The organism is Psychrobacillus lasiicapitis, from assembly GCF_006861795.1.
GTDB lineage: Bacteria > Bacillota > Bacilli > Bacillales_A > Planococcaceae > Psychrobacillus > Psychrobacillus lasiicapitis.
This window is the reverse complement of record NZ_VDGH01000002.1, coordinates 173,014-230,684: the sequence shown is the minus strand read 5'-3', so window position 1 is coordinate 230,684 and position 57,671 is coordinate 173,014. Positions and strand designations below refer to the sequence as shown.

Below are 57,671 nucleotides of genomic sequence, written 5' to 3'. Positions count from 1 at the left end.
CGGACAGCAGCAGGATTAATTTTTCTTTGGATACTAATCGCTGCCATCCATGTTATTAAAAATTACAAATCCCAACGTGCAATCTACTGGAGTTGGATTATTGCACTTGTCTTAGTAACATCTCAATTACTATCCGGAATGTTCGTTATTCTAACTAAGTTAAACTTGTATGTTGCACTATTACATTCATTGTTTATATCCTTACTTTTCGGTTTACTATGTTATATGATTCTATTGTTATCTAGAAGTAGAGGAGAAAATTAAGCACATCATTGTTTTTAATTCCCTAATACCAAAAGAATAAACAATTATTGGACACATCTTGTTTTAGATCTAACGAGATGTGTCTTTTTTATTTTGCTTGTGAGGCTAAAGTTGATTGCTAGCCTTCGCGCTTCTCGCAGTAACTAGCCAATTTGAGTTTGTTACAAGTGTGTCTCAGAGGGAACGGCGTGCTATGGCAAATATATCTGTTCTTATTATCCACAATAGATTGGTACAACATTATAGTCGGTACGCGCAACATTAAGTTAGATTGCAAAATGTTTATAAATAATTCACTATAATGGTCTTTGTCGTCTCATTCCAAGAAGACTTGTTCTTAGCAAAATGGGTTGCTTTCCATGACCGATGAGTTGCTCTAATTTATTTACTGGATGTACATCATAGGATGATGCTCTTGGCCTTTGTTCTTTTAATACATCTCCACGACATGTAAGAGAAGTGAAGGCTCATCGCTCCCCTATCAGAATAGAAAATGCCGTTTGACAAGTATTTGTCAAACGGCATTTTTGTTATTCTTTATCCATTACGATTAATAGATCACCAGTTGATATTGCTTCTCCTGCCACAACGTGAATTTCTTTAATGACACCATTATATGGTGCCTGTACTGTCGTTTCCATTTTCATCGCTTCCGTAATTAGCAAATGCTGACCACGTTTAACTTTGCTACCAATATCTATAGCAACTTTTAATACCGTACCAGGCATAGTTGCACCAATATGATTCTCGTTGGTTACATCCGCTTTTTGTTTTGCCAAATGACTAACTTCAATATTCATATCTTGAATAATTATTTCACGTGGCTGTCCGTTCAACTCGAAATAGATGACGCGATTACCATCTTGCGTTGGTTCACCGATAGAAACCAATTTTATGATTAACGTTTTCCCAACTTCTATTTCCACTTCAATCTCTTCACCAAGTCGTAAACCATATAAGAATGCAGGCGTATCTAAGACAGACACATCACCAAAATTCTTTTCTGTTGCACTATATTCTTCAAATACTTTTGGATATAATGTATATGCCAAAATCTCTTGGCTTGTTACTGGACGCCCCAGTTGATTAAATAAAAACTCTCGTACTGCTTCAAAATCAACAGGTTCTAGTAATTCTCCTGGACGAACATTGATTGCTTGTCGATCTTTTAATATTACTTTTTGAAGCTCTTCTGGGAACCCACCATATGGCTGTCCAATATAACCTTCGAAAAACTCGATTACGGAATCTGGGAAATCTATTGTTTTGCCTCTTGTGATAACGGATACTTCATCCAAATTATTTTGAACCATGAACAAAGCCATATCCCCTACTACTTTAGATGATGGTGTAACTTTTACAACATCACCGAATAATAAGTTCACACGAGAATACATCTCTTTTACTTCTTCCCATCTTTCCCCGAGACCTACCCCTTTTGCTTGTTGTTGCAAATTGCTGTACTGCCCACCAGGCATTTCGTGTACATAGATTTCTGTATGCGGACTCATCATACCACTTTCAAAATCCTGGTAATATTTGCGTACATCCTCCCAGTAGTAAGATAGCTTTTCAAAAGCATCAATATCCCCGATGACTTCTCTATTAGATCCTTTCATCGCATAACTTAAACTACTTGCACTTGGTTGTGAAGTAAGACCTGCCATAGAACCTAATGCTGTATCGACTATGTCTACTCCAGCATCTACTGCTCTTGCATACATATAAATACCGTTTCCACTTGTATCATGGGAGTGTAAATGAATTGGCAAGTCAACTGTGCTCTTTAGCTCACTGATCAAGCGATAAGCAGCCTCTGGTTTAAGTAAGCCTGCCATATCCTTAATCGCTAAAATATGAGCCCCTGCCGCTTCTAATTCCTTTGCCATGTCTTTATAATACTGAACCGTATATTTAGCTCTGGAATCATCTAGAATGTCTCCAGTGTAGCAAATAGCTGCCTCTGCAATTTTTCCAGATTGTCTTGTCGCATCAATGGCAACTTCCATTCCTTTAATCCAGTTCAAGCTATCGAAAATTCGGAATACATCAATTCCTGCCTCTGCAGACTTTTGAATAAATTCGCGAATTACATTATCCGGATAGTTTTTATATCCAACCGCATTTGCACCACGGAATAACATTTGGAACAACACATTTGGAATCATTTCACGCATTTTAATCAGTCGATCCCATGGACTTTCTTTTAAGAAACGATATGCAACGTCAAAGGTTGCACCACCCCACATCTCAAATGAGAATAGATTGTTCAATCCCTGCGAAGATTCTTTCGCTATTCCGAACATATCATGGGAGCGCACACGAGTTGCAAGTAAAGACTGATGCGCATCGCGGAATGTTGTGTCTGTTAAAAGTACACCTTGTTGCTCTTTAACCCACTTGATAACCCCTTCAACACCTTCTGCCTCAAGGATTTGTTTTGTTCCACTCGGCGGTGCTTGAGAAATATCTAATTTCGGTTTTCTTGGAACACCAAATACTGGTTTCGCTTGTTGTTGCACACCTGGGAATCCATTCACCGTAACATTTCCAATATAGTTTAATAATTTGGTTCCACGATCTTTTCTATTCGGAAACATGAACAATTCAGGTGTTGAATCTATAAAACTAGTATTAAACTGTCCCGAAAGAAAACTTGGGTGTTTTACAACTTTCTCTAAGAATGGAATATTCGTTTTAATCCCTCGGATTCTAAACTCCTGCAAGTTTCTGTTCATTTTCGCTGCTGCCTCTTTAAAAGACATACCCCAAGTAGAAACTTTTACTAACAATGAATCGTAATAAGGGGTGATAACCGCTCCTTGGAAGCCATTACCAGCATCTAAACGAACTCCAAATCCGCCACCCGAACGATATACCATTAATTTCCCCGTATCTGGCATAAAGTTATTTAATGGATCTTCTGTTGTTACACGCGATTGTATAGCGAAACCGAAGAGAGGAATATTTTCTTGACTCGGAATCCCCATCTCTTCACTTGTTAGCGCTAAGCCATCTGCGATTTTTATCTGTGCATGGACAATATCTACACCCGTAATCATTTCTGTAATCGTATGCTCAACTTGAATACGCGGATTTACTTCAATAAAGAAAAATTCATCTTCTGTTACTAAAAACTCTACAGTTCCTGCATTTATGTATGATACATTTTGCATCAATTGAACGGCAGCTTGACAGATTTTGTTTCGTAATTCAGCACTTAATGAATTAGATGGTGCAATTTCCACTACTTTTTGGTGTCTTCTTTGGATTGAACAATCTCGTTCATATAGATGAATTAAATTACCATGCTTATCTCCTAATATCTGAACTTCGATATGCTTTGGTTGATCAATAAATCGCTCCACGTATACCTCGTCCGATCCAAAAGCAGCTTTTGCCTCCGATTTGGCACGTTCATATGCACTTTCCAACTCATCTTGCGTTTGAACGACACGCATACCTCGGCCGCCACCACCTAGAGAAGCTTTAATCATCAGTGGGTAACCATGTGTCTCACCGAATGCCTGTACCTCTTCTAAGCTTTCAACTGGTCCATCACTACCAGGGATAACTGGAATGCCTGCTTTTACCGCTTGTACGCGAGCCTTTACTTTATCTCCAAACATGTCTAAATGCTTTGAAGTAGGACCGATAAATATAATCCCTTCTTCTTCACAACGTTTAGCGAATTCCAAATTTTCAGACAAAAAACCGTAACCTGGATGAATAGCATCTGCATTGCTCTCTTTAGCAATTCGAATGATATCCTCAATATCTAAATAAGCATCAATCGGTTTTTTACCTTCCCCGACTAGATAGGATTCATCCGATTTAAAACGGTGAAAAGACCCGCTATCTTCTCGCGAATAAATCGCAACGGTACGAAGATTTAACTCCGTACACGCGCGGAAGATTCGAATAGCAATTTCCCCTCTGTTTGCAACGACAATTTTTTTAATGTTCTCCATCCATTGGCACCCCTTATTCTTTTGTTTTTTCATGCTTAACAAACATAGATACATTCATTAATATCCCTATTGCAGCGGATAGTATAATGATAGAAGTACCTCCGAAACTTATAAAAGGTAGGGTAACTCCTGTAAGTGGAATAATCCCTAGCATTCCTCCTAAGTTTACGAATGTTTGAAAACCAATAATACTGGAAATACCAGCAGCAATCATACGAGCTTGTGGATCTTTTGTAGATAAGGCAATCATGATTCCCTTCAACACAATAAAAAACAATCCACATAAGACTATTAAAACTCCAATAAGTCCAAGCTCTTCCGCTATAATAGCCATTATAAAATCTGTATGTGGTTCAGGCAAGTATCCAAACTTCTGATTGGAATTTCCTAATCCTAGACCCTTTAAACCACCCGAGCCTATCGCAATATATCCATTTACTATTTGGAACCCATAATCTAGCTCATAGTCGAACGGATTAATAAATGCTTCTAATCGTCCAAGTCTGCGCGGAGTTATTAAGGTATCCTTCATAAAATATATCGCAAGTAGTCCCATTGTTATAACTATACCAATTAATCCGACAAGTTTGGAGAAAGATTTAAATTTTATACCACTTGCTGCTATAACTGAAATCGCTACAAAGCTAATAATCATTGTATTTCCAACGTCTGTTTCCATCATAATTAATACAAAAACAAAGAATAATACTATCAATGGTGGTCCTACTGATTCATTTAACTTATTCAACGTACCATTTTCATATTTTTTCGTAAAAATGCCTGCAAAATATAATACAATTACTATTTTCGCAATTTCCGAAGGTTGAATATTACCAAAACCTAAATGAATCCAACTCTGAGATCCACTCGCCCCACCAGTCCCGATAAAATGAACGAGAATTAGTAAAGTAAACATAACAAAAAGCATCAATTGCATCATGAAGCGTCTTTTATAATGTTTATAAGGAAAAAAGGCCATTAAAAAAAATACTGGGATCGCTAGTGCTAAGTTTATCTTTTGTTTGTCAAAAAAATAATCAGGCTCCCAACCATAATTGAGAACTGCCCAACCCATACTAGCACTATAAATCATTACTAACCCAAACAAACATAATGCTAAGTAAACAAAAAACAAAGCATAATCAAAATTTCTAAAAAATCGTTTCAAATATGGAATCATGTCAAAACCTCTATTTCTTCCGTTAGAAAAAAAAACTCAAACAGTTAGCTTCGTTTGAGTTTTATTATTATTTTTCTGTATGGATATCATGTAAAACGGATAACTCTTTTTCTAGTGAAGCAATAATTTCTTTTCCTTCACTTTTCTCTAAAAGTCCGAGTTTGACTGCAAAATCAATTTCACGTGATAGTCCAAACATCTGAGTATCCAAAACCTCTTCGTAAAGTGGACATTGAGGCATCGTTAAGTTGTCCATTTGAACTTTTATTAATTGCGCAATCTTTTCCGCGTCTTTTCTTAAAAGCTCTAATGCTTTTTCTTGATAGGAAAGCTGTATTTTAGTATCCATGAGGACGCCCCCATTATTATAATTTCTACTTATTTACCTCCCTAAAGTGTATCTTTTGATGAGCAAAATTGCAAGTGTTCTCTCATCATAGTTTATAAAAAAGTGAATTATTCTTTAGAAATTTCCATTTTAGCGATATACTAAGTTAGATTAGAAAGATTAGAGGAGGCAATTTCTGTGGAATTTATCATACCTGTTAAAGGTGCAGTTAAATTTACTATTACGCTTGATCCAACTGTTTGGATTTTTGATGATCGAAAAATTGATTTGGACGAATTTTTCTCAGGAGAATATGAATATAAAGATGAATTAGAGGAGTATACAAAAGTGACGTCTGCCCATTGGTCACGTGAAATTATAGAAGGCGCTACTGTACCTCCAACTTTACAAACAGAGAAAAAATATGAACGAACAAAAGCACTAACTAGTACATTTGGTGTAGAACTACAACCATTTATTCAGAATGCAGAGCCTCTAGAAGAAGCTTCGTCATTAGTCATTGAAACAATAGAAGGTGAACACTCTTTCCCACTAAACGGATTAGATACTTTATTACTAAAGTTTAGTCATAAAGGAAAACCGCTTCGTGAAGATGGTCCTGTACATGTTATAAAAAAGGATGGTTCTAATATAAACAATCCAATCAAATTTGTTACTGCATTTCGCGTTGAATAGGAGCTGATTTTATGAAAGTACAATGTGTTATATGTGATCGAATAGACATACTCTCAGATGATCTGCCATTAGCCAAAAAGTTAAGAAATCGACTTATTCACACATATATGTGCCCAGTCTGTCATGACCGTATCGAAGAAAAAACGAATGCCAGATTAGCAACAGGCAAATTCATCTTCTACAAAACATCCAAACTTATTGAAAATGAGTTTTAAAAATTACAAAAGAACAAAATAGGACCCCTCTTGTTTTTAATCTTACAAGAGGGGTCCTATTATTAGTGTGATAGAGATGCTGCGACTTTGTGTATTGGATGAGGTATCCCTTTAACGCAAAAAACAAAGCTCGTCTACAATTAAGTAGTCGAACTTTGTTTCTTTTCAAGTCGTAAACGAATCTTATAGATGATTAAGATTAATGCTGCTACGATTAACCCTTCGACTACTGGAAGGAAAAACGCTAAAAACGTTAACATTAAACATCCTAAAAATAAGAAGACGTAAATGACTATATTTTGTCCCACACGCAATTTCTTGGCAAATCCTAGCTTGTACACAAGCACAGATAGCAAGAAAATTGTTATAAATAATACATAACCCGCTATGTCGAAATTTGGCATAACTTCATAAATAAGCTTAGATATACTAGACATTCTACCAAATACGAATTGCTGTTCTTCCAAGGTTGTTCACCCTTTTCTGATTCTATTCAAGTTCTGCATTTTTTAACTTTTTCGTCACACGTTCACGTTCACTTTTCTCTAAGATTTGTTTACGTAGACGGATTGACTGTGGTGTTACTTCTAAATACTCATCATCACCTAGAAACTCAATTGCTTCTTCAAGCGTTAAAATACGAGGTCTTTTAATAACGTTTGTTTGGTCTTTGTTAGCAGAACGAATATTTGTTTTTTGTTTCATTTTCGTAATATTTACCGTAATGTCATTATCACGAGTATTTTCTCCAACTACCATACCCTCGTAAATTTCAGTACCAGGTTCTACGAATAGTGTACCACGGTCTTCAATTTGCATCATCCCATAAGTTGTTGCCTTACCAGTTTCCATCGAAACAAGTACGCCTTGGTGACGTCCACCAACACGCCCTGAAACTACTGGTTGGTAGCTATCAAATGTATGGTTAATGATACCAAAACCTTTTGTTAGAGACATAAACTCAGTAGTGTATCCAATAAGTCCACGTGCTGGAACCATAAAGATTAAGCGAACTTGACCATTACCATTATTGATCATGTCAGTCATTTCACCTTTACGTGTTCCCATTGATTCGATAATAGAACCTACGCTATCTTCTGGTACATCAATTTGTACTCTTTCGATTGGCTCACATTTTTTTCCATCAATTTCACGAATAATTACTTTTGGTTTCGATACTTGAAGTTCAAAACCTTCACGACGCATATTTTCGATCAAAATAGACAAGTGAAGTTCCCCACGACCTGATACGATCCATGCATCTGGAGATTCTGTATCATCGACACGTAATGATACATCCGTTTGAAGTTGAGAACGTAAACGCTCTTCTACTTTACGAGAAGTAACCCATTTTCCTTCACGACCAGCAAATGGTGAGTTATTTACTAAGAATGTCATTTGTAAAGTTGGTTCATCTATACGTAATGGAATCAATGCATCTGGATGGTCTGTCGGACAAACTGTTTCCCCTACATTAATTTCTTCCATACCTGATACAGCGATTAAATCTCCTGCTTTAGCTGATTGAACTTCTACACGTTTTAAGCCGAAGAAACCAAACAATTTGGTTACACGGTAATTTTTAATAGATCCATCTAGTTTCATCAAAGAAATTTGTTGACCTACCTCAATCGTACCGCGGAATACACGACCAATACCAATACGACCTACGTAGTCGTTGTAGTCTAATAACGCTACTTGGAATTGTAACGGTTCATCTGAATTATCGATTGGTGCTGGAATTGCTTCGATAATCTGTTCAAATAGGCATGCCATATTTTCTTCTTGAGAAGCTGGATCTGGATCTAATGAAGCAGTACCGTTTACACCCGAAGCATAAACAACAGGGAACTCTAGTTGATCTGCATCCGCATCTAATTCGATAAATAATTCTAATACTTCATCTACAACTTCTAATGGGCGAGCAGAATCTTTATCCACTTTATTTACTACAACGATTGGTGTTAATTTTTGTTCTAATGCTTTTTTCAATACGAATCGTGTTTGTGGCATACAACCTTCATATGCATCAACAACTAGAACAACTCCGTCTACCATCTTTAAAATACGTTCTACCTCACCACCGAAATCGGCATGTCCAGGTGTATCAAGTATATTAATACGTGTACCATTGTAGTCTACTGCTGTATTTTTAGCTAAAATCGTAATACCACGCTCACGTTCGATGTCACCAGAGTCCATTGCTCTTTCATCAACATGCTCATTTGAACGAAAAGTACCTGATTGTTTTAGTAATTGGTCAACTAATGTCGTTTTCCCATGGTCAACGTGTGCTATAATTGCAATGTTTCTTAAATCTTGACGTAAATTTGTCATATTTCCACTCCATATTCTTTTTTCGAGTCCATAACTGTGTTATTATATCACAAGTGAAACTAAAGTAATAATATTTTTTTATCATTTTTTGGAGGTAATTGGATTGAGTAATATCAAATGGATTTTTGTTCTGTATTCTCTTGGCGCTATTTTATCGATGGCATTAATCGGAATCGCTGTAGCACTACGAAATATTCCACTCGTTTTCCTATTTCTAGTTATGCTTTTTATCGTAATGGGTTTTGGCTTCAAAACAAAGAAAAAAATGCGAGATCAAGGACTTTTATAAAACATGATCGGCAAGATTTTTCTTGCTGATCATCTACTTCAGTTTTACATAGTTCCCTACTATGTCCCCATGTAAACCAGGTTTTGATACGATAAACGTATTTTGTCCCATTAAATTAATAGGCTCATTTGCCAGCGTAGTTACGATAGCCCCGACCTCATTTGCAATTACTATTCCTCCCGCGATATCCCATGGCGATAAACGCATCGATACATAAGCATCTAGTCTTCCCATAACGACATACAATATTTCAATTGCAGCAGATCCATACGACCTAGTTCCTCGAACTTTATTCAAGAGTTGAATCATTCCTTCATGTTCAATGTATTTATTTGGTACAACCCAGCTCGCATTAATACTAATAATAGATTGTTCCACATTGGCATGTTCCACTCTTGGAATGCGCTGATCATTGAAAAATGCACCTTCACCTAAGGCACCCGAAAGTAAATCATCTGCCATCACATCATAGATATATCCAAGTATACCTTCCCCATCCTTGAAAATACCTAAAGAAATGGCAAAATTCTTTTTTTGATGGATAAAATTCATCGTTCCATCAATTGGGTCGAGAATCCAAACATAGCCATTTAAATCTTGTATATTGTCACCAAATCCTTCCTCACCCATAATACGGTGATCTGGAAAGTTCTGTTTTATATTTTTTATAAAAAATTGTTCTGTTTCTTTATCAATATTAGTCACTAAGTCATTTGCTTCTGATTTCGATTCAATGATTAGCTCTGTAGTAAAAGAAGCTCTAATTCTTCCTGCCGCTTCTTTTATTAATGATTTCGCAACTTTGTCCAAATTATGTATATTCACTTCAACAACCCTTTCTTTGCCAAGTTTCCCCTAATCCGCTTTTCTATAGTATAAAGAAAAAAACACCGGCTGTCTTGCGATTAGCAGGTGTTTTTATGGATTACCTAAAAGTAAAGCATTAATCAAGTGCATCTAGTTCTTCCAAAAGGCGGTGAATTTCAGTCAATTGCATTTTCGCTTCAGTTATTTCTTTTTCATCTTGGTTACTTAACGCATCATATAAAGTAGCAAGCTGATAATCCAGTTCCAATTTTAGCGTTTGAATTTTTTCTTTTTCCATATCATTTTTACGAATAATGTGCACTACCTGTCTCATAACTAACACCCCTTCTTTTTATTATTCCGTAATTTTCAGAAGATTTTTAATATTTTATGCTGATAATGAAATATTGTCAACTGAAGGAATACTACTTACATGATTTTTACCCATATTTCCTATAAAATAAACATGGAAAACGAAAGGAGTTTACAAATGAACAAAACATTTTGGGAAGCCAAAGACTTTGATGTATTCGAAGTGGATGGTTTAGAAAATAGAATGAATGCTCTTATAGAAAACGTTCGTCCAAAATTCGAAAAACTAGGAATGCATTATAGTCATTATTTTTCGAGTACTCTAGGGAACGAGGTCTTTCCACATGTAGCCAAACATGCTAGACGCTCCGTCAATCCCCCAAGCGATAGTTGGGTTGCGTTTGCACCATATAAAAGAGGTTATAAAGCGTTACCTCACTTTCAAATTGGGCTGTGGGGAAGCCACTTATTTATCATTGTAGCAGTCATTTACGAAGCACCAGATAAAGTAGCTATAGCGGAAAAATTGTTAAAGAAGAAAAGCTTATTCAATAAGTTACCGGATGATTTCATAGTTTCTGGAGATCATATGAAACCAGATGCTCTTCCTTTGAAAAAAGCTAAAAAAGGGGAATTAAAGGATTTATTAACGCGACTACATGATGTGAAAAAAGCCGAATTTTTAGTAGGTCGTCATATCTCTAAAGAAGAGGCAATCAAATTCTCAGAGGACGAATTCTACCAGTTGGTTGATGAAACTTTCGAATACTTATTACCTATTTATAAAACGATGATTAATATGAAGTAGAATTTTTCTCCTATAGCTTTCAAGCTATAGGAGAAAAGCTTTATCCTTTAATAATATTGAGATCGCTTTTTTCTTTCATCATTTTCACTATTGGATAACTTGCGTAACCGCTTTCTTTTTCGAATTCCCGAAAATATGTTTTTTCTTCTGCCATAGATGGCACAATTTCTTTAAAGCGTCTGTATTTCATTAATAATTCTTCTCGCTTTACACCCTTTTCATACGCTTTTTCAATTGCTTCAAAAAATTGGACGACATCTACTATTTCCTCTGTAGACCAATCTACAGAAAACGGATATGTGTATTCCATTATTCTCCTCCTACTGTTGCTATTTTCCTCTTATTTCTATTGCTTCTTTTACCATTCGTTGTATTAGTTCTTCCGTTGATGGTATATCATGTATCAGTCCAATAGACTGTCCAGCCCAGCCAAACCCTTTTTCTTCGTGACCTTCATAGATAAATTGCTTATTTGCTTCGCCACTAATGTGTTCTTTTAATGCATCATATGTTGGATTTTCAGATTCAATACGTAAAATTTCTTGTGTCCACTCATTTTTAATCGCTCTGGCTGGTGCACCAATAGATCGTTTAATCACGGTAGTATCCGTCTCCTGGCTTGCGATTAATGCTTGTTTATATGCTTCTGATGCATGGACACATTCCTGTGTTGCGATGAATCGAGTACCCATCTCAATTCCTTCTGCACCAAGAGCGTGAGCAGCCATCCAACCTCTACCATCTGCAATTCCTCCAGAAGCAATCACTGGAATCGACACTGCATCTACTACTTGGGGGATCAAAACGATCGTACCAATATCGTCCCTTCCTAAATGGCCACCACCTTCTTGACCTACAACCATCACAGCATCTGCTCCAAGCTGTTCCGCTTTTTGAGCTTGGCGTTTCGCAGCAACGAGCACTAATTTTTTTATAGAAGTATTTGCAAGCTTTTCTAAAATAGGCGCTGGATTTCCTCCAGTCATGGAAATAGCCGGAACTTCCTCGTCTATTGCCACTTGCAGCATATGCTCATAAGGTCTTCCAGTTTGACCGATAGCGAAGTTAACCCCGAATGGTTTATCTGTTAATTCCCTTACCCTCCTAATTTCCGCTCTCAATTCTTCTGGCGTTTTTAAGCTCATAGCGGTTACTTGACCTAGACCTCCCGCGTTTGATACAGCTGCACAAAGATCAGAATAAGCCAAATAAGCAAGTCCACCTTGAATTATTGGATATTTTACTCCCAATAAATCCGATACCTTTGTCTGAAAATTCATTCTCATCCCTCCTACTTTTCAGTATAGAAGAATTATCCATCTGATTCAATTGACAAATATTTTTTATAGTCATGAAACTGGGAAAGTGCTATAATTCATTTGTTTTAAAATTATTTTAACTAGAGGTGGTATGAGCGTTGTCACAATTAGAAACTCCTTTATTCGATGCCTTACTAAAGCATCGAAATCGTCATCCTATCCAGTTTCATATTCCTGGACATAAAAAAGGGAAAGGGATGGACCCAGCATTTCGAGAGTTCGTTGGAGATAATATACTTTCTATAGATTTGATTAATATTGCCCCTTTGGATGATTTACATTCTCCTAAAGGTGCGATAAAAAAAGCACAACGTTTAGCCGCAGAAGCTTTTGGGGCAGATGAAACTTTCTTCTCTGTACAAGGTACAAGCGGTGCCATTATGACGATGATTCTTACAATTTGTGGTCCTGGAGACAAAATTCTAGTACCTCGGAATGTTCATAAATCTATTATGTCTGCAATCGTTTTTGCAGGTGCTATTCCTGTTTTTATCCATCCAGAAGTCGATAAAGAACTTGGTATTTCACATGGAATTTCCGTTGAATCTGTTGAAAAAGCATTAGACGCACACCCAGATGCAAAAGGACTACTTGTTATTAATCCTACCTATTTTGGACTAGCTGCAGATCTAAAAAAAATCGTAGATATCGCGCACGAAAGAGGTATTCCTGTTGTAGTGGATGAAGCGCATGGCGTACATATTCACTTCCATAAATCGCTCCCTGTTTCCGCTATGGAGGCTGGTGCAGATATGGCTGCTACCTCTGTTCATAAATTGGGCGGATCTATGACACAAAGTTCTATTTTAAATGTACGTGAGGGGCTTGTTTCTACTAAACGAGTGCAATCGATATTGTCTATGCTAACAACTACATCTACCTCCTATCCTCTTCTAGCATCATTAGATACCGCTAGAAGACAATTAGCTATCCACGGTGAGGATTTAATCGGAGAAGCGATTAGAGTTGCCAATGATGCGCGTAGACGTATTAACGAGATTCCTCATATCCACTGCGTTGGGGAAGAGATTCTACAAACATCCGCAACCTTCGATATGGATCCTACAAAGTTATTAATAAGCGTGAAAAACTTAGGTATGACTGGATATGAAGCGGAAATTTGGCTTAGAGAAAAAGCGAATATCGAAGTGGAGCTTTCCGATTTATATAATATTCTTTGTTTAATCACCATTGGAGATACAGAAAAAGAAACAAACTTACTTATCAACGCTCTTTCTCGTATGGTAGAAGCACATGAATCAGAGGCAGTTGTAATAGAGCCATCTGTTACATTACCAGATATTCCTGGACTTGCTATGTCGCCACGAGATGCATTTTATGCAGCTACCGAGCAAGTTCCTTTAAAAGAAGCAAGTGGTCGTATTTCTGCTGAATTCGTCATGGTATATCCTCCTGGTATCCCTATTTTTATTCCCGGGGAAATAATTACACCAGGAAATATTAACTACATTACAATGAATTTAGAAGCAGGTCTACCTGTTCAAGGCCCTGAAGACGATACTTTAGAAATGATTCATGTGATTAAAGAGCATCAAGCAATTTTTTAACCATTATAAAAAGGAGAGATAAAACCTACATCTCTCCTTTTTTAATGAAAAAATAACGCAAAAACAGGACCTATAAAAGCACCAATGATCGCACTGAGTGTCATGGATACTGTTCCCATAGACAACGCTTTTTCTCCGTATTCAGTAAGTTTAGATACCCCAATTCCATGCGAAGCACTGCCCAAAGATATTCCTCTGCTAACCGCTTTCTCTATACGAGCTATTTTAAAAATAGATGGACCTAGTAGCGCACCAGTTATACCAGCTATAATAACAAATACAGCAGTCAATGAAGGAAAACCTCCAATAGCTTCACTAATCTGCATTGCTATAGGAGTCGTAATCGATTTTGGCAATAGAGATAAAATATAATCGTTACTTAAATTTAATAGTTTAGCAAAAACGATAATACTCACTAATCCTGAGAGCATAGCAATGACAACGCTAGTTAAAATAGAAAACATATTTTGCTTAATAATATGTCGTTGCGCATATAATGGATAAGCCATACTAACTACAGCTGGCCCTAGCATTGCATCTATCCATTTGGCTCCAGTCATATATGTAGCATAAGAGAGAGAGAAAGATTTTAATAGAATAATAATTAAAATAGTTGCTGTGAGCACTGGTAATAGAAGAGGAGTGGAAAATCTTGCGTTTAGTTTTCTCATGAGTAAAAAAATTACAATCGTTCCGATCATCATACTAATTGCTATCATTGTGCTTCTTCCTCTCCCGCTTTCCGACCTTCTAAGTACTGACATAATTTTCCGGTTATTAAAATCGTAAGCACCGTACTAATAATTACTGACAACACAAGTAATATACCGTTAATAGACATTAGTTCTGGATAATTCATGACTCCGACAGTTGATGGTATAAAAAATAAAGCAAGTATTCCTAATAAAAAACCTGCACCCTCTTTTATTACTTGAACAGAAATTATTTTCAAATGCAAGCACCCTAGAAGTAATAATAACCCTACGATACTTCCCGGAAATTTAATATGTAACATCTCTACAACAAAAGTGCCTAAAAAAGAAAATAAATATAATATACAAATTTGAAGAACTATGCGAATATATTTTTTCATATGGTTGCTTTAAAAGGCTATACCTTTAAAGTACTCACCTCCAAAATTATCAATAGGAAACATTTTACGCTCGTTTACCCGTTACGTCCAGAGCAAATTCATTTTTAGGAAGTAAAGTTAACCAATCTACAACTTAATTCGAACTACATTTACAAGGAATACTAGCAATATTGTGAGTAAGTCTTAAACAAATTATGATTTTAGCATAGTAAACAGACTAAAAATATAAGTAAAAGCGCCACTTTGTTCACAATCGAACTATATGTAATATAACCATGTTGCTCATGCACACTAAATACTAAAAATGGTTACCGTCCAATTAGACGATAACCACTTCTTCCGCTATTCCATTCCTTTTATGGTATGAGGATCGATAAAGTCATATCCTTTTGCACGAAAGCCTTCTACAATTCCAGGTATGGCCTCTGCAGTCCATTGTCGATCATGCATTAATAAATTTGCACCATCTGTTAAATATTCCGTGTTAAGCATTATATCTTTAAGACTTTCTGCATTCATATAGTCTTTTTCCCAGTCATATCCATATGTCCAATTCATTAGCTGCATTCCTTCATCTTCTACTAGTGATCTACTAAAATCGGTGTTTATACCAAATGGTGCGCGGAAAAATTTAGGTTTTTCTCCAATAACGGCTTCCACCGTTTCATTTACTTTCAGAATTTCTTCTTGTTGCTGTTCCTCTGAAATGTCTTTTAAATTAGCATGCGTCTGCGTATGGTTTCCAATAGCAAAGCCCATATCATAAATTTCTTTAAGATTCGCTTTTTGTTCATCTGTTTCTAAGAAGTGACCATTTACAAAAAAGATGGCTGGTGCATTCAAGTTTTTTAAAGTTTTCGCCATTTCTACAGCATATTTATCTGGAGCATCGTCAATTGTAAGTAATACCACCTTTGGATTGGCATCTCCAATTGGTTGCAATGTCCAGTTGGCTGGATTTATTTCATACAATGGTTCTTGTATTTCTTCTTTCGGTTCTTCTTCCTCTATTTCTTGCGTTACTTCTACTTTCTCTTCCCCACTCACTTCAGTTGTTTGTTCACTTTCTTTTTCTGCAGTAGGTTTTTCTTCTACAGTGCCACATGCTGAGAGTATAAGTATCCATGCTACTAGAAATATCCATGCTGTTTTTTTCAATCTGATCACCAGTTCCTTTCCATCATTTTAAATATGTAATAAAGAAAACCGTGTAAAGCATTTCTACACGGCTTCTTTTGTTTAAATTAAAGTGTTCCGCCAGATCCACCATCAATATTAACTGCCGTTCCTGTAACGTATGACGCCGCATCTGAAACTAAAAAAGTAATGACATTTGCAGCCTCAGCTGTTTCACCAATTCTTCCAAGTGGTATTGATGGCCCGACAACCTTTTTAGAGTATTCTTCCCAAGACAGCTCCGGTTCCTCATTTAACCAACGCTTTTCTATCTGGTCACTGCGTATTAATCCGATACACACTGTATTTACTCGAATATTATCTTTCCCTAAATCTTTACTCATCGCTTTAGTTAGAGCCATACCAGCAGCTCGACTTACCGTAGTAGGCAAGGAAGATGCAGGTGGTGTTTTCCCTAATACCGCAGTCACGTTTACAATCGCTCCTCCCCCCTCTTTTCGCATATAAGGAATGGCAGCTTTCGAAGTATGTATCGCACCAAATACCTTTAAATCTAAATCTGTATGCCATAGCTCAGTATCAACAGACTCGAAATGATTCGCAGATGAAGTCCCCGCATTATTTATGAGGATGTCTAACTTACCATAATGCTCGATTGTTTCTTGAATAATTTTTTTACATTCCTGCTCGTTTGTAATATCAGCAGACACTATTAATACTTCTTTCCCTGTTTCATGTTTTATAAACTTCGCTGCCTCTTCCAATTGTTCTTTTCCACGTGCGCAGATGGTAACAGATGCCCCTTCTTTTACTAACTGCAAAGCCGTATACAAGCCAATTCCTTGACTCGATCCTGTAATTACCGCTACTTTTCCTTTTAGTCCTAACTCCATTTTAGTTCCTCCTAAATTATTATTTTTACTCTCTTTTTTATTATAGATTCAATTTTCATATTTCGGGCAATATTTTCATTTTATTTATAATAACTGAAAATATTAAGAGGGACGAGAAGTGATTGGTCACTTTCCGTCCCTCTATTATCCATAATGATTCAATACCTTCAATTGGCTGCATAATAGAATATTTTTCTCTGTCTTAAACTGTATGAATGGGAGTCTTTTAACTCTCCATTGCTATCAAACAGGCTGAAGACGACTAGAAAGAGACTTTGCAAAAGGAACAATCTTACTAATTTCCTCTAACTTTAAACCTGTTTCTACACCCATTTCGGAGAGCATCAACGCCACTTCTTCAGTAGCCAAATTTCCCGTTGCCCCCGGTGAAAATGGACAACCACCTAGCCCTCCGATTGAGCTATCAAACTTATCGATTCCTGCTTGCATTGCTGCTAGCGTATTAGCCAATGCCATTTTCCGTGTATCGTGGAAATGGCCGACAAAAACAGTGTCTGGATATAAATCTTTCAGTCTTGCGAATCGGTCATAAACAATCTTAGGATTCGCATAACCATTTGTATCGCCAATGTCGATTTCATCTGCTCCTAATTCCACAAAACGTCGACAAACATAGTTTAACTCTTCAAAAGAAACATTTCCTTGGTATGGACAAGCAAACGACATGGAAACGTAAGCTCTAGTGAAAATCCCCTGTTCTTTGGCAAGCCTAAACATTTTTTCTGTTTCTAAAAGAGACTCATCTGTTGTCTTATTGATATTTTTTTGGTTGAACGTTGAACTAGCCCCAATAAATACAGCAATTTGTGGTACATTTGCTTGGATCGCTCGTTCAAGTGCTTTTAAATTTGGAGTTAAAGCTATATAGGTAATGCCTAAGTCGTTGCAAAACTGACTGATTTCATCTGCATCTGCCATTTGTGGCACCCATTTAGGGCTTACAAATGCAGCAGTTTCCATGCGTGAAAACCCTGCATCTGCAAGCTGACGAATCAGTTCCTTTTTAGATGCTGTCGAAATTGCTTTCGGTTCATTTTGTAACCCATCTCTTGGACCGACCTCAATCAATTCTATTTTCTTAGGAATATTCATCATACACCCCCGATATTAATAAGATCTTGGCATGCCCAGAACATGCTGTGCAACATAAGACAATATTAAGTTTGTCGAAATTGGAGCAACTTGATATAATCTCGTTTCTCTAAATTTCCTTTCCACATCATACTCCTCCGCAAACCCGAAACCACCATGGGTTTGAAGACAAGCATTCGCCGCTTCCCATGAAGCATCGGCAGAAAGTAATTTAGCCATATTGGCTTCTTTCCCACATGCTTTTCCTTCATCATATAATCTAGCTGCTTGGAATCTCATTAAATCTGCAGCTTCTAAATGGACGTAGGACTTGGCAATTGGAAACTGAACACCTTGGTTCTGTCCGATTGGTCTATTAAAGACAACTCGATCTTTTGCATACTGGGCCGCACGATCAACAAACCAATAGCCATCCCCTATACATTCCGCAGCTATTAGAATACGCTCAACGTTCATCCCGTCAAGAATATAAGAAAAACCTTTTCCTTCTTCACCGATTAAGTTTTCGACAGGAACTTCTAAATCTTCTATGAAAAGTTCTGTAGTAGCATGATTCATCATCGTCCGAATAGGTTTAATAGTGATACCATTTCCAACAGCTTCGTTCAAGTCAACTAATAATACAGATAAACCTTCTGTCCGTTTTTTCACTTGGTCAATTGGCGTTGTACGAACAAGTAAAAGCATAAGATCCGAGTATTCAGCACGTGAAATAAATACTTTTTGTCCGTTTACAATATATTTATCTCCTTTGCGTACAGCTACCGTTTTTAATTGGGTAGTGTCTGAACCTGTATTAGGCTCTGTAACTCCGAAAGCTTGCAGTCTTAAAGTTCCGTCCGCAATTTTAGGTAAGTATTTTTGCTTTTGCTCTTCAGATCCATGACGCAATAAAGTTCCCATCGTATACATTTGGGCATGACATGCACCTGCATTTGCTCCTGAGCGGTTAATCTCTTCCATAATAATTGAAGCATCTGTAACTGATAATCCTGACCCGCCGTATTCTTCTGGAATAAGAGCCGCCAAGAAACCAGCTTCCGATAAAGCGGTTACAAATTCTTCAGGGTATGCGTTCGTTTCATCTAACTTTCTCCAATATTCATCCGGATAATCTTTACAAATCGTTCTTACACTTTGACGAAGCTCTTCTTGAAATTCCGGTGTGCTAACGTGTAATTCAGTAGTTTTCATTTATAAATTCCTCCATTTTTTTAAGTTTTATAAAAAGCTTATTTTCCAGCAAATTGTGGAGCGCGCTTTTCAACAAACGCTAGAACACCTTCCAAGCGGTCTTCTGTATTGACACAATGATTGTAAAATACGAGCTCCTCTTTTCGTGCTTGTATGTCTTCCATTCCAAATAAAGAATCTACGGCTTTCTTACAATTTTGAACAGCTATTGGTGCATTCTTTGCTAACATTTCCGCAAGCTCATACGCCTCATCCAATAGCTTCTCGGAGGAAGTCAGTCGATTAAGTAAGCCGGCTTTCTCAGCTTCTTCTGCGGTAACCATTCGACCGGTGCATACCCACTCTTTCGCTATATGGACTCCGACCCTTTTAGGAAGCAATCGTGTTCCACCACCCCCGGGCATAATTCCGCGCGTCGCTTCAGGAAGACCAAACGTAGCAGTTTGCGCAGCAACGATAAAATCACAATTCAAGACAATTTCAAATCCTCCAGCAAGCGCAAAACCATCGACAGCGGCAATTACTGGTTGCGGTAGATCAGCAATTGCATAGAACATTTCCTCAAACAGCTTATGTTGAGCTTTCCACTCTTCTTCTGTCATTCCATTTCGTTCTTTTAAATCGGCACCTGAACAAAATGCTTTTGGGTTGCTTGATGATATTACTACTACCCTCGCATCAGATTTAGAGATTGATTGAAGAGTTTCTAATATTTCGGTTGCCAATTGCGTATTAAATGCATTACGAGCTTCGGGGCGATTTAATTCAATCACTGCGATTTGCTGATTTGTTCCTGTTTTACTAATTTGTAAAAATGTCATTATTTCACTTCCTTCAGGTTATTTAAAGAATGAATGCTTATTTCTTGTTTACTTTATCGAATATTAGGAAAATTCTTCTGATAATTAAATTGACGTTCGCACCAATAGAGTGTAAAACTATACTAGGCTTATACAATTCCAACAACATGGGGGGATTAATATGGATATAACGCAATTACATTACTTTATTGTTGCGGCAGAGCAAGAACATATGACAAGAGCTTCAGAAATTTTAGACTTGTCGCAATCTGCTTTGAGCCGCTCCATCACATCTTTAGAAAAAGAGTTAGGCGTTCCTTTATTTGATCGAAAAAACAGAAAGGTCTTGTTAAATAGATATGGAAAAGTATTTTTAAAGGATGCTAAAAAGATTGTGGGCCAAGTAGAAATTTCAAAATCAAATCTATCTCAACTTATCCATCCTGATTTTGGTAATATTTCTATTTCATTTGTTCATAGCTTGGGATTAAACTATATTCCGTCATTATTAAAGGAATTTCAACTTGCCAACCCTGGTCATACGATTACCTTAAATGAAGACAAAGCCCCTTTAATTGTTAAGGATTTACTTACAAATGAATCTGATTTAGGGTTTGCCACTCAATACCAATCTTTTTCCGATTTAGACTATAATCCGATTTTCAAAGAGAAAATCGTGTTAATCGCCTCTAGCCAACATCGGTTCTCCCAAATGAAACATATTCAACTGGAAGAGATTGTGCAAGAAAACTTCATCCATTATAATGCAGATACTGAATTGAGAAAATTAATCGATTCTATATTCTTAGAATACAATGTAGATATTCATATTGCCTATGATGGATTAGAAATTAATAGTATCATTGGCTTGGTTTCATCTAATATGGGCATCGCACTTGTACCAGAATCTGTCGTTCAAAATTTTAATGACATAAAAATAATTCCCATTCTAGATGTGACTATCGATCGAACGATATATTTAATACATAAAAAAGAAGGATATATGTCAAAAGCCGTTCTTTTCTTCAAAGATTTTATTTTTTCCTATCATAAAAAATAAATAAAAATGGAATGATCAATTACGCTTCGGCGTAATTGATTTAAATCTTTTTGCAGGTCGATAAAATTCCTCCCCTCACTACTAACAACCCCTCCAATTACTTGTTCCTACAAAGGTTTACTTCTTATTGTTAATTATAGAGTTCCTCACTTCCAAAAGACAAAGCAAATTACACATCATATCAATGTATAATGTGCATAATTCGGATTGTTCAGAATATTGTAGTATTCTGTTTGAATCAAACAAGTTCAAATGTGGAAATCTATTTAAGAGAGTCTTGCTTGATCTCTTGCTTGTGGCTCTTGACCGTTTTCTGTCTTCTATTCTTGTTAAAAAGAACAAAATTGCAAATGCAACTTTCTTTAGCCGATTAGCTCCTATGAACAATCCGCCGTGATTTTCGCTACAGGGTGGACGCTTTCCGCGGGCACAGCTTCAATCTCCTCGTCGTTCACGCTCCTGCGGGGCTTTCAGCTCGTGCTGTTCCCGCTGGAGTCGCCACCCTTTCGCTACAATCCAGTAGAGTTTGCTAATTACTAAGACATAATGCACTAGATCTAGTACTATATTGTTTTTTCTATAGGGAAAACCTATGGTTAATTGAATAAGACATACTTTATAGTGATTATTAGTAAGTTCTATTGATTGGAGTGCAAGGCGGCGACTCCTGTGGGATTAGCGAGACAGGTGAGACCCCGCACGTAGCGTTAGCGGAGGAGGAGGCTCACCGCTCGCCCCACGGAAAGCGTCCGCCTGGAGCGGAAATCATGGCGAACATCTTAAGATCTTTACCGCACAGTTTCCCTATACAACGATTAAATTAAAGCATGCCATTCCTTATGCTGCTCGAAAATAATTATCACCCTTACTCAATCTTCTATAGTTTCTTAGGCAACAAAAAAAGTCTCCCAAAGTAAAAACTTTGAGAGACTCTATCTATCTTATTTAGAAAGAATATGAATCGGGTGACCCATAACTACTTCTGCAGCTTCCATTGCAATTTCACCTAAAGTTGGGTGAGCATGAATAGTCATTGCGATATCTTCTACTGTCATACCAGCTTCAATCGCTAAACCTAACTCAGCAATCATGTCAGAAGCTCCTTGACCAATGATTTGTGCTCCAAGTAGTAAACCGTCCTCTTTACGAGAAACAAGTTTTACGAAACCATCTGTAGCGTTAAGTGCAAGTGCACGACCGTTTGCTCCGAATGGGAATTTCCCAGCAGCAACTTCATAGCCTTGTTCTTTTGCTTGTGCTTCATTTAAACCAACTGTAGCCATTTCTGGATCTGTAAAGCATACTGCAGGAATTGCTAAGTAATCCACAACTGAAGTTTGTCCTGCAATTGCTTCAGCAGCCACTTTACCTTCGTAAGAAGCTTTATGCGCAAGTTGAGGTCCTGCAACGATATCACCGATAGCAAAGATATTCTCAATGCTTGTGCGGCATTGCTTATCTACTTCTAATAATCCGCGTTCTGCGAATTTAATACCTAGTTCTTCTAATCCGATTTCATCCGTGTTTGGACGACGGCCTACCGTTACTAATACATAGTCAGCTTCCACTTTTTTCTCTTCTCCGCCAACTTCATATGTAACTACTACGCCAGTATCAGATTCTTCCACACCTTTTGCAGAAGCTTTAACTGCAATTTCTACGCCTTTTTTCTTTAGGCCTTTTTTAACGATAGTTGTCATTTGCTTTTCGAATCCAGCTAAAATATCGTCTCCGCCTTCGATAATTGTTACATTTGAGCCTAAGTTAGCGAATGCCGAACCAAGCTCTGTACCAATGTATCCACCGCCGATTACAACTAATTTTTCTGGAACTTCAGATAAACTTAATGCACCAGTTGAGCTAAGTACACGTTTTGTAAATTTAAATGTTGGAATTTCTACTGGACGAGATCCAGTTGCGATAATTGCATGTTTAAATTTATACGTTTGTGCAGAATTTTCATCCATTACACGAACTGTGTTTGCATCTACGAAATATGCTTCGCCCATCACTACATCGATTTTATTTCCTTTTAATAAACCAGAAACACCACTTGTTAATTTCTTTACAACGCCATCTTTGAAAGCTTGAGCTTTTGAAAAGTCAATTTTCACATCAGTTGCTGTAATACCCATGTCATCTGAATGTTTTGCATGCTCAAAACGGTGACCAACAGAAATCAAAGCCTTAGAAGGAATACATCCTACGTTTAGACAAACTCCACCGATATGCTCTTTTTCTACTACTACTACTTTTTGTCCTGTTTGTGCAGCACGAATTGCAGCTACATATCCTCCAGGGCCTGAACCAATTACTAAAGTATCTGTTTCGATCGGGAAATCTCCAACTACCATTTTTTTACGCCTCCATTAATAATAGTTCTGGACTGCTAAGCAAACGTTTAATATGGTTCAACGCATGTTGTGCAGTCGCACCATCGATCATTCGATGATCAAAGCTCAATGATAATGCTAACACAGGAGCAGCTACAATTTCACTATTTTTTATTATTGGTTTCTCTGAAATTCGACCAATTCCGAGAATTGCAACTTCCGGATGATTAATTACTGGCGTAAACCATTGGCCTCCAGCAGAACCGATATTTGTGATCGAGCATGATGCACCTTTCATTTCTGCAGGGGCTAATTTACCGTCACGAGCTTTTGTAGCAAGTGCATTAATTTCGTCTGAAATAGCAAATACAGATTTGCGGTCTGCGTTTTTAATAACAGGCACGAGTAATCCTTTATCTGTATCCGCTGCAATACCGATGTTGAAATAATGTTTTTGAATAACTTCATTTGTTTCATCATCATAAGATGTATTTAGTTGCGGGAACTCTCTTAATGTACTTACAAGAGCTTTTACAACATAAGGTAAATAAGTTAACTTAATATTTTTCTCTGCTGCAATCTCTTTGAACTTTTTGCGATGTGCAACAAGTTCTGTCACATCTACTTCATCCATTAAAGTTACGTGCGGAGCAGTATGTTTTGAATGTACCATTGCCTTTGCGATCGCTTTACGCATTGGTGAAAGTTTTTCACGTGTTACAGGGAATTCACCTTCAAGCACTACAGGAGCGGCAGATTTTTCTTCTGCTTTTGACTCTTTGTTGATTGGTTCCGCTGTTTCTTCTGTAGCGGTAACCTCTGCAGGTTTTTGGTCTCCAGTTAAAAATGCTTCGATATCTTCTTTTAAAATACGACCATTTTTCCCTGAACCTGTTACATCAGCAATATTCACTTCTTTATCACGAGCAAATTTACGAACAGAAGGCATTGCGATTACGCGTGTTTCACCTTTTGGCTGTTCAGTTGTTGCTGCTTCTTTTTTAGCAGGAGCTTCCACTGTTTCTTTGTCAATCTCTTGACCACCTTCAGCAGTTGCTTGTACTTGTGCTTCTGTTTTTTCTTCCCCATTGTCTTGCCCTTTAAACTGAAGATCCTCATAACCAGGAGCATCAATTTTAATCAGTACATCACCAACAACTGCAACTGTTCCTTCGCTAACTAATACTTCGGTTACTTTCCCTTTAACTGGAGAAGGAATTTCTACCACTGCTTTATCATTTTGTACTTCACATAAAATATCGTCTTCTTGTACTTCATCGCCGGCTTTTACAAACCATTTTACGATTTCGCCTTCGTGTATACCTTCACCGATATCTGGTAATCGAAATTCAAATGCCACAGTATTCACCCTTTCTATTTTTAATTTTTATTAGAACGTTAAAACTTTTTTCGCTGTTTCTACTATATCCTTAACACCAGGTAACCAAACCGTTTCTGCTTGAGAGAATGGGTAAACAGTATCTGGAGCCGCAACTCGTAAAACTGGAGCTTCTAAGCTTAAAATTGCTCTTTCCGTAATTTCCGCAACTACATTGGCAGCGATACCTGCTTGTTTTTGCGCTTCTTGTACAACGATTGCACGGTTTGTTTTTTCAACTGATGCAATAATTGTTTCAATATCAAGTGGTTGAATCGTACGTAAGTCAATCACTTCTACTGAATGTCCTTCTTTTTCCAACTCTTCAGCAGCTTTTAAGCTTTCATGAACCATTGCACCATATGAAATGATCGTTAAATCTGAACCTTCACGTTTTACATCTGCTTTTCCTAGTGGGATTGTATACTCTTCTTCCGGAACTTCCCCACGGAATGAACGATACAGTTTCATATGCTCTAAGAAAATAACAGGGTCGTTATCACGAATCGCAGAGATCAATAAACCTTTTGCATCGTACGGAGTAGAAGGAATAACTACCTTTACACCTGGTGTAGACGTCATTAGTAACTCTAAACTATCAGCATGCATTTCTGGTGTATGAACCCCTCCACCAAATGGAGAACGGATTGTAACAGGCGCATTATATGCTCCTCCTGTACGGAAACGCATACGAGCAAGTTGACCACTAATAGAGTCCATTACTTCAAATACAAAACCAAAGAATTGAATTTCAGGAACTGGACGGAATCCTTGAAGTGCTAAACCGACTGCAAGTCCACCAATACCTGATTCAGCTAAAGGTGTGTCAAATACACGGTCTTCTCCGAATTCTTTTTGTAATCCTTCAGTCGCACGGAATACTCCTCCGTTAACGCCAACGTCTTCACCGAAGACTAGAACGTTTTCATCATTTTTAAGCTCGGTACGGAGTGCTTCCGTAATTGCTTGAATCATCGTTAATTGTGCCATCGGTTACTTCGACTCCTTCTCAGTATAGTAAGCTAATTGCTCATCTAAATTATATGGGTTTTCTTCATACATAATATTGATCAAGTCTGTTACTTTTTGTTTTGGAGCAGCATCAGCTTTTTTGATTGCTTCTTTAATTTCTTCTTTTGCTTTTTCAATAATTTCTTCTTCTTTCGCTTCATTCCATATACCTTTTGCTTCTAGGTATAAACGGAAGCGAACTAATGGGTCTCTCTTTTCCCAAACGGAATCTGTATCAGATGTACGGTAACGAGTTGGGTCATCCCCAGCCATCGTATGAGGACCGAATCGGTAACATACAGTTTCGATCAAGCTTGGACCTTCACCATTAATCGCACGTTCTCTTGCATCTTTTGTTGCAACATAAACTGCTAATGGATCCATTCCATCTACTTGTACACTTGGAATCCCTGCTGCAATCCCTTTTTGTGCAATTGTTTTCGCAGATGTTTGCAACTCACGTGGTGTAGAAATAGCGTATTGGTTATTTTGTACGATGAATACAGCCGGTGAACGATATGCTCCTGCAAAGTTAATACCTTCATAGAAATCACCTTGAGATGAACCACCATCTCCTGTGTACGTTATTGCAATCGCTTTCTTTCCACGTTTTTGCATTCCTAGTGCTACACCAGCTGCTTGGATGAACTGTGCACCGATAATAATTTGTGGTGGGAATACATTAACATCTTCCGGAATTTGGTTCCCCATGAAATGTCCACGTGAAAACAAGAATGCTTGATATAAAGGTAGACCATGCCATACGATTTGAGGTACATCACGGTAACCTGGTAAGATAAAGTCTTCTTTTTCGAGCGCGAATTGAGATGCAAGCTGAGAAGCTTCTTGTCCAGCAGTAGGTGCATAGAATCCTAGACGACCTTGGCGGTTTAGTGAAATAGAACGTTGGTCTAATATTCGTGTGAATACCATTCGACTCATTAATTCAACTAATTCCTCATCTGATAAGTTAGGATTTGCTTCTTCGTTAACAATTTTCCCTTCCTCGTTTAAAATCTGGAACATTTCAAACTTTTCTTCAATTTCTTGAAGCGTTTTCTTTGGGTCTAACTGCTGTGACTTGTTTGCAGCCATATAGCAACTCTCCTTTTCTTCTGTATTAAAATTTCTTGTGATATAAGTAATACAACTATCTTTCCTTTTCAGTATACTCAAAGATAAATCTGCGGTCAATCATCTAAAATCATTGATTATCCTTAATAGAATATTAAAACTATTACACTCTGTACCAGTCCCTATTTATGTCTGTATTATATCAGTTTAATAAATTCATAAAAGCAATTCATCGTCCAATCAGAAAAAATGTTCTAGTATTATCTTCTATAAGATAAATAGAAAAAGCTTAGATAGGCTTCTACATTATCTTTTTTAAAGCTTTTTATAAAAGATAACTTGTGCGGTATAGGGAAACTGCGCGGTAATTTGCCTATTAAGGGTTCACTATGATTTTCGCTTCAGGCGGACGCTTTCCGCTTCAACCATTATGTATGATCTGCTAATTTGGTGTCTGCAGTGATCAAAGTTTTAAATTTATCAAGTTTACAAACAATAATTAGAACAAATTAGACAATGTTATCTCCAAATACGTAGTTCGTTTATCAGGATATAGCTCGTCTTTCAACTATTTATTGGTATTAATCTTCTTTATATCATCGTCTCCATCTAAGTACACTTGTTGTTTGGACGAAGTATCTGACTTATTGTAAAGATGGGAAATCTCTTTCCATAATGCTTGACATTTCACTTACAGCTAGTGACATTACGGAAGTAGCTTGCTTTATTGGATTGTAGCGGAGGGGCGGCGACTCCTACGGGATGAGTGAGTAGATGAGCCATCGCAGGCGAACGCGCTCGCGTCGGTGATGGCTCAACGCTCACCCCGTGGAAAGCGACCGCCCCGTAGCGGAAGTCCCAGTGGCTACTTCATTCAACTCACTGCCGCGCAGTTCGCTTAAACAGTGACACACCCCATACAATAGCGAGAAATTAATTCACAAGGTATATTTCCTAAAATATAAAAATAGAGTATGGGAATCTTTGGAATTCCCATACTCTATTTTTATCATTATCATATCTACTATTCTCTTGATTAATTTTCCTTTTGAAGTGAAGAAAATGTTTCTTCTTTTACTTTATTAAGCTTAGCTGTCAGTTCGTTAAATTTTTCAACTGATTGTTGTACTGCTTCGTTCTGTTTATTTACTTCATCGACTTGCTTTTGAATGGTCGTTACTTCTGCTGTGTCTTCGATTAACATGCTATATAACTTTTCTTGTAAACTAGCAAGTTCATTATATTGTTCTGTTAAATCGGTGTATGCAGTGTAACGATTTTTTAATGCTTCTTCGATTTGTTGAATACTTTCTTTTTCAGCTGTTACGTCCGTTTCCGAAATAAGTACATCGATATCTTTCATTTTTTCTGATGCATTTTTAATAGAAGCTGCTTCTTTTTCCACTAATACGAGTCTTTCTTCTAGTAGCCCGGCAGTTTCTTCGACTTGTTTCGTGAGCTCTTCTTTTTGATCTTTTGTTAACTCCATCATGCTTTGAAAATTAGCTTGTTCTTTTTGTTCCGTTTCTGCTAACTGCGTTTGTACATCTCTATAATCTGCCTCTAATTTATATATTTCCGTTAAGATGTTAGATAATTTTTCTTCGGTCGTTTCACCAAAAGAACATGCAGATAGAAGCAATACAAAGCATAAAGGAACTACGTACTTCCATTTTTTCATCACGTAACCTCCTCTAATCATTTCACTATAATTGTTCTGGTTGCTAAATTCAACCTTACAATAGGCTTTTTTTGTTTAGCAAAAGATGATTTTTCGGTATAATAGGACTAGGAACTCGGAAAGGACGATAAATATGATTTTAATGAAAGATATTGTGAGGGACGGTCATCCAGCACTACGAAAAAAAGCATCAGAAATGACTTTCCCTTTATCAGAGGCTGATAAACAGCTCGCGAATGATTTATTGGAATATGTGATCAATAGTCAAGATGAAAAAATGGTAGAGAAGTATAAATTACGTCCTGGAATTGGGCTGGCAGCTCCTCAAGTAAACGCTGATAAAAGAATGTTCGCGCTACATATACCAAATACAGAGGATGGGGACATTAGCTTTGTTGCAGTCAACCCCAAAATAATTAGTCATTCTGTTGAAAACACTTATATCCACTCTGGGGAAGGCTGTCTTTCTGTAGACGAAGTGATTGAGGGGTATGTACCAAGACATGCACGTATTACCGCTACGGGCTTTTTTCCGGATGGTACACCATTTAAAAAACGATTAAAAGGTTTAGCGGCAATTGCATTTCAACATGAGCTAGACCATTTAAATGGCATCATGTTTTATGATCATATTAATAAAGTAAACCCATACGCAGAAATACCAAATTCGGTTCCATATGAACGAGCTTAATAACTAAAGCTCAAGTGCATGTCTACTACAGAAATATAAGAAAGAGCCTGGATTACATCAAAAATGTAACACAGGCTTTTTCTTATAAATCGGCTGCTCTTGGCATAGCCGATAGAGCTCCCGGTTTGGTTGCACAAATTGCTCCTAGTCTATTGCCGAAGGAGACATAGTCTATCCACTCTTCTTTTGTGCTTGGCTTTCCGCTCATATTAATTTTAGACAGAATTCCTGCCATAAAAGCATCTCCAGCACCTGTTGTATCGACTGGGACTACCTTCTCCACGTTTACGTGAATTGTCTCCTCATCGATTACAATATGCGTGCCTTCTGCTCCAACCGTAATAAGGACGATCGGAATCTGGTAATCTCTAAGTTTGCGAATCCCTTCTTCTCTCGTCTTTGTTTCCGTTAAAAAGAAAAGCTCCTCTTCTGTTAACTTCAAAATATCCACTTGCTTAAAAAAGGAACAAATGGTTTCTCTACAAAGTGCTTCGCTTTCCCATCTTAGTGGACGAATATTGGCATCGAAAGATAATAACACTTTAGATTTCTCCATTTGATCGACTATTTGACGAGTCGTCTTACGTGCTATTGGATGAAATAATGTTCCTGAACAAAAATGAAAAATAGAGGCTTGCTGAAATGCTTCTTTTTTCAATGTAGAAAAGTCCACTTGTAAATCGGGTGTTTCATCCACGTAAGTATGGAAGTGCCGGTCATTGTTTTCTGTTAAATGCACATATACGCCACTTACTCGTTTTTCAGGAACAATCTGGGCGAAAGTTAAATCTACTCCTTCTAATGTTAACTCTCTTCTCACAAATTCTGAGGTTTCGTCGTCTCCTGAAATTGTTATAAAAGAGGAAGAAGCCCCGAGTCTTGCAACTCCTGCTGCTACATTTACTGTCGCCCCACCTAAAAACTTTGTAAATTCTTTATTTGATTGATCATCTGCAATATAGTCTACAAATACATCACCATATATGAGCACAAACTTATTCCTTAAATCGTTCATAAAAACTCCTCTAGATTAATTGTAATTTTTTCATGGCATTCACTAAGCCATTTTCTGAAACATGGTCCGTGACAAAGGTTGCGCAGTTTTTTAATTCTTCTACGGCATTCCCCATCGCAACACCCGTCCCTACATATTGAAGCATCTCTATATCATTAAAACCATCACCAAAAGCAATCGCGTCATCAGGAGTTTTATTCATATAGCGTAGTAATAATTCAATTCCTTTTGCTTTAGAAACGCCTTGTGGAAGAACATCACAAGATACCCGATGCCATCTAACAAACTTTAAGTTAGGAAAAGCTTTCTCATATTTTTTTTGAACATCCATGTCGCAAAAAATTAGCGCTTGATGTATATCATTCGTTAAGAAGAAGTTTTCTTCCGTTCTTGGTAAGGCCATTTTCAAGGAAGAGATGCTTTCGTATATATCCTCGTGATCAGGGACATTTGATACAAATTCTACATCATCCATATAAACAATTGGTTGCTCTCGTTCCATCGCAAAATCTGTTAGATTCTGTAGTTCTGTTGTATCGATAATTCCTTTATGAATAATCTTCCCTTGTAATTGGACGATTTGACCATTGTAGCATATGAATGAATCTATTTTAAGTTGTTCTAAAATTGAGTTTGCTGTAAATGGAGCTCTCCCAGTTGAAATAACTATTTCATGCCCATTTGCTCTTGCTTGTTGAATAGATTCTACAACACCTGGTGGGATATTTTTATCATTATCTAAAATAGTCCCATCAATATCAAAGAATAAAACTTTATTTACCATCAAAAAAACTCCTATTCGCTACGCTAATTATTTGACTTTTCAGTAAGAATCCTTTACACATTTCTATTTTTCGTATATAATATATTGTAAGGAGTGAGTTACCATGTTGAAACGTCTAAGAAGAAAATGGTTAAGACGACTCGGTGGAATGCTCAGAAACAAAACGATTGCGTAAATTATTTGCCCTTCGAAAAATGGAGGGCTTTTCTTTATTTTAAAGAAGTAGCGTGATAATATAAAGAGAATTGATTTATTTTGAACGTGAAAAAGGAGAGTATAATATGATTTATAAAGTTTATTATCAAGAGAATGCATTGGAAGTATCAGTTCGCGAAAACACGAAAAGCTTATATGTAGAGGCAGAATCTGAGCGTGAAGTGCGTTCAATTCTAAAGGATCGTAATTATAATATCGAACTAATTCAATTGCTTGAAGGTAATCATTTAGCATATGAGCAAGCAAGCCCGAATTATAAAGTAGAGAAGAGATAAACATATGAAATTTGTAAAAAATGATCAAACTGCTGTTTTCGCCCTCGGCGGACTAGGTGAAATCGGCAAAAATACGTACGGTGTACAATTTCAAGATGAGATTATTTTAATAGACGCGGGGATTAAGTTTCCAGAAGATGATCTATTAGGTATTGATTATGTTATTCCAGATTACACGTATCTAGTGAAAAATGTAGATAAGATCAAAGGATTATTTATCACGCATGGTCACGAAGATCATATCGGTGGTATTCCTTATTTATTGAAACAACTAAATGTTCCGGTATATGGGGGAAAACTCGCGCTAGGTTTACTGCGTAACAAGTTAGAGGAGCACGGCTTACTTCGTCAAACAAAGATGCATGTGATCGAAGAAGACGACGTGGTGAAATTTAGAAAAACAGCGGTTAGTTTCTTCAGAACAACACATAGTATCCCGGATGCTTTTGGTATCGTTGTCAAAACTCCACCAGGCAATATCGTTCATACAGGCGATTTTAAATTTGATTTTACGCCAGTTGGTGAGCCTGCTAACTTGACTAGAATGGCCGAAATCGGTCGTGACGGGGTTCTTTGCCTACTTTCAGATAGTACGAATGCAGAAATTCCGAATTTCACGATGTCCGAACGTAAAGTCGGCGAAAGTATGGACACTATTTTCCGTAAAGTGAATGGTCGCATCATTTTCGCTACGTTTGCTTCTAATATTCATAGACTTCAACAGGTAACGGATGCAGCTGTGCAGCATGGCCGCAAAATCGCTGTTTTTGGCCGAAGTATGGACAATGCGATTACAATCGGTCGTGAGCTTGGCTATATTACAGCGCCTAAAGAAACATTTGTCGACGCTAGTGCGTTAAATCGATTACCTGCTAACGAAGTGCTTATATTATGTACAGGCAGTCAAGGTGAGCCAATGGCCGCTTTATCTCGAATTGCTAATGGGACACATCGTCAAATCCAAATTCAACCAGGCGATACGGTTGTATTTTCTTCTTCACCTATTCCAGGAAATAGAGCAAGTGTTAATCGTACCATTAACTTACTATTCCGTGCAGGTGCAGAAGTAATTCATGGTTCACTTAATAATATTCATACATCAGGTCATGGTTCTCAAGAGGAACAAAAGCTGATGTTACGACTTATGAAACCAAAATTCTTTATGCCAATCCATGGTGAATATCGTATGTTGAAAATTCATACGGAACTTGCGGTAGATTGTGATGTATTACCTGAAAATACTTTCATTATGGAAAACGGAGATGTGCTGGCGTTAAGTGCAAATGAAGCGCATGTTGCTGGACGAATTCCATCTGGAGATGTGTACATTGATGGTAGTGGTATCGGAGACATTGGCAATATCGTTCTTAGAGATCGTCGAATCCTTTCCGAAGAAGGATTAGTAATCGTTGTTGTAAGTGCAGATATGGAAAGAAAGAAAATTGTTTCTGGACCTGATATTATTTCACGTGGATTTGTGTACATGCGTGAATCTGGAACAATGATCAATGAAGCCCAACAGATGTTAAACAAACATTTACGGTTCACGTTACAAGATAAACCAGCTGAATGGGCTGAATTGAAAAATGAAATTACCGATGTTCTTAGCCCTTATTTATACGAAAAAACAAAACGTCGTCCAATGATCTTACCGATTATTATGGAAGTATAAAACGTTTTATCCATATAAAAAATGCCAGAGGGATTTGCTTCCTCTGGCATTTTTTATGACAATACTTTCTTTTCAAATCGGTTAATATCGACATCTGCACCAATCATAATTAATACATCATTTAACTGAAGCTTCTCATCTGCCGGAGGTGAAACATTGATATTATTTCCACGCTTTATAGCGACGATATTGATGCCGTATCTTGCACGAATATCTAAATCCACTAATGATTTCCCTGCAATTTTTTCATTCACTTTAATCTCCATAATTGAGTGCTCATCAGAAAGCTCTAAGTAATCCAGTACATTTTGCGATAGGATATTATTCGCGATACGAATTCCCATATCACGTTCTGGATGTACCACTTGGTCTGCACCGATTTTACGTAATACTTTTTCATGGTAATCATTTTGCGCTTTTACCGTAATTTTCTTTACGCCAATTTCTTTTAACATAAGCGTCGTTAATATACTCGATTGGATATCGTCACCAATAGCAACAATGACATGCTCAAAATTTCGGATACCAAGGGATTTCAATACCGTTTCATCTGTCGTATCCGCCACCACTGCTTGCGTAGCAATTGCAGCATACTCATCTACTCTTTCTGTAGCAATATCGACAGCCATTACATCTGCCCCTTGATCGATTAACTCCCTGACGATACTTCCTCCGAATCGTCCTAAACCAATTACTACAAACTCTTTTTGCATAATAGTGCCTCCTGCTTACTAATCGGATGCACTTAGTTTACCATACCATTTCTAAAAATAGATACTTCATTCGCGGATTCAGTATTACGAATCTTTCATTAAAAGTATTAACCTTTTTTCTAACATTCTAAAACCGCTCTCCCCCGTTTGTACGTGACGGAGCAATCCCTTCTTATCAAATAGATAAAAAGATGGTACAATTCGATTTTGAAATTTATCAGAAACAACTAAATCGTGATCTAGGTATATGGAGTTCGTCATACTCATTCGCTCAGCTTTTTGCTTTATTAAAGTATTATTTACATCTTCTTTTGTTATTGGCATATGAATCCCAACCAACTGAAATTTGTCGCCATATGTCTTTTTCCATCTATTTATAATCCCGTAAGTCTTGTCGCATAGATGGCAACTAATAGACCAAAAGTGTATTAATAAAGGTACTTCCCCAATTAATTTTTCTTTCGTTACACTTCCGTTCAACCATTCCATGTCACTTGAAAACTCGGGTAACTCCTCTCTTAAACGCATTTGTGTCTCCCCTTTTCCTTTTCGTCCATAGCTAGTGTATGCGTCATGATAAAAACAGAACAGGACAAAAACCATTTTTTTTTGAATTAATATGAATAAGTTGTTAAAGTAAACTTAAAGTTGTGTTAAAATAAACTTTGTTTTTCAAAGGAGGAGGGGAACAATATTGCAAATTGGAAAGAAGATTAAACGATTACGACTGAAGAAAGGTTTAACCCAAGAAGAATTAGGGGAAAGAACTGATTTAAGCAAAGGCTTTATATCACAGCTAGAAAGAGATATAAACTCCCCTTCGATTGAAACACTTTTTTCTATTTTAAATGTACTTGGTTCCAAGCCTAAAGACTTTTTTGATGACGAGCAATTGCGGACAAAAGTCGTTTTCGAAGCCGAAGAACAAACGATTTACGTAGATGAAGAAAAAAACTATCAGCTTCACTGGCTCATCTCTGAGTCTAACGAAAATGAAATGGAACCAGTCCTCATCACGCTAGGTCCAAACGGTCAATTTAAACAATTTGAACCTTCCCTTTCCGAAACGTTTATATATGTTTTACAAGGTCGCGTCGAATTAATACTCGGCAAGCAGCAATACTTTGCTTCTAAAGGAGAATCTCTTTACTTTGAAGCAGCTGATGATCATCTATTAAAAAATGCGGCGGATGAAGAAACAAAAGTAATTTATGTCGTAACAAATTCTTATTTATAAGAAATGCGGAAGCGCCTATGTCTACCCCGACAGGCAAATGTGAAATAGCGAGGAGGCAGCTCCTCAGCCACCACAGCTATTTCACATTTGACCCCAAGGGGTAAGGCGTTGCAGCTGGACAAATACTAAGTAAGAAGGCCTTCCTTTCTTACAATATACAAATTGGAGGTACATTATGTCTGAGACACCTATCATTCGCTTTGAAAACGTCACCAAACACTACGATGCAGAAACAACTGTGTTAACGGATATTAACTTTGAATTAGAGCGTGGCAAATTCTATACGCTACTTGGTCCATCCGGTTGTGGGAAAACAACTATTTTGCGATTAATTGCAGGATTTATGCAACCTTCTAGTGGAAATATTTATTTTAATGGAAAACTAATCAATAATGTTCCTGCAAACGAACGTCAAGTGAATACAGTTTTCCAAGACTATGCACTATTCCCTCACTTAAATGTGTTTGAAAATGTAGCATTCGGTCTTCGTATTAAAAAACTAGGAAAAAAAGAAATTGAAGAAAAAGTGTTAGAGGCACTAAAGTTTGTTAACTTATCAGGGTATGAAAATAGAGAAATTGCAGAAATGTCTGGTGGTCAACGACAGCGTGTAGCAATTGCTCGAGCAATCGTAAATGATCCAGAAATCATTTTACTTGATGAGCCGCTTTCTGCTTTAGACTTGAAACTACGGTCAGAAATGCAATACGAGCTTCGTGAGCTTCAACAGCGATTAGGCAAAACATTTATCTTTGTTACGCATGACCAAGAGGAAGCGTTAGCTATGTCCGATGAAATTTTCGTGCTCAATGCAGGAAATATTGAACAAAGTGGAACACCAATGGATATTTACGATGAACCGATCAATCGATTTGTAGCAGATTTTATCGGAGAATCGAATATTGTTTCTGGCACGATGGTTGCCGATTTCCGCGTACGAATTGGTGAAAAAGAATTTGAATGTGTGGACCAAGGACTAAATCCGAATGAAAATGTCGATATTGTCATTCGACCAGAAGATTTAGAAATTACCTCTGTCGAAAAGGGGAAAATGAAAGTAAAAGTAGATACACAATTATTTAGAGGAGTTCACTATGAACTTTCCACGTACGATGATGAAGGAAACGAATGGCTAGTCCACTCCACGAAAAAAGCGGAAGTTGGCGCATTTATAGGGTTAGACTTTGATCCTGAAGCAATTCATGTTATGCGCCTGAACGAAACGGAAGAAGAATTTGATAAGCGACTTGAGTCTTACGGAGAAGACGCATATGCAAACTAAAAACACAAAAACATTTTATTTAATACCTTATTTTGCATGGATTATATTATTTGTCATCGCACCAATTGCTTTAATCGCTTATTATTCCCTTTTCGATTTAAGTGGAAATTTCACATTAGATAATTATAAAAACTTCTTCACTTCTATTTATTTAAAGTTAACACTTAGCTCTTTTTGGTATGCATTTCTTATAACGCTATTTTCCTTACTGGTTGCATACCCTACAGCTTATTTGCTGACAAAAACGAAACATAAACAATTATGGTTATTATTAATCATTATTCCATCTTGGATTAACTTATTATTAAAAACGTATGCATTCATTGGAATTTTTGGCTTATATGGCCCTATTAATGCCTTTTTAAATGTATTTGGTTTTGGAGAAACACAAATTTTATTTACAGACTTTAGTTTTATATTTGTATCAGTTTATATTTTTATTCCATTTATGATTCTACCTATCTTTAACGCTTTGGATAAATTAAATCCATCATTGATCGATGCAAGTAGGGATTTAGGTGCATCTAGTTGGACAACCTTTTCAAAAGTCATCTTTCCATTAACTACGAATGGGGTTAAAGCTGGGATTCAAGCGGTGTTTATCCCTTCCCTTTCCTTATTCATGATTACTCGACTAATCGCTGGAAATAAAGTTATTACACTTGGTACTGCTATTGAGCAACAATTTTTAGTTACGCAAAACTGGGGAATGGGTTCGACCATTGCCGTATTCTTAATTATTTTTATGGTCATTGTCATGATCATTACTGGACAAAGGGATAAGGGGGCTAATTCTAATGGAAAGAACTAGTAAAACAGCGAAACTTTACTTAGCCCTTATTTTCATAATTTTATATGCACCGATTTTGTATTTGATCTTTTATTCGTTTAATAGTGGCGGTTCTATGAGTAATTTCGAGTCGTTTACTTGGGAGCATTATGGTGCTGTATTTTCCGATACTCGACTGATCATGATTTTGATCAATACAGTCATTGTTGCTCTGCTTTCTGCTTTACTCGCAACAATCATTGGAGTATTTGGTTCGCTAGGCATTGTATATATGCGCAACAAATCTATACGTAATTCTTTGTTATCCTTAAACAATGTGCTAATCGTTAGTCCAGACGTTGTCATTGGGGCATCATTCTTAATCTTGTTTACAATGATTGGCGTTAAATTAGGCTTCGCGTCTGTATTAATCTCGCATATTGCCTTTAGTATTCCAATCGTAGTATTAATGGTATTGCCAAAACTACAGGAGATGAATAGCTCTTTAATAGATGCAGCGGCAGATCTTGGTGCGACTAAGGGAGAAATTTTGCGAAGAGTCATTATTCCATTTATTAAACCAGGGATTTTTGCAGGATTCTTCATGGCACTTACGTATTCACTTGATGATTTTGCTGTTACTTTCTTTGTAACAGGAAATGGTTTTAGTACGCTATCTGTCGAAATTTACTCGATGGCACGTGCTGGAATTACCTTAACGATCAATGCGTTATCAGGAATTATCTTTATCGTGACATTGTTGCTTGTAGTAGGCTATTACTTTATTAGCCAAAGAGGGAAAAGCCCTGTAGGAATGGGGGTAAGAAAATGAAAGACATCGTAAGAGCAGCACTTACTATCATTCTCGTTTGTCTCGTATTGTTTTTTGTGAATGATCTGTTGAATAAGAATTCAGGAAAAGCTGGCAGCGATACTGTAACGATCTATAACTGGGGAGAATATATTGATCCAGATTTAATAGCCCAATTTGAAGACGAATCAGGTTATCGTGTAGTGTATGAAACGTTTGATTCAAACGAAGCAATGATGACAAAAATTGAACAAGGTGGAACTTCATACGATATTGCAGTTCCATCTGAGTATGCAATCGAGAAAATGAAAGAGCATGATTTACTACTTCCAATTGATCACTCGAAGATTCCTAATCTGAAAAATATTGATCCATATTTTTTGGATTTATCGTTTGATCCCAAAAATGAGTTTTCTATCCCCTATTTTTGGGGAACAGTAGGTATTGTATTCAATCCTTCCTTACTGGATGGACAAACTTTTGATAGCTGGGATGCACTATGGGACCCATCCTTAAAAGGTCAAGTGTTGTTAGTGGATAGTGCTCGTGAAGTTATTGGAATGGGATTAAATAGCTTAGGATATTCTTTAAACTCTACCAATGAAAAAGAATTGCAAGAAGCTTCGGAGAAACTAAATAAACTTACACCAAACGTCAAAGCAATCATTGGAGATGAAGTAACACAGCTTATGGTAAACGAGGAAGCTGCTGTTGCTTTGACATGGTCTGGCCAAGCAGCGGATATGATGTGGGAAAACGAAGAACTTGACTATTCTGTTCCTGAAGAAGGATCTAATTTATGGTTCGATAATATGGTTATTCCAAAAACTGCAGCGAATATAGAAGGTGCTCATGCATTTATAAACTTTATGTTGGATGCTGAAGTAGCTGCACAAAATGCGGATTATGTTGGTTATTCCATTCCAAATGCAGCCGCTGTGGAATTGATGGATGAAGAAGTAACAGCAGATGAACGCTTTTATCCTACCGAAGAAACAAGAGATAATTTAGAAGTTTATAATAATCTAGGTCTTGAGATGCTTGGAGTTTATAACGAGTTATTTTTAAAATTTAAAATGGGAACAAACTAACAAATAGAGTTGCCTTTAATCGGCGGCTCTATTTCTTATTTTCCAAATTAACTATTATTAATTTTTCGTGTCGCGAAAGTTTTTATTATCTTTATAATATGGTAGAATCGATAGACGCATACTAAGTAATTTAAGAAAGCAGGAATCATATGGCGAAGAAACCATCACAATTTGCACTATATATTTTGATGTTTAATATGTTTATCGCAATGTCAGGAATTGGACTTGTTATTCCCGTCATGCCGCAGTATTTAGAAACGTTTGGCGTAGCAGGTCAGGCACTAGGATTTATCATTGCATCATTTGCTTTAGGACAGTTTTTATTTTCACCATTAGCGGGTGATCTATCCGATACTTTTGGACGTAAAAAACTTATTATTGTTGGATTAGTAATATTTTCAGCTTCTCAATTTTGGTTCGGCATGGCAACTCACGAATGGATGTTATATGCTGCACGCTTTATAAGCGGTATTGGGGGGGCTTTTTTAATCCCCGCTACGATGGCATTTGTTGCCGATATTACCTCTCTTGAGGACCGGGGAAGAGGAATGGGCTTACTCGGAGCATCGATGTCTTTAGGATTTATGATAGGACCAGCAATTGGAGGATTTTTAGCAAAGGTTAGTTTAACTTTTCCTTTTTACATGGCTGCCATTGCAGCAATTCTTTCAGCTGTAATCTCTTTTGTCATTTTACCGGATATCAAAAATGCGATTTCTGAAAATCCTGAGGCGAAGAAAAAAAGCGAAAATATACTTGTTCAAATGAAAAACTCGATCAAAACTCCCTATTTTATGATGCTCATTATTATTTTTGTATTCTCGTTCGGGATTGCAAATTTCCAAACAACTTTTTCCCTATACGTGGATCATAAATATAATTACACTCCACAAGATATCGCTATCGTATTAACAGTTGGAGGATTTGCTGGTGTCATTGTGCAAACTTTAATTATTAATAAATTATTTAAACGGTTCGGTGAGTTGAATGTAATTTTAGTCAGTCTTGTCGGTGCAGCATTATCTTTATTAGCCTTTTTCTTAGTAGACGGGTTTGCGCTAGTATTGTTAATAGCTACTCTTTTCTCAACAGCAACTACTTTAATCCGCCCTGCTGTTAATACAGTCGTTTCGAAGCTTGCTGGAAACGAACAAGGTTTTGCAGCCGGGATGAATAATGCCTATATGAGTTTAGGGAATATGGTTGGTCCAGCACTTGCAGGAATGTTTTTTGATATGAATTTAAATCTCCCATTCGTTATTGGGGCATTTATCCTTTTATGTTCATGGGGTATTACGATTATTTGGATTAAAAAGAAAAAGCCAATTATTGCTTAAGGTTCTATCAAATAAATTAAGCGCCTCACGAGCAATGAACCTCTCTATCCAAGTAGTAATCAATGCTAATAGCAAACACCCGAGGCAAATATACTCATTTGCCTCGGGTGTTTTCATTTGGTTGCTCTCATTGTATATCTGGTTGCTTACCTTCCAGCTTTGGTTGCTTTGGAATAAAAATTGGTTGGTTTCAAACGGAATTAGTTGCCCTCAACCATTTCCTACCTTTTCTTTTTCCCATTCACCAGCTTTTCTACATTACTTGTACTAGCAGTGGTCTCTACTGTTTTCTTTTTCTTGCCTTTCATATTAAATGGTGCGAGTAATTGTCTAAAACCAAATCTTCGAATTGTAATATCAACGAAAAACAATAGAATTGCAGCCAAGATAAGCATCTGCTGTATCGATTGTCGCTCTGAGCTTTTTAAATCGATTGTTCGGAATACTTCTGAAGCATCAGTAAGCATTTTGCCTCCCGCTCGATTCGCAATCATTTCTAGCTTATTGGTATTTGGCTTTTGTACTTTGTATTCTTCACTATATGGAATAGAAATGCCCGCTTGGTAAACAGCATCTTGCTCATTGGACACTCGGAAAAATACAAGACCTGGATCGCTCTCTACCGTTACACGTGATTTACCTGGTGCAAGTGGTTCTGATGTAACCGGGAGTTCTTCCCCTTTTTCATTTACCGCTGCTACTTCTAAAAAAGAGGATTTCCCAGAGGGATCCGTTACTGTATAACTACCGTCGCTTGCTTTTTGAATAGTAAATGGCACTTCGCTATAGGCTGGCAACAGACGGGATACTGCAGTGTTCCAAAAGTCTCCCCAATTATTCCATCTAGCAAAATCACCGCTCCATTCCCCTGTAGAATCGGAAGTGAACGCTATTGTTCTTCCTAATCCATACATCCACTCTACAAGCACTGGATCTTCTTTTTCACTTTCGGCAATAATGGATGCCGTTTGCTTTGGTGTTGTCGCAATATAGGCGTTCATTTGCGGCACTCCATCTGTAAACAAGCTCGTCCAAGCAGCATCGCCATAAATAATTGGATAGAATGGATTATCCTCAATATAGGTTCGGGAAATCATCGCCGTTTCTGTAGACATAATGGCCGGGATAGTTGATTCATCAGCAACATCGTAAAATGTTCCTCCGCCCATTTCGGCTAAACTTTCAAGTAGCGCTCGATCGGCATCTTGCCCAACCGCTACAGTTGAAACGGTGATCAAATCTTTGGAGCCTTCTTCGATTAATGTTTGGTAATCGCCACTTGCAGCAGATTGTCCATCTGTCAATAAAATGACGTGCTTACGTTGTAACTTCAAAGGAGCCAATTTTTCATAAGCCAGTGCTAAACTCGAGTAAATTTCCGTTCCACCGCCTACTCCAACGGATAAGATAGTGTCTAATGCTTCTTGTTTATCCGAAAGAGGTGCCGTTTCGATTATTTCCCAAGGACGATCGTCAAATGCGATAAATCCTAGATTATCCCCTTCTCTAAGCATTTCGACTGAACGAGCTGCTGCTTCTTTTGCATATTCGAATTTAGAACCACTCATACTGCCCGATCGGTCCATCACGATAACCAAACCGAGCGATGGCATTTGGTGTTTTCCTTTAATCTCCATCTCAACGGGTAATAATTTTTCAATAGGCGTTTTAAAGTATCCACCTAACCCAAAACTATTTGTTCCTCCAACCATCATAAAGCCGACTCCGAAGTTTTTTACCGCTTGTTCAATGACGGTCATTTTTTGTTCACCTACAGCATGCCCGGGTACATTATCGAAAATAATTGCATCGTACCGTAAATAATTCGATAGATCAAACGGCAGTGCACTTGCATCTATTACGTCGGTTTGAATTGCTGCTTGGTCAATGACGGTTGGAATATTAGAGTGATTTCCCACATGTGTGACAACCAATAGGTGAGGAGAACTTTCTACATTTGTTACACTTGTCAATTTATTGTTCTCGATTAATCCATCACCACTCACGACAACTTGAACTTCATATTTTAATAAACCTTCTCCACTAGAGGCATTTCGAAACGTAAAACTATTCGCTCCTTGTTCTAGTGTTATTTGTTCACGGGATAATAATTGATCGTTTTCGTAAAGCAGTAATTCTCCATTTGTATTAGTTGTCGCTTCTAACTGAACATTTAGCTGTTGCTGCTCCCCTTCAAATGCAATTGGAGGTGTTTCAAATGAGGTAATCGCAACATCCTCCGAAGAGACTCGTTCAAGTTGCACGACATCAATCGTCACGTTTCCCCCAGCAATTTTCAATAGCTCATCTTGTACGGAGCCACTTGTTTCCAAACCATCTGTGAAAAGGACTATTCTTGTCGCTTTCGATGTTTCTACGATTCCAGTTGCTAATTGCAATGCCCTTGCTATGTCTGTGTTACCTGGTGCTTTCATCGGTGTAAAAACAGGTAAATTTACTTCCCCTGCAGTTAAAGCCACCTCCGACTGGAAGTCTTCTGCAAATGTATACACACCTACGAGTTGTGTATTTTTTCGCGATGTTAAGCTTTGTTCGATAAACGAAGTCACCTGGTTGTCCGTTCCTTGCACAGAAGCAGAGCGATCGACTAAGAAAAGCACCTGCTCCTCTTTAATAGGCAATAAAAGATAAGGATTAGTTAACCCTAAAATTAAACAAAAAATAGCAAGAAGGCGAAGAAAAAAGACCACTCTTCCTTCTTTTCGAAAGCCCTTCTTCTCTTTTTTCCATGTCCAAACGAAATAAATAACAATAGGAATTAATAACAATAGCCAAAGTGGTTGGTCAACTCGTAAATCCACGTCGTCTTTGCACCTCCCACTCTATGACAAATAATAACAACAATAATAGTAAGATATATGGAACAAATGAATGTTGTGAATAATTTTCACTCATTTTTATTTGCTCACCGCTTACTTTGTAAGTTTCTCCTTTTTCTATTTCTTTTTCTTTTTGAGATAAAGCAACAGAAAAGTTTTTTTCGATATCATTGGAACGAAGTACGTATAATCCTGGTTTCTTCGGTGCCATAAAGGCCCCACCATTTTCAATGGAATATTGATAGGAGTCCTCCATCGTGTAAATTTCCCATTCATTCGCTGTACTTCCTAGTGATTGCGGTCTTCTTTCATTAGGTGTAAACGTACCTAAATACGTATTCCCCGCAGAAAGCTGTTCCTTTACGCTCCACATAAAGAGTGGGAAAGAAGGATGAAGCGGCCAATCGGTCATTTGGATATCTGCTAACACGACTATATCTCCTCTAGGAGAAACTTGTATAAACGGCTCGTCCCCCACCGTTGCAATCGTTGTATAGCCTTGAATTTCTGGATAAACACTACTCACATAAATATCGGATAAATTAGCGAAAGAAAAAAGCGCATGTTCACTTGTTTGTACTTTACCATTTACTTCTATCGCACTTACATCGTTTCTTCCGATAAATAATGCAGGCCGTTCTAGTTGATCTAATAGACCAAACTGGTTTGTTACAACAATTCCTTCTTCCGTAAGTAAACCTATTTGTTCAGTCGGTACGCTGCTCACTTCAATATCCATTGACTGAAATGCGGTTCTTATTAGCGCATGTAACCCACTATCGATAAACACTGTCGATAATTGGTCCTGCATAAATACTGTCATCGTATTGTCTAATGTATATCCATCATTTGCATCAATCGTTGCCTTTAAAAAAGCGGATTCTGCTAATTCATCAAATGATAAAGTAATTGTTTCATTTGGTGGAACGGTTACCTTTTCTTTCAAAAGGTCCTTTTGTTCATTTGATACTACAAGCGCTGTTGTTTGCTCATTTCTTGTTTGATTTTCTAATTGGATTAATGCAGAAACGCCCGAATTGGTTTTAGTTGCACCAAATCGTTTAATCGAAAGATTCGCTACTTCTGACGTTAATGCCTCCACTTGCCAAGTTACATTTTCATATTGCAAGGGAAGTTCCTGGCGATCTAGTACATCTGTAAAAACATAGACGGAGGTCGCTAAATTTTGAAAAAATGATTGGGCAATATCCAAGGATTTCGATATATTTTCGTCTTCATAACTGACTTCTAATTTATCAATCTCGCTTTTTATTTGATCGATATTTGTTTCCGCACGTACTATCACGGTCGGTTCATTGCCGGTTGTTATGATGGTGAGCGGCTTGCCAGATAAACTTTCTGCAAGCTGTAGCATTTGTTTTTTATGTGTGTCAAAAAGAGTTGTTTCGTTTGTATTTACTTCCATTGTTGCAGAAGTATCCACGATAAATACAATTTGTTCCCCCACTAGTGCCTTCGTTTTCCAAAAAGGTTGAAGTAAAGCAAAAACAAGTAAAATCATCGCGAGCATTTGTAAGTAAAATAAAGCATTCCGCTGTAAATGCTGCAAATAAGGAGAGGCTTTTGTTTCTCTCATGACCTCTTGCCAAAAAAGCGTGGAGGAGACTGGTTGCTTAGTATATTTTTTGCGGAAGAAATAATAAAGTAATACAGCAATCGGAAAAATAGCAGTCCATAAAAATAGCAGTTGATTAAAACCCAAGTAATCTCACCTCATTGCACCCAATTTGCACGTAATAGCTGTTGAAACAGTACATGCGAAATTCCATCATCTGCATTTACCTGAAGTAATCTTGCTCCGAATTTATTGCATAGTAATTCTAGTCCATGTTGATGTAACTTTCTTTTTTCTTCGTACGATTCAAGTACTGGCGAAGAAATAGAAACATTTAACTGATTGGAAGTTTCTACATCTACTACTTGTACATCCCCAGTATAGACTGGGGCTAATTCGTCATTTGTTACTACCTGCAAAATACGAATATCTCCTGCAAACTTTGGCAGTTTTCGAAGCGTTTTTTCCCAAGATTCCAAACTCTCCAAGCAGTCTGATATAACGAATAAAACCGTACTATCCTTCGGTAAAAAAGGAACTGCATTTTCAACAAATGAGGTAGTCATAATAGGTTCTTTTAAATCAGATATGGTTTTCGTAAAGGCTTTCCGATAAGTAGCACCTTTTCGTCTAAACGGCGGCTTTAAGTCATCACTTACAGCTGAAAAAGACAAGCGATCATCCCGTTGTAAAACGAGTATCCCAAGAGATACCGCTAGCTGTTTTGCAAATGTCCATTTCAAAGGATCACTCATGGACCTCGTACAATCAAGCAAAATATGTACGCGCATTTCCTGTTCATCTAAAAACCGTTTGATAAAATACTTATCCGTTCGTGCATAGACATTCCAATCTATTTGGCGGACATCGTCTCCTGGGCTATACTCTCTAAAATCGGAAAAATCGAGAGATGCCCCGAAGCGCTGTGAACGGTGTGAGCCTTTATGCTGTCCACGCAATTTGGATTTAGTAGAGATCGATAATCTACTTAGTTTCCCTGCCCAATCCTTTGGCACTAAATGCTCAGTACTCATACGTTTTGTCCTTGTTTAATCGTTTGCATCACGACATCTATTAGCTCATCTGCTGTTTTTCCTTCTGCTTCTCCTTCGTAATTAAGTAATAAACGATGTCTAAGCACTGGTTTTGCAACAGATTTAATATCTGCAATCGATACATGATAACGTCCAGCAACTAACGCGCGCGCTTTCGCTAGTTTAATAAGACTTTGCAGACCACGAGGTCCACTTCCGTACTGGACATATTGAGTAATTTCCGGAATAACAGCAGCTTCTGGATGCGTAGCCGCTACTAGGTCAACTGCATATTCCAGCATATCATCTGCTATTAGCACTTCTTTTACCATTTGCTGTGCATGCACGATTTCTGTCGCATTCATAATTTTATTCAACTGAATGGACTCCCCACCTGTCGTTCGCTTAGTAATCTCCATCAGCTCTTCCTTAGATGGATAGGAAACAAGAATTTTACATAAGAAACGGTCCATTTGCGCTTCTGGTAATGGATATGTCCCTTCCATTTCAATTGGGTTTTGCGTAGCAAGCACAAAAAAAGGTTTATCCATTTGCTTCGTTTCTCCAAGAACTGTTACCGTTTTTTCTCCCATTGCTTCTAAAAGCGCACTTTGTGTTTTCGGTGTTGCTCGGTTTATTTCGTCAGCTAAAACCATTTGACTAAAAATAGGTCCTTTTTGGAATGTAAATTGCTGTTTACCGTTTTCCAATCTTTCAATCATACTCGTTCCCGTTATATCGGATGGCATTAAGTCGGGGGTGAATTGAATTCGCGAAAACGATAAATCAAGTACTTCTGAAATTGTCCGAATAAGCATGGTCTTTCCTAGCCCTGGTAGTCCTTCTAGTAGAGCATGACCATCAGCTAGGACACAGTAGATGGAAAATTCTACAGCTTCTTTTTGACCTACGATAAAGTGACCTATTTCTGCTCGAACTTCCTCTAAACGTTTACTTATATTTGTGTAATCCTCTGTTGTAAAAGTCATTATTATCCTCCATTATTCACTATTTTCAACGGTTGAAAAATAATCCTGAACGATTCGCTGTAAATCCGATGGCAGCTGCAAGCGCTCAGAGCTTTTTATATAGGAATCTGCATAGTCACTTACAACTTCTTCATATGGCTTCGCTGAACCACGTGTCACTGGTACCTCACCAGGTTGCTCATTAGCGGCTTCTCCCTCACCTAGCTGTCCTCCATCTACAGAAGTTTCACCAGTTCCTCCGATTCTTGTTGGAATGGAAAGAAGATCCCTTCCACCAGAACCCTTACCTGCTCCTTGACCTTGACCTTGGCCTTGGCCTTGGCCCTGTCCTTGTCCCTGGCCTTGACCTTGGCCCTGTCCTTGACCTTGCCCCTGTCCTTGACCCTGTCCCTGTCCTTGCCCCTGTCCTTGACCTTGCCCCTGTCCTTGACCTTGGCCTTGGCCTTGACTCTGGCCTTGACTCTGATTTTGGCTTTGACTCTGGCCTTGGCCCTGATTTTGACCCTGGCTTTGGCTAGACTGATTAGGATTTTTTTGCGTATTAGTGTTGGAACTACTCTGTGCTATTTGATTAGAAGTAAAAGGAAACGATTTTCCCATCTTGCTTAAAGCCGTTTGAGAGGTGGCTGCACTTTTGGATAAAGCGCTCACTGTATCTTCTAGAGAAGCAAGTTCTTTTTGTTCCTCTGCCGATAGAGATGATTCAGTAGAGTCACCTTGCTCCGCAAGCTCCTTCTTCTTTTCTAATTTTTGTTCTTTTAAAGCTAATTCTTTTTGCTTTTTCACCATTTCACGTAATGCTTCTTCTGCCGTTTCTACTTCCTTAAGCTTGTCTTTTAATTCCTTCAATTCTTTTTTTACTGGCTTTGCTAGATTTTTTTTCTCTAGTTTATCTACTTCTTTTTTCATTTCCTTCACAATTTGCTCTTCTTTTTCAATATCCTTTGCTTCCAGCTGTGTTGCTGCTGGAAATGCATATAGTACAAGTGCTGCAACAAAAGCAAGGACAAATCCAATAATCCATTTAGGTTGAATATAGCGCTTCTCTCGCTGCTTAAATTGTACAAATGCTTCTTCACTATTCTTCTCCGCTTTCTCAAGTAATGCTTTGATGAGTGGAGATTTCTCGTGCAAGAAAGAAACCGCTGTTAATAACAAATTATCCGGAAAAAAAGCATCCAGTTTTCGTGTCGCAAATTCCTTAGAAGGTCTTTTCCAGAATGCATACAGAAAAACGGCAATAAAGACGATGCTACCAACAAGCACAGCAATTCGAATATAATGTGGAAATACAAATAACCTGGAGACGAGTAGAATAGCCGCAACAGAAGCAAATCCATAAAACAATGCCGCTTGTAGCATTCTAATATAATGCTCCCATGCAAGACGACTTTTAGCCTTTCCGATATAACGAATTAACTTATATGGGCTACTCATCTTAACTTCCTCCTCATCTCGTTCGTTTCATATTTACACGTAATTTTTTCACAGCAATAAAGATCGAGAAAACTGTTATACAAATATAGAAAATCGTATATCCTATCCAAATCGGCAGATCCACTTTCGTTGATTCTGTTATAAAGCTATCCGATCCAGGCGAAATTAATGTAAGCATTAAAACAACTGGATTAATACTTGCAAAAAAATGAGCAATAGGTGATGAAGCTAATGTTCCTGCAGCCATGCTATTCATACCAGTTATAACTAGGTAAATAAAGCCTGTAACTGCAGTGAAGAAAATCATCGTTCCATAGGTCGCGATCATCGCTACAATTGTTTTACGAATAATGGTGGAGTACATGATTCCTATCCCACCGATCGCAAGCATCGTTAAAAAGAAAAACAAGAAAATAATCCCTAGTTGCCCTGGAGATACCCCTCCAAAAAGGAAAACTAAACTATAAATAGGTAAGCCCGCTACAACCAACAACAAAAGAAATGCAATGGACGAAGTTAGCTTTCCGAAAATAATTTGAAAAGAAGTTTGAGAAGTTGTTAGCAAAATATTTAATGTTTGCTTCTCTCGCTCTGAGCTAATGGCACCTGCAGTTAAGCCTGGTGTGATAAAAAGAATGAGGCCAAGCTGAATATAGGAGAGCATCGCAAACATGAAGAAACTTTCTTCCGGTCGGAAATAACCAGTACCAGTAAACGATGTAGTCAGCATGATAAAGCCGAATACAAATATACACATTGCAATTAAGTAAAAGAGAATACCTGTAAAACTTTTTAACGATCGAAAGCGTAGTTTTATTTCCTTTACTAAAACGGGATTTGCAAGTAATTGCTTCATCCTTATTTCACCCCTTTCGTAATTTCCATGAACACATCTTCTAAGTCTGTCTCTGTTTCTGAAAAAGAAATAATTTTTAAGGAATGGTCTAGTGCCTTTCTTAACAAATTAATTTGATCCTCTTCTGAACCTCTATAATGAAATGTAATGGAATTTTTATCTACCTCTAATTCTACTTTAGAGACAAAAGGGTCCTCCTCAAAAAACTGAACCGCGTTTTCTAATAATCCTTTTAGCTTCACCGTTATTTGCTTTTCTCCCGCAAGCTGTGCTTGAATATCTGCAACAGATCCATGAGCGATTAGTCTTCCACCATCGATAACGCCAATTTCATCACACATTTCCGCTAGCTCAGGTAATATATGAGAGGAAATTAGAATTGTTTTACCCATTCCTTTTAATTGTCTTAGAATATCTCTCATTTCAACGCGAGCTCTTGGATCTAATCCCGAAGCCGGTTCATCTAGGATTAACACCTTCGGATCATGAATAAGTGAACGAGCCAAACATAGGCGTTGCTTCATCCCTCGAGATAGCAGATCGACATAGTCATAGCGTTTATGGCTTAGATTCACAAGCTCTAGTAATTGAGGTATTAAGACTTCTCTTTCTTTTTCTGAAATACCGTAGCTCGCTCCATAAAAATCTAAATACTCATTTGCTTTTAATTGGTCATAAACACCGAAAAAGTCAGGCATATAACCAATTTGCTTTCGCACTTCATGTGCATCGTTTTTCACGCTTTTTCCATTAACAAAAGCATCACCAGAAGTAGGTTGAAGAAGTGTCGCCAATATCGAAAAAGTAGTGGATTTTCCGGCTCCGTTCGCTCCTACAAATCCAAAGACAGTACCTTCTTCTAAAGTAAGGTTTAAGTCATTCAATGCATAAAAAGAGCCATACTTTTTCGTTAATCCTTTTATTTCAATCATTGAGTAACATCTCCTTTCAAACGTACTTCTGGAAGTCTCGAATATGAATCACCTTGAACCGATTTTTTTTGCAACTTATAATATATTTCGCCTTTATCATTGATATAATTTTGGATGTTTTCGGTATTGGTGAATCTGCTTTCCGTTATTGCTTCAAAGCTCTCTGTTTCAATATTCCATATTTCAATTGTTTGTGAATTGCGATCTGTATTGGCAATTTGTAATTGTGTCCAATTTACTTGATCTAATGGGATAGTATCAGGGATTTTCCAATACACATTATACTCTCCATCATCTAAATACCATTCCAAACTGTTGTTCATTACTGGTTCCATATGTTTCCCGTATTCATCCGTATTGACATTAACAGTGAACATATTCGCAGGTAATACAAATTCTCCCGCAAAGACTGTTTCTGCTGTAAACGGTTGTATGAGTAAATGAAGCGCTGACATCTCTACTTTTTTATCCTGTAACGTAATAGGCACAATATTATCCTCTGCAAAACCAGTAATTACAGGGCTTTTTCCATATTGGTCTCCCATTAAGCTTGCTGAATACATCGATTGTTTTCGTTGTTCTATTAAATCAATGGATGTACCTGAGTTGATGCCATAATTTTGGTTGATATATGGATTTGAAATCGGCATTAACATAACTGAGCTTAATTTTTTATCTACTTCCAGTTTTTCACCAGGTTCAAGATCACCTAGCGGGATTAATTTACTTCCAGACCATACAGATACTTCTTTTACGACAAAAGGAAAGTTATTTTGAACTGTTCCGGTAAGTTCACTTGCCTCCACTCGAAGGTCTATATCAAAATTTCCTACTTCCGGTATTTGGGTTTCTCCGAACAAGGAGGAAACAGACCAATAACCTACATCTCTAAATGTTAGCTCACTATTTGATGCATGTTTTTCCATAATTGCATTTTCATATACATTTGGCGACTGTCCTGTAAATGTATTAAAATTCCGCTTGGCAACCATTGTAGTAGTAGTCGGAGCTTCAAATGTGAAATCACCACTTTTGTTGCTTAAAATGGACTCAGCATAATATCCTTGCAAGCTTTTATCTTCATTTACATGCAAAAAGGAAGATTGTTGTACTTGTGGACGAGCAATACGGTCTCTTGCCCCATAACCGAAAATAGCAGCAGAGGCAATGATTGCTGTGAGTGGTATAATTCCCCAAGCATACTCTCTCTTGTCTTTTCTTTTCAGTATGATATAGAGCAGAGGCACAATAATTATCATATAAACGACTACGATTCCAATCATCAATGGAGTAGAAACTTTAAACGAACTAAATAAGGAATTCGTTTCTCCCAATTCATAAACCAGTTGGTCTTTACTATTATTGTAACCGTACATATTTGGTGTATTTTGTACATTAACAGACTGTAAAATAGTGGACATTAAATCACTATAAACTGGGTCTTTCGCTAATGGATCATCACCAAGAGAAAAAGCCGTTTGGATAATCGCCCCACTGCCTATTTGTTTCTTGGCAGCTAGGATGGTACCATCTACTTTAAATAAAGGAGTGGCACCTTCGTTTAAATTGGCATTATGCACATTTAAATCACTCGATAATGTATTGTTTGCAGTAAATGCGCGCATCTTCTCTGGTGTTAAGCTTTGAGTTGTTGTTTCTAACGATAACGGCAAGTATTCTCCTAGCTTGCCAACTTCGGCTATTAGATTATCAGAAGCGCCTATTACAATATTTCCTCCAGTATGGACATAATCAATAAGTGCTTGTTGCTGCGTATCAGCTAAATCTGCTAATACAAATTCATCTAAAATAATATAGTCAGCCATTTCCCATGCTACCGCCTCAGTCGGTAAAGAAAAATTACTTAGCTGGGCAACATGGATCACTTCATCATTTATTTGGTTTGGTTGTTTAATCTGATTCAAAGCCTTTAGTCGATCTGCACTATTGGTCAGTGTGAGATAAAAAATAGTGGTAGGGTCATAAAAGTTTGTTCGTAAATTTTTGGTTCCCTTGAAATCGATTGATTTTCCTTTTTCCCATCCACCTTCAAAAAAGTGAATCAACTGAACGTTTGACCCTTGGTACATATAGTCTTCTCCCAAGCCACTGACCGCAACTTGAACCGTTTTCGTTTCTCCTGCTCCGATTTCAAATGGTATTGCGAGTGCATTTCCTAGGTTGTACGATTCCACTGTATCCAACACGAGATCTCCAGAAAATGCATCTCCTTTATTTTCAACAGTTAAGCTAATCGGCAAACCTTCCCCATATTTTGCTTTTCCATTAAATCCAGTCGTCACCTTTACATTCAAGTTAGGCGCTGCAAGGACACTTACTGTTGGCAACAATGTAAAATAGATAAATAGTGCTGAAATAAATAGCGTTAACTTCCGAATATGCATCATTTTTCCCCCTTTACTTCTTAGTACGCTATTAAAGAGGGAAAGTTCCTTATTGAAATATTTGTGCATGTTTTTTTACAATACTTACGAAAGCTTCCACTTGGGGTAATTCAAAAGCTGCATCGTAGCCAATAAGCCAAGTATCTCTAGTTAACTCAAATTGCTCTTCGTTATTCGTTAACGGAATTTTATGAACATCTTCCTGACCAGTCAAAGTAATGGAAGGCAAAATGGCATAACCAATTCCATTTAAGGCCATTTGCTTACATGTCTCAATTTGATCAACAATTATTTGTCTTTTTGGATTGCTAGAGAAATGTTTTTGCCACCATTGCTGAATTTCCTGATAATAGTTTGAATCACTTTTAAATTGAATAAATGGCTTATCTGTTGTTAGCACATCATCTATAGAAGTCATTTCTTTATCCACTAAATAAAGTGTGTCTCGAAAAAGATGTATTTTATTTCCTTTCCAGTCTGTTTGCCCACGCACAATACCAATTTGTGCCTCTCCATCATATATGGCTTTTACAATTTCTGAGCTCCAGCCAGTTAAAAGAGATACCTTTGCTTCTGGATATGTTTGAACAAAATCCTTCAGTACTTTTGGCAGCCAATTTTGCCCGACTATAGATGCACATGCGATTTTTAGCGTTCCATGCACTTTAGAAGTTAACGATTGAATTGTTTCATATAGCGCTTCTTTTTGTTGAATCATATTAGACGCAAATTCAATAACCAATTCGCCTTCTGGCGTAGCAGTCAATCCTTTTTGAGAGCGTAAAAAAAGCTTGGTATTCCACTCTTTTTCAATCGTTTGAAGGCGCTGTGAAAGCGCTGGTTGGGACAAAAATAATCGCTCTGCTGCTTTTCGCATATTTTGTTCTTCTGCCAATGTTTTAATAACTAGAAAATCGGAAGTCATTTTTTATCCTCCTTACATGAAAAAGAAGGCCCTTTATCATAAGAGGCCTTCAATACTTTTACATAATTATACTTGAGTTTCTTGTGTTTGGTATAAATACTTTTTCATTTGTTTTAAGATAACTCTTCTAGTTAAGATCCCTAAAAAAGTTCGCTCGTCATCTATTACGCATATATAAGGATTATTCACTAACAAATCTAATCCTTTTTGAAATTTTTCTTTAATGTGAATAACCGCTACATCTGTTTTCATGATATCGTCCACTTTTAGTTCCGGTAATCGTTCATATTCAATATGTTCAAGTCCTAAAATTTCATCGGTGATTTGTTGTGAGCTTATTAATCCATGTAGTCTGTATTTCACATCTAGAACTGGAATAGAAGAATACCCAGTTTTAGTTAATACTAATAATGCATGTTCTGCGTTATTACCTAGTTGTACATGTGCTACTTTTTCTGCTGAAATAATATATTCCTCTATTGGAATTTGTAAAAAATCTTTACTGTTTGCGACTATCATAGCATTCTACTCCTTTGTCTGTTTTCGTTTTAAGAAAACATACCCTATGAAACTATGATAGCATATGAATGGCTAAAAAAACCATGAAATCGCTTACATTTAATTTTTATTTTTTGTGTGAAATGATTAGACATTTCATATTTGGCTACTTTATTTAATGGACTAAAAAACATAAGGTTTAACACTGTGTATTTCCATTAGTGTACAGCTGGGAACAAAATTAATGGAACATGCTGACTCTGATAATGGTAACTAGGTTAAATCACTATATTCGCAGTCTAGGAAAACTGTGCGGTAGTGAGTTGAATGAAGTGTTCGCTGGGATTTCCGCTACAGGGTGGACGCTTTCCGCGGGCACGGCTTCCATCTCCTCGGAGCTCTCGCTCCTGCGGGGCTTTCAGCTCGTACTGTTCCCGTCGGAGTCGCCACCCTTTCGCTACAATCCAATAGTGTTTGCTATTTACTCCATAATGAGACACTAAATTTAGCACGATGTTGCATTTTCTATGGGTGAAAACCCTTGATAAGTTGTATAAGATATACTATTTAGCGATTGTGATCAATTATTAGGAGCTACCATTGCTTGAAAGGCTAATAGCAACCTTTCCTATAATTAATACTGTACATAAAATGATTCTAAATAAGTGACTGCTTGACAGTGGTAAATAAATTAAATAGCTTTTTTGCATTGAATTATGGATTAGTCAGCAAGTTCTATTGATTGAAGCGCAAGGCGGCGACACCTGCGGGATCAGCGGGACAGGTGAGACCCCGCAGGAGCGTGCGACGAGGAGGCTCACCTCCCGCCCCGCGGTAAGCGTCCGCCTGGAGCGGAAATCAATTGCCTTTGCCGTATCTCTTTACCGCGCAGTTTCCCTATATTGCGATTAACTAAAATATTAACTATTTGTCGTTTAGAAAAAGCTAAGCTTCCTAGAATACAAAAAAACCGTAAATTTAAAGTACAATTTACGGTTGGGTAGATGTCATATAGGATTGGTTAATGTCTTCTATCGGTACTGGGCGACTAAAAAAGTAACCCTGTGCTTTTTGGCAATTGGCTGATTTTAAAATTTCGACCTGTTGGTCTTTCTCTACGCCCTCTGCAATTACCTCCATCCCTAAACTATGGGCAAGTTGGATAATTGTCGTTGCGATAGCCGCATTTTTTTCATCCAGTTCCATATCCTTTATAAATGACTGATCAATTTTAATAATATCGATAGGATACTTTTTTAAATAGCTAAGGGAAGAATAGCCTGTTCCAAAGTCGTCTATCGAAATAACGACTCCAATATCCTTTAGTTCTTTTAGCATTGCAAAAGTATCTTGCATATCAGTCATTGCACTTTCTGTAATTTCTACCTCTAATGAATCTGGTGTAATACTATGGTTATCTATTTTTTCACGAATTTTAATCGCAAAATTTTCTTGTTTAAATTGTTTAGGTGAAATATTAACAGCAATGCGTACTGGGCGATAACCTTTTTGTTGCCAGTATTCTAATTGCTTACATACTTCATCTAAAACCCAGTCACCAATTTGCATAATTATTCCTGACTCTTCGGCTAGTGGGATAAAATGCATGGGTGACACATATCCAAACTTTCGATTATTCCAGCGCAACAATGCTTCAAAAGAGTTGATCTCTCCCGTAGCTAAATTTACTTGTGGCTGATAATGTATAGACAACTCTTCTTTTTCAATAGCTCTTCTTAAATGAGACTCCATTAAAGCTTCATTTGGAAACGATAAATTCATCTGTTCCTGAAAATAACGGAAATGTGCCCTTCCTCTATCTTTTGCCACAAATAAGGCTTGATCTGCTTTAATAAGCAATTCATCTAAATTCTTTCCATCAATTGGATACATGGAAATACCGATAGAAGCTGTCACAAAATATTCTTGATGATCTAGATAAATGGGTTTGGACAATTCACTCAATAGGTTTTCAGCAAAACTACTCGTCTCTTCACGGGTTTTGTCTTTCAAAATAAAAACAAACTCATCGCCACTTTGTCGATATAAATTCGATGATTTATTGATAAAAAGACTTAATCTATCTGCTATTTTCTTTAATAAATCATCGCCATGATTATAACCAAGTGATTCATTTATCAATTTAAATCGATCTAAGTCAATTCGCATGATAGCTATTTGAGTTTTTCTATCGATGGCGTCGATTAAATTATCACGTAGATGCTCTTTCAACGCGCGTCGATTCCATAAACCAGTTAAGTGATCGTGATATGCCAAATAATATAATTGATCCTTATCATTTGCACTTACTGTCAGATCTCTTAGAACGAGATGAAATTCTTTTACATTCTCTTGATCGTGAATAGGTATTGCTTTTAAGTACACAAATACATAATGACCGTTCACATGCTTAAAAGAACATTTTTGCAATTCAGTGGGATAGCCACTCAATGTTTGCTTAATCATAAGCTGAAAATTGCCAAGTGAATTACTTTCGATAAATTGTTCAATCGGTTGATGGAGAAGTTTATCTAAGTCATATCCTAACACTTTACGTGTAACGGCATTTGCATATTGAATCATACCTTTTTCATCTACTAATAAAACGGAATCGGTATTATGATTTAATAGGGATAAATATTTTTCCTTTATAGCTAGTAATGCTTGATGTTCAACTATATCCCTTTTATTATCGTGCATAGTTAATCCGTAAAATAATGTTGTTTTATTTTGTAGGGAAAAAATAGAAATACCTACTGAATATAATTGTTTTTGCAATGAAAGGTTCAAACTAGTATGTAGAGTCTGTTTTTCAGCTTCCAAACTTTTTAATAGTACATGTAATTGATTCCACACTTCTGCTGAAAAAAATTGTTGTGGTTCGCTACTTGTATTTTCAAAAAAGCTTGCAGCAGCGTGATTAAAATAGATTACAGATAATTTTTTTTCGCTTTCTCTTTCCAATAAAATAAAAGGTAGTGGATTTTCATCCAATAGATCACCTATATAATGATTCATCATAAGTTTTGGTTTTACTGAGTTGTCCATGGAATCCTCCAATTTGAATCATAACTAACTAGAATGAAACAGTACTTCACCTTATATTATCGACATTATTGTGCATATCTTTAGTCCAGCACCAAATATTGCTTTTTTAATTTGTGTATACAATTTAATTGGAAATTGGTATGATATACTAAATATTAAATATACTGAGGGAGGATCTTATGACAACCAGCACAGAAGATGAACGAATAGCGACAGCAATTTATACAGTCAATCGCCATGCCAAAACTGCCATTGATAAAAAGCCATTATACCTGTTGAAAAAACTAGCTATTGATAAAATGTTGGAAGAAGACAGAGCACAAAAGATGGGTCTACATTTTGTTCGAAATCCAAGGAATAGCCAACAGCAATCCTCC

53 protein-coding genes (2 of these 53 only partly in view) are annotated in these 57,671 nt (G+C 37.3%); 17 read left to right on the top strand and 36 right to left on the bottom strand.

Going from position 1 to position 57,671, the window contains the following annotated elements:
• Positions 1-264: the end of a COX15/CtaA family protein gene (locus tag FG382_RS04030; protein WP_142537612.1), read on the top strand. The gene continues 648 nt to the left of window position 1, outside the view; only the last 264 of its 912 coding nucleotides appear in the window; its start codon lies off the left edge, out of view; it ends in the stop codon at positions 262-264.
• 530 nt (positions 265-794) lie between these two features.
• Here FG382_RS04030 and pyc read toward each other — a convergent pair.
• The 3 genes from pyc to FG382_RS04015 all read right to left on the bottom strand — a co-directional run bounded on the left by pyc (position 795) and on the right by FG382_RS04015 (position 5,764).
• Positions 795-4,235: a pyruvate carboxylase gene (gene pyc / locus FG382_RS04025; protein WP_142537611.1), complete on the bottom strand. Its 3,441-nt coding sequence runs from the start codon at positions 4,233-4,235 to the stop codon at positions 795-797.
• A gap of 13 nt (positions 4,236-4,248) precedes the next feature.
• A complete protein-coding gene (locus tag FG382_RS04020) occupies positions 4,249-5,415 on the bottom strand; it encodes an FtsW/RodA/SpoVE family cell cycle protein (protein WP_142537610.1) in 1,167 nt (388 codons plus the stop codon).
• A gap of 67 nt (positions 5,416-5,482) precedes the next feature.
• The gene (locus tag FG382_RS04015) at positions 5,483-5,764 is read right to left on the bottom strand and encodes an Fpa/YlaN family protein (protein WP_142537609.1); all 282 of its coding nucleotides are present in this window, start codon (positions 5,762-5,764) and stop codon (positions 5,483-5,485) included.
• 177 nt (positions 5,765-5,941) lie between these two features.
• On the opposite strand from FG382_RS04015, the gene FG382_RS04010 reads away from it, so the two are divergent.
• Together FG382_RS04010 and FG382_RS04005 are read left to right on the top strand one after the other, a co-directional pair.
• Positions 5,942-6,439 carry a peptidyl-prolyl cis-trans isomerase gene (locus FG382_RS04010; RefSeq protein WP_142537608.1) on the top strand — a complete coding sequence of 166 codons (498 nt, stop codon included), beginning with the start codon at positions 5,942-5,944 and terminating at the stop codon, positions 6,437-6,439.
• Positions 6,440-6,450: 11 nt separating this feature from the next.
• Positions 6,451-6,654, top strand: a complete 204-nt coding sequence (locus FG382_RS04005; protein WP_142537607.1) for a YlaI family protein — start codon at positions 6,451-6,453, stop codon at positions 6,652-6,654.
• 140 nt (positions 6,655-6,794) lie between these two features.
• On the opposite strand, the gene FG382_RS04000 is transcribed toward FG382_RS04005, so the two are convergent.
• Both FG382_RS04000 and typA read right to left on the bottom strand, forming a co-directional pair.
• Positions 6,795-7,121 (bottom strand): YlaH-like family protein, encoded by a 327-nt coding sequence (locus FG382_RS04000; protein ID WP_229677266.1) that lies wholly within the window; start codon positions 7,119-7,121, stop codon positions 6,795-6,797.
• A 22-nt stretch (positions 7,122-7,143) separates the two neighbouring features.
• Complete coding sequence (typA, locus tag FG382_RS03995) at positions 7,144-8,991, bottom strand: translational GTPase TypA (RefSeq protein WP_142537606.1); 1,848 nt, start codon at positions 8,989-8,991, stop codon at positions 7,144-7,146.
• A 103-nt stretch (positions 8,992-9,094) separates the two neighbouring features.
• On the opposite strand from typA, the gene FG382_RS03990 reads away from it, so the two are divergent.
• Complete coding sequence (locus tag FG382_RS03990; RefSeq protein ID WP_142537605.1) at positions 9,095-9,280, top strand: YlaF family protein; 186 nt, start codon at positions 9,095-9,097, stop codon at positions 9,278-9,280.
• Between the two features lie 33 nt (positions 9,281-9,313).
• Here the strand turns inward: FG382_RS03990 and FG382_RS03985 are convergent, their stop codons facing one another.
• Both FG382_RS03985 and FG382_RS03980 read right to left on the bottom strand, forming a co-directional pair.
• Positions 9,314-10,105: an inositol monophosphatase family protein gene (locus FG382_RS03985; protein ID WP_142537604.1), complete on the bottom strand. Its 792-nt coding sequence runs from the start codon at positions 10,103-10,105 to the stop codon at positions 9,314-9,316.
• Positions 10,106-10,223: 118 nt separating this feature from the next.
• Positions 10,224-10,421 (bottom strand): hypothetical protein, encoded by a 198-nt coding sequence (locus FG382_RS03980; protein WP_142537603.1) that lies wholly within the window; start codon positions 10,419-10,421, stop codon positions 10,224-10,226.
• 156 nt (positions 10,422-10,577) lie between these two features.
• Here FG382_RS03980 and FG382_RS03975 point away from each other — a divergent pair, with 156 nt between their 5' ends.
• Complete coding sequence (locus tag FG382_RS03975; protein ID WP_142537602.1) at positions 10,578-11,207, top strand: YktB family protein; 630 nt, start codon at positions 10,578-10,580, stop codon at positions 11,205-11,207.
• Between the two features lie 40 nt (positions 11,208-11,247).
• On the opposite strand, the gene FG382_RS03970 is transcribed toward FG382_RS03975, so the two are convergent.
• Positions 11,248-11,517, bottom strand: a complete 270-nt coding sequence (locus FG382_RS03970) for a UPF0223 family protein (RefSeq protein WP_142537601.1) — start codon at positions 11,515-11,517, stop codon at positions 11,248-11,250.
• Between the two features lie 19 nt (positions 11,518-11,536).
• Positions 11,537-12,487, bottom strand: coding sequence for an NAD(P)H-dependent flavin oxidoreductase (locus FG382_RS03965; protein WP_142537600.1), 951 nt, complete (start codon positions 12,485-12,487; stop codon positions 11,537-11,539).
• A gap of 137 nt (positions 12,488-12,624) precedes the next feature.
• Here FG382_RS03965 and FG382_RS03960 point away from each other — a divergent pair, with 137 nt between their 5' ends.
• Complete coding sequence (locus tag FG382_RS03960) at positions 12,625-14,094, top strand: aminotransferase class I/II-fold pyridoxal phosphate-dependent enzyme (protein WP_142537599.1); 1,470 nt, start codon at positions 12,625-12,627, stop codon at positions 14,092-14,094.
• 41 nt (positions 14,095-14,135) lie between these two features.
• On the opposite strand, the gene FG382_RS03955 is transcribed toward FG382_RS03960, so the two are convergent.
• From FG382_RS03955 to FG382_RS03925, 7 genes are all read right to left on the bottom strand, one after another.
• Positions 14,136-14,813, bottom strand: coding sequence for an LrgB family protein (locus tag FG382_RS03955; RefSeq protein ID WP_142537598.1), 678 nt, complete (start codon positions 14,811-14,813; stop codon positions 14,136-14,138).
• Positions 14,810-15,187, bottom strand: coding sequence for a CidA/LrgA family protein (locus tag FG382_RS03950; protein ID WP_142537597.1), 378 nt, complete (start codon positions 15,185-15,187; stop codon positions 14,810-14,812). Before FG382_RS03950 ends, FG382_RS03955 begins: the two co-directional genes overlap by 4 nt.
• 342 nt (positions 15,188-15,529) lie before the next feature.
• Positions 15,530-16,351, bottom strand: coding sequence for a polysaccharide deacetylase family protein (locus FG382_RS03945; RefSeq protein WP_229677295.1), 822 nt, complete (start codon positions 16,349-16,351; stop codon positions 15,530-15,532).
• Between the two features lie 80 nt (positions 16,352-16,431).
• Positions 16,432-17,217 carry an SDR family NAD(P)-dependent oxidoreductase gene (locus tag FG382_RS03940; RefSeq protein ID WP_142537595.1) on the bottom strand — a complete coding sequence of 262 codons (786 nt, stop codon included), beginning with the start codon at positions 17,215-17,217 and terminating at the stop codon, positions 16,432-16,434.
• A gap of 243 nt (positions 17,218-17,460) precedes the next feature.
• Positions 17,461-18,330 (bottom strand): hydroxymethylglutaryl-CoA lyase, encoded by an 870-nt coding sequence (locus FG382_RS03935; RefSeq protein ID WP_142537594.1) that lies wholly within the window; start codon positions 18,328-18,330, stop codon positions 17,461-17,463.
• 15 nt (positions 18,331-18,345) lie between these two features.
• Positions 18,346-19,524, bottom strand: a complete 1,179-nt coding sequence (locus FG382_RS03930) for an acyl-CoA dehydrogenase family protein (RefSeq protein WP_142537593.1) — start codon at positions 19,522-19,524, stop codon at positions 18,346-18,348.
• Positions 19,525-19,562: 38 nt separating this feature from the next.
• A complete protein-coding gene (locus FG382_RS03925) occupies positions 19,563-20,345 on the bottom strand; it encodes an enoyl-CoA hydratase/isomerase family protein (protein ID WP_142537592.1) in 783 nt (260 codons plus the stop codon).
• Between the two features lie 160 nt (positions 20,346-20,505).
• Between FG382_RS03925 and FG382_RS03920 the strand changes: the two genes are divergently transcribed.
• The gene (locus FG382_RS03920; protein ID WP_142537591.1) at positions 20,506-21,384 is read left to right on the top strand and encodes a LysR family transcriptional regulator; all 879 of its coding nucleotides are present in this window, start codon (positions 20,506-20,508) and stop codon (positions 21,382-21,384) included.
• Between the two features lie 941 nt (positions 21,385-22,325).
• On the opposite strand, the gene lpdA is transcribed toward FG382_RS03920, so the two are convergent.
• The 5 genes from lpdA to FG382_RS03895 form a co-directional block, all read right to left on the bottom strand.
• On the bottom strand, positions 22,326-23,738 hold the full coding sequence (lpdA, locus tag FG382_RS03915) for a dihydrolipoyl dehydrogenase (RefSeq protein WP_142537590.1): 1,413 nt from the start codon (positions 23,736-23,738) through the stop codon (positions 22,326-22,328).
• A 4-nt stretch (positions 23,739-23,742) separates the two neighbouring features.
• Entirely contained in the window at positions 23,743-25,077 is a 1,335-nt protein-coding gene (locus FG382_RS03910) for a dihydrolipoamide acetyltransferase family protein (RefSeq protein ID WP_142537589.1), read from the bottom strand.
• Between the two features lie 30 nt (positions 25,078-25,107).
• On the bottom strand, positions 25,108-26,085 hold the full coding sequence (locus tag FG382_RS03905; protein ID WP_142537588.1) for an alpha-ketoacid dehydrogenase subunit beta: 978 nt from the start codon (positions 26,083-26,085) through the stop codon (positions 25,108-25,110).
• Positions 26,086-26,088: 3 nt separating this feature from the next.
• Positions 26,089-27,201, bottom strand: coding sequence for a pyruvate dehydrogenase (acetyl-transferring) E1 component subunit alpha (pdhA, locus tag FG382_RS03900; protein ID WP_142537587.1), 1,113 nt, complete (start codon positions 27,199-27,201; stop codon positions 26,089-26,091).
• 1,015 nt (positions 27,202-28,216) lie between these two features.
• The gene (locus tag FG382_RS03895; RefSeq protein WP_170206443.1) at positions 28,217-28,861 is read right to left on the bottom strand and encodes a YkyA family protein; all 645 of its coding nucleotides are present in this window, start codon (positions 28,859-28,861) and stop codon (positions 28,217-28,219) included.
• Positions 28,862-28,994: 133 nt separating this feature from the next.
• On the opposite strand from FG382_RS03895, the gene def reads away from it, so the two are divergent.
• Positions 28,995-29,552: a peptide deformylase gene (gene def / locus FG382_RS03890; RefSeq protein WP_142537585.1), complete on the top strand. Its 558-nt coding sequence runs from the start codon at positions 28,995-28,997 to the stop codon at positions 29,550-29,552.
• Positions 29,553-29,634: 82 nt separating this feature from the next.
• Here def and FG382_RS03885 read toward each other — a convergent pair whose 3' ends face one another.
• Positions 29,635-30,567 (bottom strand): carbohydrate kinase family protein, encoded by a 933-nt coding sequence (locus FG382_RS03885; RefSeq protein ID WP_142537584.1) that lies wholly within the window; start codon positions 30,565-30,567, stop codon positions 29,635-29,637.
• 10 nt (positions 30,568-30,577) lie between these two features.
• Positions 30,578-31,351 (bottom strand): Cof-type HAD-IIB family hydrolase, encoded by a 774-nt coding sequence (locus tag FG382_RS03880; protein WP_142537583.1) that lies wholly within the window; start codon positions 31,349-31,351, stop codon positions 30,578-30,580.
• Positions 31,352-31,632: 281 nt separating this feature from the next.
• Between FG382_RS03880 and FG382_RS03875 the strand changes: the two genes are divergently transcribed.
• A complete protein-coding gene (locus tag FG382_RS03875) occupies positions 31,633-31,842 on the top strand; it encodes a DNA-dependent RNA polymerase subunit epsilon (RefSeq protein ID WP_142537582.1) in 210 nt (69 codons plus the stop codon).
• 4 nt (positions 31,843-31,846) lie between these two features.
• Positions 31,847-33,514 (top strand): ribonuclease J1, encoded by a 1,668-nt coding sequence (gene rnjA / locus FG382_RS03870; protein WP_142537581.1) that lies wholly within the window; start codon positions 31,847-31,849, stop codon positions 33,512-33,514.
• Between the two features lie 53 nt (positions 33,515-33,567).
• Here rnjA and FG382_RS03865 read toward each other — a convergent pair whose 3' ends face one another.
• A complete protein-coding gene (locus FG382_RS03865) occupies positions 33,568-34,227 on the bottom strand; it encodes a potassium channel family protein (RefSeq protein ID WP_142537580.1) in 660 nt (219 codons plus the stop codon).
• Between the two features lie 84 nt (positions 34,228-34,311).
• The gene (locus tag FG382_RS03860; protein ID WP_142537579.1) at positions 34,312-34,755 is read right to left on the bottom strand and encodes a TlpA family protein disulfide reductase; all 444 of its coding nucleotides are present in this window, start codon (positions 34,753-34,755) and stop codon (positions 34,312-34,314) included.
• Positions 34,756-34,921: 166 nt separating this feature from the next.
• On the opposite strand from FG382_RS03860, the gene FG382_RS03855 reads away from it, so the two are divergent.
• The 6 genes from FG382_RS03855 (at position 34,922) to FG382_RS03830 (ending at position 40,754) form a co-directional block, all read left to right on the top strand.
• A complete protein-coding gene (locus FG382_RS03855; RefSeq protein WP_142537578.1) occupies positions 34,922-35,464 on the top strand; it encodes a helix-turn-helix domain-containing protein in 543 nt (180 codons plus the stop codon).
• Between the two features lie 175 nt (positions 35,465-35,639).
• The gene (locus FG382_RS03850) at positions 35,640-36,746 is read left to right on the top strand and encodes an ABC transporter ATP-binding protein (protein WP_142537577.1); all 1,107 of its coding nucleotides are present in this window, start codon (positions 35,640-35,642) and stop codon (positions 36,744-36,746) included.
• Positions 36,736-37,557, top strand: a complete 822-nt coding sequence (locus FG382_RS03845; RefSeq protein WP_142537576.1) for an ABC transporter permease — start codon at positions 36,736-36,738, stop codon at positions 37,555-37,557. The genes FG382_RS03850 and FG382_RS03845 overlap by 11 nt, the downstream gene beginning before the upstream one ends.
• On the top strand, positions 37,544-38,347 hold the full coding sequence (locus FG382_RS03840) for an ABC transporter permease (RefSeq protein WP_142537575.1): 804 nt from the start codon (positions 37,544-37,546) through the stop codon (positions 38,345-38,347). Before FG382_RS03845 ends, FG382_RS03840 begins: the two co-directional genes overlap by 14 nt.
• Positions 38,344-39,417, top strand: coding sequence for an ABC transporter substrate-binding protein (locus FG382_RS03835; RefSeq protein WP_142537574.1), 1,074 nt, complete (start codon positions 38,344-38,346; stop codon positions 39,415-39,417). The genes FG382_RS03840 and FG382_RS03835 overlap by 4 nt, the downstream gene beginning before the upstream one ends.
• A gap of 149 nt (positions 39,418-39,566) precedes the next feature.
• Complete coding sequence (locus tag FG382_RS03830) at positions 39,567-40,754, top strand: MFS transporter (protein WP_142537573.1); 1,188 nt, start codon at positions 39,567-39,569, stop codon at positions 40,752-40,754.
• Positions 40,755-40,975: 221 nt separating this feature from the next.
• Here the strand turns inward: FG382_RS03830 and FG382_RS03825 are convergent, their stop codons facing one another.
• The 11 genes from FG382_RS03825 to FG382_RS03775 form a co-directional block, all read right to left on the bottom strand.
• Complete coding sequence (locus FG382_RS03825) at positions 40,976-43,576, bottom strand: VWA domain-containing protein (RefSeq protein ID WP_142537572.1); 2,601 nt, start codon at positions 43,574-43,576, stop codon at positions 40,976-40,978.
• A complete protein-coding gene (locus FG382_RS03820) occupies positions 43,560-45,317 on the bottom strand; it encodes a vWA domain-containing protein (RefSeq protein ID WP_142537571.1) in 1,758 nt (585 codons plus the stop codon). The genes FG382_RS03825 and FG382_RS03820 overlap by 17 nt, the downstream gene beginning before the upstream one ends.
• 11 nt (positions 45,318-45,328) lie before the next feature.
• Complete coding sequence (locus FG382_RS03815; RefSeq protein WP_142537570.1) at positions 45,329-46,204, bottom strand: DUF58 domain-containing protein; 876 nt, start codon at positions 46,202-46,204, stop codon at positions 45,329-45,331.
• Positions 46,201-47,193 carry an AAA family ATPase gene (locus FG382_RS03810; protein WP_142537569.1) on the bottom strand — a complete coding sequence of 331 codons (993 nt, stop codon included), beginning with the start codon at positions 47,191-47,193 and terminating at the stop codon, positions 46,201-46,203. Before FG382_RS03810 ends, FG382_RS03815 begins: the two co-directional genes overlap by 4 nt.
• A gap of 12 nt (positions 47,194-47,205) precedes the next feature.
• Positions 47,206-48,630, bottom strand: a complete 1,425-nt coding sequence (locus FG382_RS03805; protein WP_142537568.1) for a hypothetical protein — start codon at positions 48,628-48,630, stop codon at positions 47,206-47,208.
• Between the two features lie 13 nt (positions 48,631-48,643).
• A complete protein-coding gene (locus FG382_RS03800) occupies positions 48,644-49,486 on the bottom strand; it encodes an ABC transporter permease (protein ID WP_142537567.1) in 843 nt (280 codons plus the stop codon).
• Between the two features lie 2 nt (positions 49,487-49,488).
• Positions 49,489-50,418, bottom strand: coding sequence for an ABC transporter ATP-binding protein (locus FG382_RS03795; RefSeq protein WP_142537566.1), 930 nt, complete (start codon positions 50,416-50,418; stop codon positions 49,489-49,491).
• Positions 50,415-52,823 carry a DUF7408 domain-containing protein gene (locus tag FG382_RS03790; RefSeq protein ID WP_142537565.1) on the bottom strand — a complete coding sequence of 803 codons (2,409 nt, stop codon included), beginning with the start codon at positions 52,821-52,823 and terminating at the stop codon, positions 50,415-50,417. Before FG382_RS03790 ends, FG382_RS03795 begins: the two co-directional genes overlap by 4 nt.
• A 49-nt stretch (positions 52,824-52,872) precedes the next feature.
• Entirely contained in the window at positions 52,873-53,748 is an 876-nt protein-coding gene (locus FG382_RS03785) for a transcriptional regulator CcpC (RefSeq protein WP_142537564.1), read from the bottom strand.
• A 66-nt stretch (positions 53,749-53,814) separates the two neighbouring features.
• Positions 53,815-54,267: a cyclic-di-AMP-binding protein CbpB gene (gene cbpB / locus FG382_RS03780; RefSeq protein ID WP_142537563.1), complete on the bottom strand. Its 453-nt coding sequence runs from the start codon at positions 54,265-54,267 to the stop codon at positions 53,815-53,817.
• A 969-nt stretch (positions 54,268-55,236) separates the two neighbouring features.
• A complete protein-coding gene (locus FG382_RS03775) occupies positions 55,237-57,294 on the bottom strand; it encodes a GGDEF domain-containing phosphodiesterase (RefSeq protein ID WP_142537562.1) in 2,058 nt (685 codons plus the stop codon).
• A 179-nt stretch (positions 57,295-57,473) separates the two neighbouring features.
• Here FG382_RS03775 and FG382_RS03770 point away from each other — a divergent pair, with 179 nt between their 5' ends.
• Positions 57,474-57,671, top strand: the beginning of a protein-coding gene (locus FG382_RS03770; RefSeq protein ID WP_142537561.1) for a YkyB family protein. The gene runs 270 nt beyond the window's last position; only the first 198 of its 468 coding nucleotides appear in the window; its start codon is at positions 57,474-57,476; the stop codon falls past the right edge of the window.

What these genes read in the sequence shown, in the direction of transcription:
- pyc (WP_142537611.1), bottom strand. Translation starts at nt 4,235, where the DNA reads ATGGAGAACATTAAAAAAATTGTCGTTGCAAACAGAGGGGAAATTGCT.
- FG382_RS04020 (WP_142537610.1), bottom strand. Translation starts at nt 5,415, where the DNA reads ATGATTCCATATTTGAAACGATTTTTTAGAAATTTTGATTATGCTTTG.
- FG382_RS04015 (WP_142537609.1), bottom strand. Translation starts at nt 5,764, where the DNA reads ATGGATACTAAAATACAGCTTTCCTATCAAGAAAAAGCATTAGAGCTT.
- FG382_RS04005 (WP_142537607.1), top strand. Translation starts at nt 6,451, where the DNA reads ATGAAAGTACAATGTGTTATATGTGATCGAATAGACATACTCTCAGAT.
- typA (WP_142537606.1), bottom strand. Translation starts at nt 8,991, where the DNA reads ATGACAAATTTACGTCAAGATTTAAGAAACATTGCAATTATAGCACAC.
- FG382_RS03980 (WP_142537603.1), bottom strand. Translation starts at nt 10,421, where the DNA reads ATGAGACAGGTAGTGCACATTATTCGTAAAAATGATATGGAAAAAGAA.
- FG382_RS03975 (WP_142537602.1), top strand. Translation starts at nt 10,578, where the DNA reads ATGAACAAAACATTTTGGGAAGCCAAAGACTTTGATGTATTCGAAGTG.
- FG382_RS03970 (WP_142537601.1), bottom strand. Translation starts at nt 11,517, where the DNA reads ATGGAATACACATATCCGTTTTCTGTAGATTGGTCTACAGAGGAAATA.
- FG382_RS03965 (WP_142537600.1), bottom strand. Translation starts at nt 12,487, where the DNA reads ATGAATTTTCAGACAAAGGTATCGGATTTATTGGGAGTAAAATATCCA.
- FG382_RS03955 (WP_142537598.1), bottom strand. Translation starts at nt 14,813, where the DNA reads ATGATAGCAATTAGTATGATGATCGGAACGATTGTAATTTTTTTACTC.
- FG382_RS03950 (WP_142537597.1), bottom strand. Translation starts at nt 15,187, where the DNA reads ATGAAAAAATATATTCGCATAGTTCTTCAAATTTGTATATTATATTTA.
- FG382_RS03940 (WP_142537595.1), bottom strand. Translation starts at nt 17,217, where the DNA reads ATGGAGTTAGGACTAAAAGGAAAAGTAGCGGTAATTACAGGATCGAGT.
- FG382_RS03935 (WP_142537594.1), bottom strand. Translation starts at nt 18,330, where the DNA reads ATGAATATTCCTAAGAAAATAGAATTGATTGAGGTCGGTCCAAGAGAT.
- FG382_RS03930 (WP_142537593.1), bottom strand. Translation starts at nt 19,524, where the DNA reads ATGAAAACTACTGAATTACACGTTAGCACACCGGAATTTCAAGAAGAG.
- FG382_RS03925 (WP_142537592.1), bottom strand. Translation starts at nt 20,345, where the DNA reads ATGACATTTTTACAAATTAGTAAAACAGGAACAAATCAGCAAATCGCA.
- FG382_RS03920 (WP_142537591.1), top strand. Translation starts at nt 20,506, where the DNA reads ATGGATATAACGCAATTACATTACTTTATTGTTGCGGCAGAGCAAGAA.
- lpdA (WP_142537590.1), bottom strand. Translation starts at nt 23,738, where the DNA reads ATGGTAGTTGGAGATTTCCCGATCGAAACAGATACTTTAGTAATTGGT.
- FG382_RS03905 (WP_142537588.1), bottom strand. Translation starts at nt 26,085, where the DNA reads ATGGCACAATTAACGATGATTCAAGCAATTACGGAAGCACTCCGTACC.
- pdhA (WP_142537587.1), bottom strand. Translation starts at nt 27,201, where the DNA reads ATGGCTGCAAACAAGTCACAGCAGTTAGACCCAAAGAAAACGCTTCAA.
- FG382_RS03895 (WP_170206443.1), bottom strand. Translation starts at nt 28,861, where the DNA reads ATGAAAAAATGGAAGTACGTAGTTCCTTTATGCTTTGTATTGCTTCTA.
- def (WP_142537585.1), top strand. Translation starts at nt 28,995, where the DNA reads ATGATTTTAATGAAAGATATTGTGAGGGACGGTCATCCAGCACTACGA.
- FG382_RS03885 (WP_142537584.1), bottom strand. Translation starts at nt 30,567, where the DNA reads ATGAACGATTTAAGGAATAAGTTTGTGCTCATATATGGTGATGTATTT.
- FG382_RS03880 (WP_142537583.1), bottom strand. Translation starts at nt 31,351, where the DNA reads ATGGTAAATAAAGTTTTATTCTTTGATATTGATGGGACTATTTTAGAT.
- FG382_RS03875 (WP_142537582.1), top strand. Translation starts at nt 31,633, where the DNA reads ATGATTTATAAAGTTTATTATCAAGAGAATGCATTGGAAGTATCAGTT.
- rnjA (WP_142537581.1), top strand. Translation starts at nt 31,847, where the DNA reads ATGAAATTTGTAAAAAATGATCAAACTGCTGTTTTCGCCCTCGGCGGA.
- FG382_RS03865 (WP_142537580.1), bottom strand. Translation starts at nt 34,227, where the DNA reads ATGCAAAAAGAGTTTGTAGTAATTGGTTTAGGACGATTCGGAGGAAGT.
- FG382_RS03860 (WP_142537579.1), bottom strand. Translation starts at nt 34,755, where the DNA reads ATGCGTTTAAGAGAGGAGTTACCCGAGTTTTCAAGTGACATGGAATGG.
- FG382_RS03850 (WP_142537577.1), top strand. Translation starts at nt 35,640, where the DNA reads ATGTCTGAGACACCTATCATTCGCTTTGAAAACGTCACCAAACACTAC.
- FG382_RS03845 (WP_142537576.1), top strand. Translation starts at nt 36,736, where the DNA reads ATGCAAACTAAAAACACAAAAACATTTTATTTAATACCTTATTTTGCA.
- FG382_RS03840 (WP_142537575.1), top strand. Translation starts at nt 37,544, where the DNA reads ATGGAAAGAACTAGTAAAACAGCGAAACTTTACTTAGCCCTTATTTTC.
- FG382_RS03835 (WP_142537574.1), top strand. Translation starts at nt 38,344, where the DNA reads ATGAAAGACATCGTAAGAGCAGCACTTACTATCATTCTCGTTTGTCTC.
- FG382_RS03830 (WP_142537573.1), top strand. Translation starts at nt 39,567, where the DNA reads ATGGCGAAGAAACCATCACAATTTGCACTATATATTTTGATGTTTAAT.
- FG382_RS03815 (WP_142537570.1), bottom strand. Translation starts at nt 46,204, where the DNA reads ATGAGTACTGAGCATTTAGTGCCAAAGGATTGGGCAGGGAAACTAAGT.
- FG382_RS03810 (WP_142537569.1), bottom strand. Translation starts at nt 47,193, where the DNA reads ATGACTTTTACAACAGAGGATTACACAAATATAAGTAAACGTTTAGAG.
- FG382_RS03805 (WP_142537568.1), bottom strand. Translation starts at nt 48,630, where the DNA reads ATGAGTAGCCCATATAAGTTAATTCGTTATATCGGAAAGGCTAAAAGT.
- FG382_RS03800 (WP_142537567.1), bottom strand. Translation starts at nt 49,486, where the DNA reads ATGAAGCAATTACTTGCAAATCCCGTTTTAGTAAAGGAAATAAAACTA.
- FG382_RS03795 (WP_142537566.1), bottom strand. Translation starts at nt 50,418, where the DNA reads ATGATTGAAATAAAAGGATTAACGAAAAAGTATGGCTCTTTTTATGCA.
- FG382_RS03790 (WP_142537565.1), bottom strand. Translation starts at nt 52,823, where the DNA reads ATGCATATTCGGAAGTTAACGCTATTTATTTCAGCACTATTTATCTAT.
- FG382_RS03785 (WP_142537564.1), bottom strand. Translation starts at nt 53,748, where the DNA reads ATGACTTCCGATTTTCTAGTTATTAAAACATTGGCAGAAGAACAAAAT.
- cbpB (WP_142537563.1), bottom strand. Translation starts at nt 54,267, where the DNA reads ATGATAGTCGCAAACAGTAAAGATTTTTTACAAATTCCAATAGAGGAA.
- FG382_RS03775 (WP_142537562.1), bottom strand. Translation starts at nt 57,294, where the DNA reads ATGGACAACTCAGTAAAACCAAAACTTATGATGAATCATTATATAGGT.